The 57,671-nt window shown below is 59.8% G+C and carries 54 protein-coding genes and 1 pseudogene (2 of these 55 cut by a window edge); 28 read left to right on the top strand and 27 right to left on the bottom strand.

Annotated elements, in window-relative coordinates:
* Nucleotides 1–657: the 3' portion of a DMT family transporter gene (locus Q4B98_RS00815; protein WP_303194761.1), read on the top strand. It extends 300 nt beyond the left edge of the window; the window shows 657 of its 957 coding nt (coding positions 301–957); the start codon falls outside the window, past its left edge; it ends in the stop codon at nt 655–657.
* Between the two features lie 10 nt (nt 658–667).
* Here the strand turns inward: Q4B98_RS00815 and Q4B98_RS00810 are convergent, their stop codons facing one another.
* The 4 genes from Q4B98_RS00810 to Q4B98_RS00795 all read right to left on the bottom strand — a co-directional run bounded on the left by Q4B98_RS00810 (nt 668) and on the right by Q4B98_RS00795 (nt 4,369).
* The gene (locus Q4B98_RS00810; protein ID WP_303194759.1) at nt 668–1,315 is read right to left on the bottom strand and encodes an MBL fold metallo-hydrolase; all 648 of its coding nucleotides are present in this window, start codon (nt 1,313–1,315) and stop codon (nt 668–670) included.
* 80 nt (nt 1,316–1,395) lie between these two features.
* The gene (locus Q4B98_RS00805; protein WP_303194758.1) at nt 1,396–2,814 is read right to left on the bottom strand and encodes a class II 3-deoxy-7-phosphoheptulonate synthase; all 1,419 of its coding nucleotides are present in this window, start codon (nt 2,812–2,814) and stop codon (nt 1,396–1,398) included.
* A 75-nt stretch (nt 2,815–2,889) separates the two neighbouring features.
* Nucleotides 2,890–3,462, bottom strand: a complete 573-nt coding sequence (locus Q4B98_RS00800) for a 1-acyl-sn-glycerol-3-phosphate acyltransferase (RefSeq protein WP_303195544.1) — start codon at nt 3,460–3,462, stop codon at nt 2,890–2,892.
* A 151-nt stretch (nt 3,463–3,613) separates the two neighbouring features.
* Nucleotides 3,614–4,369 carry a 1-acyl-sn-glycerol-3-phosphate acyltransferase gene (locus tag Q4B98_RS00795; protein WP_303194757.1) on the bottom strand — a complete coding sequence of 252 codons (756 nt, stop codon included), beginning with the start codon at nt 4,367–4,369 and terminating at the stop codon, nt 3,614–3,616.
* A gap of 60 nt (nt 4,370–4,429) precedes the next feature.
* Between Q4B98_RS00795 and Q4B98_RS00790 the strand changes: the two genes are divergently transcribed.
* Entirely contained in the window at nt 4,430–4,831 is a 402-nt protein-coding gene (locus tag Q4B98_RS00790; protein WP_303194756.1) for a hypothetical protein, read from the top strand.
* A gap of 7 nt (nt 4,832–4,838) precedes the next feature.
* On the opposite strand, the gene Q4B98_RS00785 is transcribed toward Q4B98_RS00790, so the two are convergent.
* On the bottom strand, nt 4,839–5,906 hold the full coding sequence (locus Q4B98_RS00785; protein WP_303194754.1) for an ROK family glucokinase: 1,068 nt from the start codon (nt 5,904–5,906) through the stop codon (nt 4,839–4,841).
* Nucleotides 5,907–5,912: 6 nt separating this feature from the next.
* Nucleotides 5,913–6,944 (bottom strand): NlpC/P60 family protein, encoded by a 1,032-nt coding sequence (locus tag Q4B98_RS00780; protein ID WP_303194752.1) that lies wholly within the window; start codon nt 6,942–6,944, stop codon nt 5,913–5,915.
* 307 nt (nt 6,945–7,251) lie between these two features.
* On the opposite strand from Q4B98_RS00780, the gene Q4B98_RS00775 reads away from it, so the two are divergent.
* Nucleotides 7,252–9,015 carry a DEDD exonuclease domain-containing protein gene (locus tag Q4B98_RS00775; RefSeq protein WP_303194750.1) on the top strand — a complete coding sequence of 588 codons (1,764 nt, stop codon included), beginning with the start codon at nt 7,252–7,254 and terminating at the stop codon, nt 9,013–9,015.
* On the opposite strand, the gene Q4B98_RS00770 is transcribed toward Q4B98_RS00775, so the two are convergent.
* The gene (locus Q4B98_RS00770) at nt 8,935–9,513 is read right to left on the bottom strand and encodes a rhomboid family intramembrane serine protease (RefSeq protein WP_303195543.1); all 579 of its coding nucleotides are present in this window, start codon (nt 9,511–9,513) and stop codon (nt 8,935–8,937) included. The two genes, Q4B98_RS00775 and Q4B98_RS00770, sit on opposite strands and share 81 nt — an antisense overlap.
* Nucleotides 9,514–9,699: 186 nt before the next feature.
* The gene (locus Q4B98_RS00765) at nt 9,700–10,212 is read right to left on the bottom strand and encodes a peptidylprolyl isomerase (protein WP_303194748.1); all 513 of its coding nucleotides are present in this window, start codon (nt 10,210–10,212) and stop codon (nt 9,700–9,702) included.
* A 182-nt stretch (nt 10,213–10,394) separates the two neighbouring features.
* Between Q4B98_RS00765 and Q4B98_RS00760 the strand changes: the two genes are divergently transcribed.
* The 3 genes from Q4B98_RS00760 (at nt 10,395) to Q4B98_RS00750 (ending at nt 12,987) form a co-directional block, all read left to right on the top strand.
* Entirely contained in the window at nt 10,395–11,507 is a 1,113-nt protein-coding gene (locus Q4B98_RS00760) for a DUF5324 family protein (RefSeq protein WP_303195542.1), read from the top strand.
* Nucleotides 11,508–11,790: 283 nt separating this feature from the next.
* Nucleotides 11,791–12,267: a hypothetical protein gene (locus Q4B98_RS00755; protein WP_303194746.1), complete on the top strand. Its 477-nt coding sequence runs from the start codon at nt 11,791–11,793 to the stop codon at nt 12,265–12,267.
* Nucleotides 12,268–12,276: 9 nt separating this feature from the next.
* Complete coding sequence (locus tag Q4B98_RS00750; protein ID WP_303194745.1) at nt 12,277–12,987, top strand: leader peptidase (prepilin peptidase)/N-methyltransferase; 711 nt, start codon at nt 12,277–12,279, stop codon at nt 12,985–12,987.
* Here the strand turns inward: Q4B98_RS00750 and trpD are convergent.
* Together trpD and Q4B98_RS00740 are read right to left on the bottom strand one after the other, a co-directional pair.
* Complete coding sequence (trpD, locus tag Q4B98_RS00745) at nt 12,974–14,026, bottom strand: anthranilate phosphoribosyltransferase (RefSeq protein WP_303194744.1); 1,053 nt, start codon at nt 14,024–14,026, stop codon at nt 12,974–12,976. The genes Q4B98_RS00750 and trpD overlap by 14 nt on opposite strands.
* Nucleotides 14,027–14,041: 15 nt before the next feature.
* A complete protein-coding gene (locus tag Q4B98_RS00740; protein WP_303194742.1) occupies nt 14,042–14,485 on the bottom strand; it encodes a response regulator in 444 nt (147 codons plus the stop codon).
* 370 nt (nt 14,486–14,855) lie between these two features.
* On the opposite strand from Q4B98_RS00740, the gene Q4B98_RS00735 reads away from it, so the two are divergent.
* The 6 genes from Q4B98_RS00735 (at nt 14,856) to Q4B98_RS00710 (ending at nt 21,361) form a co-directional block, all read left to right on the top strand.
* On the top strand, nt 14,856–15,449 hold the full coding sequence (locus tag Q4B98_RS00735) for a heme-copper oxidase subunit III (RefSeq protein ID WP_303195540.1): 594 nt from the start codon (nt 14,856–14,858) through the stop codon (nt 15,447–15,449).
* A gap of 29 nt (nt 15,450–15,478) precedes the next feature.
* Nucleotides 15,479–16,282 carry a c-type cytochrome gene (locus Q4B98_RS00730; RefSeq protein ID WP_303194741.1) on the top strand — a complete coding sequence of 268 codons (804 nt, stop codon included), beginning with the start codon at nt 15,479–15,481 and terminating at the stop codon, nt 16,280–16,282.
* Nucleotides 16,249–17,331: a ubiquinol-cytochrome c reductase iron-sulfur subunit gene (locus Q4B98_RS00725; RefSeq protein WP_303194739.1), complete on the top strand. Its 1,083-nt coding sequence runs from the start codon at nt 16,249–16,251 to the stop codon at nt 17,329–17,331. Before Q4B98_RS00730 ends, Q4B98_RS00725 begins: the two co-directional genes overlap by 34 nt.
* On the top strand, nt 17,331–19,010 hold the full coding sequence (locus tag Q4B98_RS00720) for a cytochrome bc complex cytochrome b subunit (protein ID WP_303194738.1): 1,680 nt from the start codon (nt 17,331–17,333) through the stop codon (nt 19,008–19,010). Before Q4B98_RS00725 ends, Q4B98_RS00720 begins: the two co-directional genes overlap by 1 nt.
* 168 nt (nt 19,011–19,178) lie before the next feature.
* Nucleotides 19,179–20,639 (top strand): GuaB1 family IMP dehydrogenase-related protein, encoded by a 1,461-nt coding sequence (locus tag Q4B98_RS00715; protein ID WP_303194736.1) that lies wholly within the window; start codon nt 19,179–19,181, stop codon nt 20,637–20,639.
* A gap of 65 nt (nt 20,640–20,704) precedes the next feature.
* Nucleotides 20,705–21,361 (top strand): NAD(P)H-binding protein, encoded by a 657-nt coding sequence (locus tag Q4B98_RS00710; protein ID WP_303194735.1) that lies wholly within the window; start codon nt 20,705–20,707, stop codon nt 21,359–21,361.
* A 60-nt stretch (nt 21,362–21,421) separates the two neighbouring features.
* Here the strand turns inward: Q4B98_RS00710 and Q4B98_RS00705 are convergent, their stop codons facing one another.
* From Q4B98_RS00705 to Q4B98_RS00680, 6 genes are all read right to left on the bottom strand, one after another.
* Entirely contained in the window at nt 21,422–21,817 is a 396-nt protein-coding gene (locus Q4B98_RS00705; protein WP_303194733.1) for a cytochrome c oxidase subunit 4, read from the bottom strand.
* Nucleotides 21,817–23,538, bottom strand: a complete 1,722-nt coding sequence (ctaD, locus tag Q4B98_RS00700) for a cytochrome c oxidase subunit I (protein ID WP_303194731.1) — start codon at nt 23,536–23,538, stop codon at nt 21,817–21,819. The genes Q4B98_RS00705 and ctaD overlap by 1 nt, the downstream gene beginning before the upstream one ends.
* Nucleotides 23,535–24,245 carry a cytochrome c oxidase subunit II gene (coxB, locus tag Q4B98_RS00695; RefSeq protein WP_303195539.1) on the bottom strand — a complete coding sequence of 237 codons (711 nt, stop codon included), beginning with the start codon at nt 24,243–24,245 and terminating at the stop codon, nt 23,535–23,537. Before coxB ends, ctaD begins: the two co-directional genes overlap by 4 nt.
* 375 nt (nt 24,246–24,620) lie before the next feature.
* Nucleotides 24,621–24,974, bottom strand: coding sequence for an iron-sulfur cluster insertion protein ErpA (gene erpA, locus Q4B98_RS00690; protein ID WP_303194730.1), 354 nt, complete (start codon nt 24,972–24,974; stop codon nt 24,621–24,623).
* A 164-nt stretch (nt 24,975–25,138) separates the two neighbouring features.
* The gene (locus tag Q4B98_RS00685; protein ID WP_303194728.1) at nt 25,139–25,429 is read right to left on the bottom strand and encodes a hypothetical protein; all 291 of its coding nucleotides are present in this window, start codon (nt 25,427–25,429) and stop codon (nt 25,139–25,141) included.
* Nucleotides 25,426–26,229, bottom strand: coding sequence for a PspA/IM30 family protein (locus tag Q4B98_RS00680; RefSeq protein ID WP_303194726.1), 804 nt, complete (start codon nt 26,227–26,229; stop codon nt 25,426–25,428). Before Q4B98_RS00680 ends, Q4B98_RS00685 begins: the two co-directional genes overlap by 4 nt.
* A 200-nt stretch (nt 26,230–26,429) precedes the next feature.
* On the opposite strand from Q4B98_RS00680, the gene Q4B98_RS00675 reads away from it, so the two are divergent.
* Entirely contained in the window at nt 26,430–27,200 is a 771-nt protein-coding gene (locus Q4B98_RS00675; protein ID WP_303194724.1) for a DUF3043 domain-containing protein, read from the top strand.
* Between the two features lie 84 nt (nt 27,201–27,284).
* Nucleotides 27,285–27,503, top strand: coding sequence for a hypothetical protein (locus tag Q4B98_RS00670; protein ID WP_303194723.1), 219 nt, complete (start codon nt 27,285–27,287; stop codon nt 27,501–27,503).
* On the opposite strand, the gene Q4B98_RS00665 is transcribed toward Q4B98_RS00670, so the two are convergent.
* A complete protein-coding gene (locus tag Q4B98_RS00665) occupies nt 27,473–27,901 on the bottom strand; it encodes a hypothetical protein (protein WP_303195537.1) in 429 nt (142 codons plus the stop codon). The two genes, Q4B98_RS00670 and Q4B98_RS00665, sit on opposite strands and share 31 nt — an antisense overlap.
* Nucleotides 27,902–27,976: 75 nt before the next feature.
* Here Q4B98_RS00665 and Q4B98_RS00660 point away from each other — a divergent pair, with 75 nt between their 5' ends.
* The 12 genes and pseudogenes from Q4B98_RS00660 (at nt 27,977) to Q4B98_RS00610 (ending at nt 47,945) form a co-directional block, all read left to right on the top strand.
* Nucleotides 27,977–29,503, top strand: a complete 1,527-nt coding sequence (locus tag Q4B98_RS00660) for a leucyl aminopeptidase (protein ID WP_303194722.1) — start codon at nt 27,977–27,979, stop codon at nt 29,501–29,503.
* 159 nt (nt 29,504–29,662) lie between these two features.
* Nucleotides 29,663–31,414 (top strand): 2-oxoglutarate dehydrogenase, E2 component, dihydrolipoamide succinyltransferase, encoded by a 1,752-nt coding sequence (sucB, locus tag Q4B98_RS00655; RefSeq protein ID WP_303194721.1) that lies wholly within the window; start codon nt 29,663–29,665, stop codon nt 31,412–31,414.
* 70 nt (nt 31,415–31,484) lie between these two features.
* Nucleotides 31,485–32,339, top strand: a complete 855-nt coding sequence (lipB, locus tag Q4B98_RS00650) for a lipoyl(octanoyl) transferase LipB (RefSeq protein WP_303194719.1) — start codon at nt 31,485–31,487, stop codon at nt 32,337–32,339.
* Nucleotides 32,340–32,388: 49 nt separating this feature from the next.
* Nucleotides 32,389–34,332 carry a cytochrome c oxidase assembly protein gene (locus Q4B98_RS00645; RefSeq protein ID WP_303194717.1) on the top strand — a complete coding sequence of 648 codons (1,944 nt, stop codon included), beginning with the start codon at nt 32,389–32,391 and terminating at the stop codon, nt 34,330–34,332.
* Complete coding sequence (locus Q4B98_RS00640) at nt 34,329–36,572, top strand: cation-translocating P-type ATPase (RefSeq protein ID WP_303194715.1); 2,244 nt, start codon at nt 34,329–34,331, stop codon at nt 36,570–36,572. Before Q4B98_RS00645 ends, Q4B98_RS00640 begins: the two co-directional genes overlap by 4 nt.
* 10 nt (nt 36,573–36,582) lie before the next feature.
* Nucleotides 36,583–37,575: a lipoyl synthase gene (lipA, locus tag Q4B98_RS00635; RefSeq protein ID WP_303194713.1), complete on the top strand. Its 993-nt coding sequence runs from the start codon at nt 36,583–36,585 to the stop codon at nt 37,573–37,575.
* 687 nt (nt 37,576–38,262) lie between these two features.
* Nucleotides 38,263–39,273, top strand: a pseudogene (locus Q4B98_RS10505) (beta-galactosidase); the annotation flags it as partial.
* Nucleotides 39,274–39,372: 99 nt separating this feature from the next.
* A complete protein-coding gene (locus Q4B98_RS00630; RefSeq protein WP_368492291.1) occupies nt 39,373–42,036 on the top strand; it encodes a beta galactosidase jelly roll domain-containing protein in 2,664 nt (887 codons plus the stop codon).
* 116 nt (nt 42,037–42,152) lie between these two features.
* Entirely contained in the window at nt 42,153–44,021 is a 1,869-nt protein-coding gene (locus Q4B98_RS00625; RefSeq protein WP_303194710.1) for an exo-alpha-sialidase, read from the top strand.
* Nucleotides 44,022–44,165: 144 nt separating this feature from the next.
* The gene (locus Q4B98_RS00620) at nt 44,166–44,936 is read left to right on the top strand and encodes a DUF4191 domain-containing protein (protein ID WP_303194708.1); all 771 of its coding nucleotides are present in this window, start codon (nt 44,166–44,168) and stop codon (nt 44,934–44,936) included.
* Between the two features lie 7 nt (nt 44,937–44,943).
* Nucleotides 44,944–46,746, top strand: coding sequence for an ABC-F family ATP-binding cassette domain-containing protein (locus Q4B98_RS00615; protein WP_303194706.1), 1,803 nt, complete (start codon nt 44,944–44,946; stop codon nt 46,744–46,746).
* Nucleotides 46,747–46,850: 104 nt separating this feature from the next.
* The gene (locus Q4B98_RS00610; protein ID WP_303195536.1) at nt 46,851–47,945 is read left to right on the top strand and encodes a glycosyltransferase 87 family protein; all 1,095 of its coding nucleotides are present in this window, start codon (nt 46,851–46,853) and stop codon (nt 47,943–47,945) included.
* Between the two features lie 167 nt (nt 47,946–48,112).
* Here the strand turns inward: Q4B98_RS00610 and Q4B98_RS00605 are convergent, their stop codons facing one another.
* From Q4B98_RS00605 to Q4B98_RS00585, 5 genes are all read right to left on the bottom strand, one after another.
* Complete coding sequence (locus Q4B98_RS00605; RefSeq protein WP_303195678.1) at nt 48,113–48,313, bottom strand: hypothetical protein; 201 nt, start codon at nt 48,311–48,313, stop codon at nt 48,113–48,115.
* Nucleotides 48,314–48,335: 22 nt separating this feature from the next.
* Nucleotides 48,336–48,788, bottom strand: coding sequence for a PTS glucose transporter subunit IIA (locus Q4B98_RS00600; protein ID WP_368492275.1), 453 nt, complete (start codon nt 48,786–48,788; stop codon nt 48,336–48,338).
* Nucleotides 48,788–49,018 (bottom strand): PTS glucose/sucrose transporter subunit IIB, encoded by a 231-nt coding sequence (locus Q4B98_RS00595; protein ID WP_303194704.1) that lies wholly within the window; start codon nt 49,016–49,018, stop codon nt 48,788–48,790. The genes Q4B98_RS00600 and Q4B98_RS00595 overlap by 1 nt, the downstream gene beginning before the upstream one ends.
* 129 nt (nt 49,019–49,147) lie before the next feature.
* Nucleotides 49,148–49,396: a PTS transporter subunit EIIB gene (locus tag Q4B98_RS00590; RefSeq protein ID WP_303194702.1), complete on the bottom strand. Its 249-nt coding sequence runs from the start codon at nt 49,394–49,396 to the stop codon at nt 49,148–49,150.
* The gene (locus tag Q4B98_RS00585; RefSeq protein ID WP_303194701.1) at nt 49,393–50,118 is read right to left on the bottom strand and encodes a GntR family transcriptional regulator; all 726 of its coding nucleotides are present in this window, start codon (nt 50,116–50,118) and stop codon (nt 49,393–49,395) included. The genes Q4B98_RS00590 and Q4B98_RS00585 overlap by 4 nt, the downstream gene beginning before the upstream one ends.
* 206 nt (nt 50,119–50,324) lie before the next feature.
* Between Q4B98_RS00585 and Q4B98_RS00580 the strand changes: the two genes are divergently transcribed.
* Entirely contained in the window at nt 50,325–51,716 is a 1,392-nt protein-coding gene (locus Q4B98_RS00580; RefSeq protein WP_303194699.1) for a PTS transporter subunit EIIC, read from the top strand.
* Between the two features lie 66 nt (nt 51,717–51,782).
* Here Q4B98_RS00580 and Q4B98_RS00575 read toward each other — a convergent pair whose 3' ends face one another.
* The 3 genes from Q4B98_RS00575 to Q4B98_RS00565 are packed head-to-tail and all read right to left on the bottom strand — an operon-like array spanning nt 51,783 to nt 53,959.
* Complete coding sequence (locus Q4B98_RS00575) at nt 51,783–52,391, bottom strand: DedA family protein (protein ID WP_303194697.1); 609 nt, start codon at nt 52,389–52,391, stop codon at nt 51,783–51,785.
* Nucleotides 52,392–52,415: 24 nt separating this feature from the next.
* On the bottom strand, nt 52,416–53,531 hold the full coding sequence (locus tag Q4B98_RS00570) for a glycosyltransferase (protein ID WP_303195534.1): 1,116 nt from the start codon (nt 53,529–53,531) through the stop codon (nt 52,416–52,418).
* Nucleotides 53,532–53,536: 5 nt separating this feature from the next.
* The gene (locus Q4B98_RS00565; RefSeq protein WP_303194695.1) at nt 53,537–53,959 is read right to left on the bottom strand and encodes an RDD family protein; all 423 of its coding nucleotides are present in this window, start codon (nt 53,957–53,959) and stop codon (nt 53,537–53,539) included.
* Between the two features lie 111 nt (nt 53,960–54,070).
* Between Q4B98_RS00565 and glnA the strand changes: the two genes are divergently transcribed.
* On the top strand, nt 54,071–55,492 hold the full coding sequence (gene glnA, locus Q4B98_RS00560; protein WP_303194693.1) for a type I glutamate--ammonia ligase: 1,422 nt from the start codon (nt 54,071–54,073) through the stop codon (nt 55,490–55,492).
* Between the two features lie 971 nt (nt 55,493–56,463).
* Here the strand turns inward: glnA and Q4B98_RS00555 are convergent.
* Both Q4B98_RS00555 and Q4B98_RS00550 read right to left on the bottom strand, forming a co-directional pair.
* Nucleotides 56,464–57,267, bottom strand: coding sequence for an RIO1 family regulatory kinase/ATPase (locus Q4B98_RS00555; RefSeq protein ID WP_303194691.1), 804 nt, complete (start codon nt 57,265–57,267; stop codon nt 56,464–56,466).
* Nucleotides 57,260–57,671, bottom strand: the 3' end of a protein-coding gene (locus Q4B98_RS00550; RefSeq protein WP_303194689.1) for an MFS transporter. The gene runs 812 nt beyond the window's last position; 412 of the gene's 1,224 nt are visible here — the last part of the coding sequence; its start codon lies off the right edge, out of view — the gene reads right to left on this strand; it ends in the stop codon at nt 57,260–57,262. The genes Q4B98_RS00555 and Q4B98_RS00550 overlap by 8 nt, the downstream gene beginning before the upstream one ends.

Raw genomic sequence — 57,671 nt, 5'->3', positions numbered from 1 at the left:
AGCCTCTACGTGGTCTTCACCCCGCTGCTGACCGCTGTCATCTTCCGCAAGAAGGTGTCCAACGCTGTCTGGGGTGCCGTGGCCCTGGCAATCGTCGGTATGGGGATACTGGCCCTCGACTCGTCCTCCCTCACCAATGGGTTCGGTGTCGGCCAGTTGCTGACGCTAGCCTCGGCCCTGGCCTATGCCGCCCACATCGTCGCAACCGGGCGGTTCGCCAACCCGTCCAATGTTGCCTCTCTGGGCCTCTACCAGACCATCACCGTCGCTGTCGTCTGCACCATTGCAGCCTTGCCCGGTGGCTTGAGCATCCCCACTCACATGGAGGACTGGCTCGCCCTGGCATATCTGGCCATCATCTGCGGCACCTTGACGACCTTCATGCAGAGCTGGGGCCAGGCTCGCGTTGAGTCCACCCGCGCAGCTGTCATCATGTGTACTGAGCCGCTGTGGGGAGCCATTTTCGCGGTCGGTCTCGGTGGCGAAGCCCTGACAGGTCGAATCATCATCGGCGGTATCGCCGTCCTGGCTGCCATGGCCCTCGTGGTCCGTCCGCCTCGCCGCCGTCGCGGTGTACCTCAGCACCACGCCGAGTCCCCGAGACCCCACATCGATCCAGCCTGGGCCCCACGACTCGGCATGGACCGGATGCTCTGAGTCCTGGCGGTCAGTCCTCCGGTACCTCCCAGGGCTGGCCACCGCGCAGATCATGGAAAGTAGTCGGCACCATCTCTTGGTGACGGTCAAAGGACAGCTGCCAGCCTCGCTCATTGAGCAGTCCCTCATGAATGAGGAATCCGTGGCGGGCCCCCACAGACCGCGCAAAGTCGAGAGTCTCTTTCATGGCCGCCCATGGACCGTGGGCTGGGCAAGCCAGCACATCAACCCCGCGCGGGGTTTCGTCCAGCTCGTCTCCAGGATGGAAGAGGATTGTGCCGAGTCCCTCGCCGATGAGGAACCCGACATTGCCGATCGGCTCCAAATCCCGGTGGATGGTGGCGTGGTGGCCACCGACGGCTTCGATCCTGACGTCACCCAGTTGCAACACGTCGCCCGGAGCGATGGGGTCGGCGTCAAGAGCGGGAACCTCATGACATGCCCCCGCTTCAGCACGCACGACGGCCCCAGAGTTGGCGTCAACCAGAGCACCAATATGCTCCGGGTCAACGTGATCGGGGTGACGATGGGTGACGAGGATGGCGTCTAGATCGGTCAGCCCGTGCCAGGACTGGCTGAAGTTACCGGGGTCGACGAGGATCCGCTGCCCGGCGGCTTGAACAAGAATGCACGAGTGCCCCAGATGTGTGATTTTCATGTCTCAAGTGTTCCGCCGCGACCAGCCGGCGGCAACCAGTTCAGCCACATTCGCGCTGAACTGGCTCTGTTCTCATCGCGTCACAGATCAATACTGCGGAACCGTGCTAAGGGACTGACGGCATTGCGTTTGAGCCGACCATCTGCCAGCCTCTCGGCGATCATGAAAGCCAGTTCTAAGGACTGGTTACGGTTCAACCGCGGATCACAGGTAGTTTCGTAACGGTTCGCCAAATCTGCCTCGGCAAGCATGTCGATACCTCCCAAGCATTCCGTGACGTCATCACCGGTTAGCTCGATATGCACGCCTCCAGGCCAGGTCCCAAGCTCTTCATGAACGTCGAAAAAGCCATTGACTTCCTCGCACACATCCGTGAAGGAGCGAGTCTTGTAGCCGTTGTCAGTTTCGAAGGTGTTTCCGTGCATAGGATCGCAACTCCACACCACCTTGCGGCCGGTGGCCTCGACTGCCTTGACGACCTTCGGCAGGTTGGTGCGCACTGCTTTGCTACCCATTCGGGTGATGAAGGTCAGACGGCCCGGCTCGTGGTCAGGGTCCAAAGCCTCCGCGATGGCGACAGCGTCCTCCCCCGTCGTCGTCGGACCGAGCTTGACCCCCAGCGGGTTGCGCACATTGCGCAGGAACTCGACGTGGGCACCGTCGAGCTGACGAGTTCGTTCGCCAATCCACAGCATATGACCCGAACAGTCGTACGGCAGCTGCGAGCGCGAGTCGATTCTCGTCATGGCGTGCTCATAGTCGAGCAGTAGGGCTTCGTGGCTGGCGTAGAAGTCGACGGTGGACAGCTGATCGTCATCAATCCCACAGGCCATCATGAAGACCAGTGCGCGCTCAATCTCCGACGCCAGCGCCTCGTATCGCGCCTCAACATTGGAGTTGCGCACAAAGTCAGCATTCCACGCATGGATACCACGAAGATCGGCAAAGCCACCGGTCGCGAAAGCTCGTACCAGATTCAAGGTGGCTGCTGACGCGTTGTACACCCCAATCAAACGCTTCGGGTCATGTACGCGTGCTTCCGGAGTGAATTCAAAACCATTGACGGCGTCGCCCCGGTAGCTAGGCAAGGTGAGACCGTCTCGGGTCTCGGTGTCCTTGGAGCGCGGTTTGGCGTACTGCCCCGCAATGCGGCCGACCTTGACCACCGGAAGCTCACCAGCGTAAGTCATAACAACGGCCATTGACAGCAACACGCGGAGTTTACCCTTGATATTGGCGGCGTTGACTCCGGCGAAGGTCTCCGCACAGTCGCCGCCTTGCAGCAAGAACGCCTCGCGATTGGCCACCGAGGCCAGTTGGTGACGAAGGTCGTCACATTCCCCTGCAAACACCAACGGAGGCAAAGCGCGCAACTGTTCGATGACCTCGGCCACTGCCTGGGGATCGGGGTAACTCGGCTGCTGGACCCGTGGTAAGGCGTTAAGGGCCTCAAGACTGGGAACGCTGTGCGACATGATCGGGAGTCTACTTGTCATCACCACCATCATTGGCCTTGTTCCACACAGTGATGGAGCCAGAAGTGTTAAGCGCCAAAACCCTGCGTGGACAATGTTTCACTTGCCCGGGTGAATACCGTGCTCAGCTAGGCGATCCGCCAGTGACGCCTTGCGAGCCTGAAGTTGAGCAGCTAGTCGAGCTTTCTCCTCTTCACGAGCCAACTCCTCGGCGTCAAGGGTGCTCTCCTGCCACAAACGCTCCTGCTCGAACTGACGGCGCTTCTTACGATCTCGTCTCTGCCTGCGAACACGTGACAACCAGATGAGCGGGCGGGGTCGAAGATCTCCCCTCACCGCTGGGTAGTCCTGGTAGGTCAATCCCGTAAGATCGCACAAAGCCAGCGCAATGTCGTCAGTTGCAGCCCTGAGGACGGCATAAGAGTGTGGAGTGTCGGTATGCCGAGACAGATCGACTGGTCGACCTAGAACAAGGTTTCCATCTGAGACGTGAGCTGGAACGACGAGGACCCCGGTAGCCAGCGCCAATCGGGCTACCTCGACCTCAAGCCGATGAATTTGGCCAGCCCAACTTCGCAATCCCTCAGGCGCCATGACCACGGTGCGCCCCTCAGACAGGTGCTCTCGTGCTTCGACATGGGCGTGCTGTCGTGTGCCTCGAGGCTCGGACATCCGATAGGTCTTGCGGCCCATTCTCGACAGGCACTGCTCAGCCGTCGCCAAGTCATGACGAGAACTCAGGTGAACCGCAACGATCACTGGTTGAGCAGGCAGGGGCTGGCCCGTTACCTGCCCATGGGATCGACGCAACCAGTTCATACGACTAGACCTTAGTCACGGCGGGCGGCGGTACGGGCTTCCCGCCCGGTCGCGTTTTAACAAACGTGGAGACGTCCTTGCCCTTCAGGTCGCCGTGCTTGACACGAAATCCGTACACGTCGACATATTCCTGGCCAGTGAGATCACTGATCGCTCCCATCACTTCATCAGTGACCCAGCGCAGTACCGCGATTTCTGAGGAACGCCCGGCCAGGACGTCGAAATGCATGGGTTTACCAAAGACGATGGTCGGATGGTCCAACACCGGGACCCCAAGAATCTTGCGCTTTACAGTGGTACCGCTGATACCCATCGGTACAACAGGAGTTCCCGACCCCAGGGCCATACGGGCAACACCAGTTTTGCCCTTGTAAAGCCGGCCGTCGGGGGAACGTGTTCCCTCAGGAAAGATACCGACCAGACCACCCTCGGCGAGTCGGTCCTCCACCGAACCTATCGCGGCCAGGCTAGTGCGTCCGCCGGAACGATCGAGTGGCACCTGATCGATAGCGCGCAGAAACCAGGCGACGACCTTCGACCATAACCCACGATCGCCAGCGAAAAGCTCCTTCTTGGCCGGGTAGGTAAGTTTCCGATCAATCATCGCGGCGACGACAACGGGGTCCACAGCCGCAATGTGGTTACACGCCAGAATCGCCCCACCCTCAGCAGGTATGTTTTCCGCGCCGATGACGTGGGGGTGCCACAGGGCTCGCACTCCTGGCGCGAAGAGCGCATACTTGAAGAACTCGTACCACATGGGGCCTCCTCGGCGACTAAGCCTAGCGGTACCTCGAGCTGTCAGACGGTTGGAGGGATGATGGAAAGCAACGACAAAAATGTCGATGCCGCCTTCGAGCAGCTTATTGCTCGCGAATTCGGCGAAGTTGTCACTGCCCCAGGTCGCCCTCGTCCCCATGACCGACCAGTCGGTCGCGCCCCAGCCCCTATCCCCCCTGAACCAACGCCCGACCCTGACGAGATCGATGAACCGCTACCTCTTGAACCACCTTCTCCGGCTAGCCCAGCCACGAAAACAGGACTCGTCCTGGTAGCGATATGCATTGTTACGGTCTTGCTGACCATGGGGGGAATCAACGTCCCGAAGACAGGTCTCATCTTGGCCATCACGTCAGGGGGAGCAGGGGTAGGCCTGCTCATCTGGCGAGCCATCACACGACGCCGCGACGACGGCCCGTGGGGCAATCACTCTCGGTTGTAGTGGCCGCTCACTTGTCACGAACGACTGGCCCGGTCAGGGTCTCAGCGAGGCTTTGCCGCAGTGTGCGTCGCGATCTGCGGACAGTACGTCGGCGCGGCCAGAACCCGCGAGCCAGACCCGGAGGCTCGCTGATGGAATGCCGTGCTAGATCAGCAGCGCCGACCAGACCTGCGTCATTGCCGAAATGAGCCTTCTGAATGTCGGCCATGGGCCGGAACCCGCGCCCAGTGAGAGTACGCGCGTACACCGCGCGAGCGGGTTCAAGCAACAGGTCACCAGCGGCACTGACCCCACCACCGATCACGAAGAGGTCAGGGTCGAGGGCAGCGGCCAGGTTCGCCATACCGCGACCCAACCAGATACCAATATCTGCAATGAGTTCGATGGCTAGCCGATCACCGTCCACCGCCGCTCGGGTGACGTCAGGACCAACCAGATTCTGAGGATCCCGATCGGCAACATAGGACAGGAGGTCCTGAGCCCCGGGAGCACCCTCAGCTAGCAGGGCGCGGGCATCCCTCACCAGAGAGTTCCCGGACGCATATTGCTCCCAGCAGCCACGGTTTCCACACGGACACCAGTGACCGTCGGGCACAACCGTCATATGACCAAACTCGCCAGCCATGCCATAACGGCCCCGGAACATCCGGCCGTTGATAACCAGCGCCCCACCGATCCCGGTTCCCAGGGTAAGACACACCATGACCCTCGAACCCTTGCCAGCTCCAAAGCGGAACTCGGCCCAGGCAGCCGCATTGGCGTCATTGTCGACGAGAACGGGAACGGTAATGCGCTCGGAAAGACGATCGCGCAACGGCTCGTTGCGCCATGCCAGATGGGGAGAGAACCGCACCAAAGCCTGCTCGGTGTCTATCCAACCAGCGGCGCCGATACCGACCGCGCACACGGTGAGACCGTGGGACAGCTCACGAACCGACTCAACGATCGCATTTTCGACCGCCTCAGGGCTACGGGAAGGAGTCGGGAGTTGGATACGCCGAACGATCCGGCCACTCTCATCCACAACACCCGCAGCAACCTTCGTGCCACCGATATCTATTCCGACGCTAAGCAAAGAAGATCAGCCGAAGCGGCGCGCACCCTGGTATGACGGCTGGTGCGACAGGTCGGAAATCTTGATGCCGGTACGTGGGTTGGAGGCGTGAACGTATTTACCGCCACCAATGTACATACCGACGTGGGTGATGCCCGGGTAGAAGAAGACAAGGTCTCCGGGCTGTAAGTCGGAGGCCGCCACCGGACGACCTGCCGCATACTGAGCAGCTGCGGTACGAGGAAGACCCACACCAGCCTTACTCCAAGCGACCAGCATGAGGCCAGAACAGTCATACCCGTTCGGCCCGGTTCCGCCCCAGACGTAAGGCTTGCCGACCTGAGCCATTGCGAAACTGAGAGCAGTCTTGGCGCGAGCGGAAACCCCTTCCGGAAGAGCAGGAATCGTAGCCTTATCACCCTTGACGGTCAGAGCCTGAGCGGCCTGCCTAGTCTGAGCAGACTGCTGGGCGGTGAGCCGGTCGAGGAGCTTCTTAGCCTCCTGCTCCTTCTTCTTCGCGTCAGCCAGCAGCTTGGCCTGCTGGTCACGCTGAACCTTGATCGTGGCCTGATCGGCCTGAGCCTGCGACTTCAGGGAAGACAACCGCGCTCGCTGAGCCTGGAAATCCTGGAACTGCTCATTGGTGCGGTCGGTGACATTCTGCATAGTCGCCAGCTTGGACAGGAACTGGCTGGAGTCGCCACTAGTCACGAGTTGAGTAGTCGCAGAAACGCCGCCACCACTCTGGTAGTCGGTGAGCGCAACCCGACCGAGAGCTTTACGCATGGCCTCAACCTTGGCGGACTGCGCATTGAGGTCCTTTTGGGAACGATTGAGATCCTTCTGGGCCTTGTCGAGAGCGGCCTGAGCTTTCGTGTAGTCCTCCTGGATTTTGGAGGTCTGCTCATCAAGTTGAGCGAGGCGAACCTTTGCTTGATCGATGGAGTCAGGAGCGGCCTGAGCCCCAGGCTCAACCGATCCCACCGTGCCGAGGATGACTGCCCCCGTCAATGCAGCTACTGCAACGCCACGTCGACGTCGAGGAGTGCCATCACCCACTTGAGAAGCTCCAAGCCTGTTCCCCACTGTCTGCCCTTCACCATCACCTGACCGGTCAACCGCGTCATGACGCCGCACCGAATCATCTGTCCAGCTGTGATTAGGTCGTCGAACCAGGACCACCCCTGCCGACTGAGAGAATCTTATGCGCCGCTCAGAAAGTGGGCAACTTATCAGGGAGAACCGCTCATCCCACTGCGCGACCGTTGTCAACATTCATTCATAACAGGGGTCTGACAAGGCTGTTCTCTGCTGTTCCAGATCGTATGCGGCGATCGTGTCACAGGAGGTATCTAATGTGCAGAACATGAGTGCCGCACCCTTACAGCCGTCTTTCGACGATTTAGGCACTCCTCTGCCCGACGTCACCTTTTGCGTCGTCGATCTCGAGACCACCGGTACTAGCAGTACGGCTCAAATCACCGAGATCGGGGCTGTCAAGGTGTGCGGAGGACACGTTGAGGGCGAATACCAGACCCTTGTCCGCCCCTCTGAGCCAATCTCAGCGTCTGTCCAAGTCCTCACTGGTATCACGAACGCCATGGTGCTGCCCGCACCGCCGCTGGCGGCAGTCCTGCCGAGTTGGTCAGAGTTCAGTAGGGGCACCGTGCTGGTGGCTCACAATGCCCGCTTCGACGTCGGTTTCCTCAAAAAGGCGTATGCCGAGTACGACTACCCATGGGAGAACCCTGCCGTTGTGGACACCCTCACTCTGGCTCGCTCCGTCCTCTCCCGAGCAGAGGTTCGCAACTACAGGTTAGGCACCCTTTCTCAGCTGTTTCGGACTACGACGACACCGTCCCACCGCGCATTAGAGGATGCTCGTGCAACTGTCGATGTTCTGCACGGTCTTATTGAACGAGTGGGAAACCTTGGTGTCACCACCTTGGAAGACCTTCTGGAAATGACTCACCGGGTATCTCCGACTCGGCAACGTCGTCGGGTGTGGGCCAAAGATCTCCCGGAACGCCCTGGGGTGTATTGGTTCTGTCTCGACAAGCCGGCACCATCACCGCCCGAAGTACTTTATGTGGGCAAGTCAGTCAATATTCGCCGTCGAGTGTCACAGTACTTCACAGCCTCCGAAACGCGACGGCGGATGGACGAGATGGTCCGAGTCGCAACGGGCGTGAAAGCCCGAGAATGCTCGACTGCTCTTGAAGCGGGGGTGCGAGAACTGCGCCTCATCGACGCCCATCAGCCACGGTACAACCGTCGTTCGCGTCGCCAAGGGTCGGTGTGGTGGGTCGCCCTCACTGACGACGCTCATCCCCGACTTTCAGTGATACAGAGAGCCGACCGAGGCTCTGAACCTCCCTGGGGGCCTTTTACGAGTCGGCGAACGGCGACTCTCGCCGCTACCGTCCTCGCTGAAGCGTTTGGCCTTCGACAGTGCAGCGGACCACTGTCGCGTCATTCTGATGGGTGTCCGTTGGCTGAAATGGGCCGGTGCTCCGCTCCGTGTCTGAATCCCGACGTCAACTATTCAGCTATCGTCGATCGGACTCGTCGAGCCATGACTGTTGACGTCCGTGAACTCACCAACCGACTCGCAGAACGCATTGCTCGACTGTCTGACGCGGAACGGTTCGAGGACGCTGCGGAATACACCGACAATGCTCGGGAAGCCTTGAAAGCTACTCGTCGCCGTGCCCGGTTATCGTCGCTAGCGTCTTGTCACGAGATCGTGGCGGCCCGTCGAGAAGGTGCGTTCTGGGAGATTCACGTCATACGACATGGGCGCCTGGCCGGTGCCGGACGATGCCGTACCAGGACTGATCCTATGCCCGTTATCGACGCGATCCGCGCAACAGCAGAGACCGTTACTCCTCCCCCAGCGGGTCTACCGGCATGCACTGTCGAAGAAGCCGAGTTGGTAGCGTCATGGTTTGAGGAACCTGGGGTGCGGCTCGTTGACGTCGATGGCGAGTGGTCATGGCCAGCGAACTGTTGGGTGCCTTCTGAGGAACTCGCCATAAGAGTATCCGCCTTACACCACCCAGGTGACGATGAGCGCAGCAAGACATACAGCGAAAATCGCCAGCCCTGCCCCGATCTGACGACGGTATGAGGACCAACGAGTCTGCAGCCACGCCCAGCCGCACACTGCTCCCACGACGACCGCGCCGATATCAGCGATCCAGGTATTTGACCCAACCACAATGGCCCAGATGATGAACATCGTCAGCAATATGACATCCGCGCGAATGTCTTGTTTCTGAACACATTTGGCGACTATTGAGGCGGCCATTAAGCCGAACAAGCCACACATCGATCCTTCGAAGCAGTACGACGCGCCTGCAAGGCTGATGGCCGTCGATCCCCCAACCCCACACAGCAGGTACAGCGACGCAAACTGTACTGACCCAATCATGGGCTCAATCTGATGGCCGATAAGCACCAGAAGCAGCCCACTCAACACAGCGCCGAAGATGGATGACGTCGTCAGGGAAAAGACCAGTGGTCGCCACACCTGGAAGTCGTAGGCTTTCACAGCTCCAGAAGCCACCATCGACGACAACGGCGTGAATCGTGCCACGATCGTCACCGCTAAGGTCACGATGGCCAAGGCCAGTGAGGCTGGACATACTGCAAGGACCGAACGGACAGGGTGTTCACTCCAGCGGTCAGACATAAATCTCCTCTGGTCTTAACGGCGTCGATCCCGGGTAACTGACGGTAGCGAAAAGCCCCGAGGCACAGCCACCTCGGGGCAGGTCCTGGCTCTCATGGACAGGCCCACGAGAACCAAAACTCAGGACAACTCGACACTTTCAATGACGACCGGCTCTACCGGACGATCCATCCGACCCGTCCGCACCTGGGCGATCTCGTCGACGACCTTGCGCGACTCCTCGTCGGCAACCTCACCGAAGATCGTGTGACGACGGTTCAAGTGCGGCGTCGGAGCGACAGTGATGAAGAACTGAGAACCGTTGGTGCCCGGGCCAGCATTCGCCATGGCCAGCAGGTACGGCTTTGAGAAGGTCAGGTCGGGGTGGAACTCGTCAGCGAACTGGTAACCAGGACCGCCAGTGCCAGTACCGAGGGGGCAACCGCCCTGAATCATAAAACCGTCGATAACGCGGTGGAAGGTCAAGCCGTCGTAAAACTTGCCAGTGGTCGGCTGACCAGTGTGCGGATCGACATACTCTTTAGTCCCGCCAGCCAGGCCGACGAAATTCTCGACAGTCTTGGGTGCCTGATCGGCAAAGAGGTTGAGGACGATGTCCCCGTGGTTAGTGTGCAGAGTCGCAGTAGAGGCCACCTGCCTGCCTTCCTATGAGAAAAATGTTGTCAATTCCAGACTACTGGCTCGTACCCGACATTGGCCGGAATTGGTCCCGCAGTGAGCATCAGGAACTGCGAATCTCTGGTCTGCAGGCCATTTGGCGGATACCGTGGAAGGTGCTCGATCACGAGCTTTATCCCACACGAATTGGAGGAACCGTGTCCTGCAAGAAGAAGGCTTCCCGCAAGACCGCCGCCGCAAGCAGCCCCAGCACGCTCAAGGAGCAGCGTGCCCAGGCGCTGGAGATCGCCGCCGCACACCTCACAGCCGCCCAGGACAAGGCTGCTCCGCTGGCCGCGCACGTCAGTGGCAAGATCGCGCCGCTGACCAATCAACTCTCGGAGAAGCTCGGCCCCATTCCCGGCCAGGCCGTCGAGGCGGGCAAAAAGGCCCTCGATGTCTCGAAGGAGTACACCCAGGAAAAGGTCGTCCCAGCTCTCCACCAGGCATACAACACTTTCCAGAAGGATGTCTTGCCCGGGCTTGAGGAGCGTGCCGAGAAGGTCGCTTCCCTGCCTGCAGTCGAAGAGGCTACCCGCCGTGGACAGGCAGCTGTGGCGGCCCTCAAGGGTCAGTCAACCGAGCTGGCTGCCAAGGCTGGTATTGAGACGAAGGCAGTCAAGAAAGCCAAGCGTCGCAGCAGGTTCCGTAAGGTTTTTCGCACCCTGGCTATCCTCGGCGGAGTATCTGCTGCTGCCGTCGCCGTCGGCCGACGCTTCATGAGTTCTTCTGACGATGGCTGGACCGCTCACGAGCCCAAGGTGACCTATTCCTGGACCCCCGGAGACGATGACAAGACCGTTGCCAAGCCAGCCAAACAGGCCCAGGACAAGCCTGCTGAAAAGGCCGAGACCAGCCACGGTTCCAAGCCAGTGGCCAAGCCCCAACCAAAGGGTGGCGAGGACAAGACAGTTCCGGCTCACCCCGTAGCCACCATGGCTGACGAGGGTGGACCTGCTGCAGCTGCCCCTGAGACAACCGCTGAGACCAAAGCCGTCGTCGATGAAGGCACTCGTTCTAAGACGACTACCAAGGACGGTGCCACCAAAGTTCCGGATGGAGGTAAGACTCCTGAGGAGAAGGACGAGAAGCCGAAGGCCACCTCATATGTTGGTGACAACCCGCCAGAGGGTTACGTCATCAAAGGCAATGACCGCTCAATGAAGTACCACGTCCCCGGTTCTGGCGGCTATGACCGCACCATCGCCGACGTGTGGTTTGCCACCGAGGAGGCAGCCCAGGCCGCTGGGTTCACCAAAGCGCAGCGCTGAGTTTCGGCACCGCCGCTGAGTTCTCACCCCACCATTCGGACGGGGCCCGTCACGTGACGGGTCCCGTCTGCGTGTCTAACACCACTTTCTTAACGGTGAAAAAACTCGCCTTTCATGGGCACTATATGTGAGGTATCTCTCATGGCGTGACATGCAACGTAACAATCATGTAACAAAACAATTTTGTTGTCACAGTAGGTATGTGTGAAGGCACTTATGTCCATTAGAAGAGTGTTTCGTACCCCTCGCGGGACACACCGGCGACAGAAAGGCCTGTCACACGATGAGACCGGATCTACAGTCCTCAGCACCGTCAACAGCGTGGGTCGATGCCCGCTATTTCTCCCTCCACGTCCGTTCCCTCGTCCACGAATGTCATGTCCCGTGGCGGGTCGTCGCCCTCCTCGCGCACGTCCCTAGCCCAACCGTCCGGAGACTAGCCGGCCAGGGCGATCGTCCCCTGCAACGCATTCGCATCATCGACGCCATGCGCATCCTCAAAGTCAACATTGATGATGTCGAGGCGGCACGAGAAAGAGTCGTTCCAGCAGGAAGCACCCGCACCAGGGTCCTCGCTCTTCACAACAGCGGCTGCGACACCGAGGACATCGCTGCCATGCTCGGGGTGACAATCCCGCAGGCCGACGCTCTGCTCAACGGGGAAGCGGACATGTGCACTGAAATGACGCGTCTGAGGGGCCGAGCGGCATGTGAAGCTCGTGGCTTGATCTCCGCCTCCGAACCCATCACGTCATTGTGAGTGACCGCCATGTGGTCTGTCATCGGAATCGCAGTCTCCTGCACCTTGGCGCTATGGCATCTCCGGGTAACCGTCCCCCGGCTGGCAGAACCGACCGTCGAGGATGTGGGAGAAGAAGTTCTGACCATCAAACCCAGATATGACTCCCTCGCCACACCGGTCCGCACCCTCATCCTCACCGTGATAGCTGCCATAGGAGGGTTTTCGTCAACTTTTGCGCCTCCTTGGAGCTGGGGAATGTGGTGGGTCTGGTCAGGATCCGTTGCAGCTTTGGTGACGGTCGATCAAGCAACTACCTTCCTCCCGAGGAAACTGTGGCGTCACTGTGTCGCCGAATCAGCTGTTGCGCTCATCGTCGGTCTAGCTCTCACCCGACCAGTGCCTATACCTGTGTTGGCTTGGTGTATCGCCGTCGCAGCGGCATCAACTGGCTTCTTCTGGCTCATGTGGAGGCTCAGTTCCTCCCTCGGGTACGGGGATGTCAAGCTGGCGGCCGGAACAGGCTTTATGGGCGCCACCACCGGGACCCTCTCTCATTCCCCGGGCATCCTTGAGGCTGGTATGACGACTCTGCTTACCGCAACCTTACTGGGAGCGCTTGTGGCGATCTTGACGACCCTCATCCGCCGACGCCGCCCCTCACCCTGGGGCTCCGCATTCGCATATGGCCCGGCCTTGTGGGCCGGGCCATGGGTAAGTCTTGCTCTCAGTTTGAGGTGACCGCGATCCAGCGATCGAGACGATCATTGGCAGCCCCAGAATCAATGGACTGGGCTGCGCGTTCCAGCTCCTGAGCCAGCTGCGAGACAACGTCTTGGTCAGTCTTGGGACCGTCATAGGCGAGCAACGCTGCCGCCGCGTTCAGCAGCACAATGTCACGCACGGGGCCGTGCTCCCCTGCCAGCACCTTACGAACGACACCGGCGTTAACCTTCGGGTCTCCGCCCACGAGATCAGCCGGTGCCGCCGGAGCCAGGTCAAGAGCCGCCGGGTCGATCTCAGTTTCAGCAACCGTGCCGTCAGAGATGACCCAGACCCGCGATTTCGTTGTGGTCGTCAGCTCGTCGAGACCATCGTCACCGTGGAAGACCAGCCCCCTCGTGCCTCGCTTGGCCAATACATCAGCGACCAAGGGAGCCATCGCGGCGTCGGCAATACCAATCGCGGCAGCATACGGACGGGCCGGGTTCGTCAGCGGGCCAAGAAGGTTGAAGGTGGTCTGAATGCCAAGCTCCTTACGGGCCGGAGCGGCATAGCGCAAGGAAGCGTGGTAACGCGGGGCGAAGAGGAAGGCCATACCAACCTCGTCAAGAACCGCTGCCTGGCGCTGCGGTTCAATGTCGATTCCGACGCCGAGAGCCTCCAAGCAGTCCGCTGTTCCGCAAGCGGAGCTGGCAGCACGGTTACCGTGCTTGACAACCTTAGCTCCGGCCCCCGCAGCCACGAGAGCAGCCATCGTAGAAACATTGACCGTATTTGCACGGTCGCCGCCGGTACCAACGATGTCAACGGCATTCCGATCCAGCTCCACCGGGGTGGCGTGGGAAATCATTCCCTCCGCCATGCCCGCGATCTCGTCGGCGGTTTCACCCTTGGCTCGCAATGCGACTGCGAAACCGGCAATCTGCACTGGCGTCAGTTTTCCGGACAGAACCCGTTGCATCGCTGCAGCGGCAGTGTCACGATCCATGTCTCGCTTCGCAACCAGATCGGTCAGCAGGTCGGCCCAGGTGAAGTCATCGACGTGATCCTCGGACATAAAAACTCCTTTGAGTTAGGCGGTCTGTTCAGCGGGCTGTGCAGCCTCGCTGCGGGAAGCACGAATCACTGAGGCCACTGTTTGAGGCAGGCTCACCGGATCGACAGGGTGGGTGGCGATGGCGTCAGCATGAGACCACGACGCCAACCATGCGTCAGCAATGCGGGCCACCAGCAAGACCACCGGAGGACAATTCTCGACCTCATCCTTGAGTTCGTGGCACACCCCCATTCCGCCATACGGGGTCGATTCGCCATCAGCGATCAGGACGTCATAGTGGCCACTACTCGCGGCATCGACGACCGAGGCCTTGCTCGCTGTCTCGATGACCTCGGCGCGCGGAAGGTCGGGGGAAATCATCCCACTCAACGCAACCTTCACTTGCTCGCGGACAGTGTGATCGTCAGAGTAAACGAGAATCTTGAGAGCGCCCGACGGCTCCCCAAGCTTGTCACCCATGAGCGGCCCTTTCCCTCGATGGCGTGGGACTGATCTGAACTTCCGGCCATCACGGGCCGGACACAACACCGGTGATGCTACAGCTTACGGCGTCTCATGGGGACGAGGTCTCATGGGGACGAGGCCGTCCTGATTGCTGAGATGGCCAATATCACATCGGTGGACAACCTGCTGCACATTGCCGCCTAGACCCACCAAATCGACCTCGAATCGAATTGGAACGCTGAAACAACATGACCAATGACACATTTGCGGCCATAATGAGGCCGTGGCCACTTCAGCGCAGACTTCACAACGACCGACGGGCGCCATCCATCCGATCGCGCCGACGCGACTCAATGCGCCGGCAGGTCGTCCGGATGCCCTACCTATGGGTGTCTGGGTGTGGTTGGCCAGCGAGCTCATGTTCTTCGCCGCTCTCTTCTCGGCCTATTTCATGATTCGCCAGACGACCAGCGACTTGGCGACTGCAGGACAGCAGACCCTCTGGCAAGCCGAGTCCAGCCACCTGGCCGTCGGGACCGCCGCAATCAACACCCTCATCCTGGTGTTGTCCTCGGTGACATGTCAGATGGGTGTTCACGCCGCCGAGCATGGTCAGGTCAAGCGAACCAAAGGTCTTGGCGCCATCACCTCGTGGGGTATGCGCGAGTGGTACACCCTGACCTTCATCATGGGCGCGGTGTTCATCGCTGGACAGGTCGCAGAGTACGTCGTCCTCATTGGCGAGGGCCACACCATCTCCTCGAGCGTCTACTTCTCAGCTTTCTTCCTGGCAACCGGTTTCCACGGCCTGCACGTGACAGCTGGCCTGATTCTGTTCCTGTTCACCCTTGCCCGCACCTACATGGCTCGCCGCTTCACCCATGAGCAGGCGGTCACGGCAATGGTCGTTTCCTACTACTGGCACTTCGTTGACGTCGTGTGGATCATCCTGTTCTCGGTGATCTACATCGTGCGCTGACACCCAACCCGAGAAAGGTGACTGTGGTGATGAGATACCTCTCCACGAAACGGCACAGCCGGGCAGCCAAACCCGCGCTGTTGCTCTTAGCCTTGGTCCTGGTGGGGTGTGTGTACGCCTTCGTCAGCCCGGCAGCTTCCGGACAGGCCGACACCAACGCGTCGCCGCAGGTAGCTCAGGGCAAAGAAATCTTCCAGCAGAACTGCTCCTCTTGTCACGGCCTCAACGGCGAGGGCACCACGCAAGGCCCGTCCCTCACCGGAGTCGGTGCCGCTGCCGTCGACTTCCAGATGGGCACCGGCCGAATGCCGATGGCTCGTCCGGAAGCTCAGGCTCCGGCCAAGGACACAGATTTCACCGACAAGGAGATCGCGTCGGTTGGTGCCTACGTCGCCTCTCTGGCCCCCGGCCCGGAGATCCCCTCCTCCCAGACTCTCAACACCTCTGGATTGAGTGCTGAGGAACTGGCTCGCGGTGCTGAACTGTTCAAGACCAACTGCTCGGCCTGCCACAATATTGAAGGACGCGGCGGCGCGCTGCCTGAGGGGGCCTACGCACCCTCCCTTATGAAGACCTCAGACAAGCACATTTACGAGGCCATGCGCACTGGCCCGCAGCAAATGCCGGTGTTCTCCAAGTCGGTCATCACCGACCAGGACGCCCGCGAAATCATTGGCTACCTCCAGACCGCACATTCTGAGCCCAACAACGGCGGATTCGCCCTCGGCGGCATCGGCCCGGTCACTGAGGGCCTGTTCGGTTGGATCATCGGCATCGGCGGTCTCGTCCTGATCGCAGGATGGCTGGCACGGAAGGGGGCTCGCTCAAAGTGAGCGACAAGTACACCGAACGCAACGACCTGCCGGTCGAGAATCCGGGCGTCGAGCCACACGTCGAGCGTTACACCGACGCCAATCCGAAGGCCGGTAACCGGGCTTACCGTCAGGTCATCACCCTGCTCGCCTTGGTTCCCGTTCTCGCCATCGCTTTCGTCGTCTTCTACTTTGCAGTCCCGCGTGACGCCACCGTCAAAATCGGGCCACTGCACATGAACGCCTCCACTTTCGCATTGGGTCTGTGTGCCGGTCTCGGAGTGCTGTTTATTGGCATTGCCTGCATTCACTGGGCCAAACAGATCATGGGCGATGAAGAGATTGTCCAGGAGCGACACCCGGTCAGTTCCGGTGCCGCTGATCGCCAGGACTTCGCCAAGCAGTGGCGCATCGGGGCCAACCAGTCCGGACTCTCACGGCGCAAGCTCATCGGTGGTGCCTTGGGAGGTGCGATCGGCATTATGGCCGTGCCTGCCATCGTGACCCTTGCTGACCTCGGCCCGAAACCAGGTCCCGGAATGCGCCGAGCCACCATCGAGCGCACCATTTGGGCCGAGGGAGTCCGACTGGTCAACGACGTCACCTTCCAGCCGATCAAAGCCTCGGACCTGGAAATCGGCCAGCTGGTGAATGCTGAACCGGAGAACCTTAAGGACCTTGAGGGTGAGGAGTTCCAGCGCCAGAAGGCCAAGGCTGCGATCCTCATCGTCAGGATGGATCCCGATTCCATCAAAATCCCTGAGTCCCGTAAGGACTGGCAGGTCGGCGGAATCCTGTCTTACTCCAAGATTTGTACCCACGTGGGTTGCCCCGTCAATCTGTGGGAGCAACAAACCCACCATCTGCTGTGCCCCTGTCACCAATCGACCTTCGATCTCGGTGACTCCGGTGTCGTCGTCTTCGGCCCTGCCGGACGCTCGCTGCCGCAGCTACCCATCACCGTCGATGACAAGGGCTACCTCGTCGCTCGCAGCGACTTCACCGTTCCGGTGGGTCCGTCCTACTTCGAACGCGATTCCCGTCACGACTACATGAAGGGTGATAACTGATGGCCCGGCCAACTGGCATTGCCGAGGAATCACCCACCCTGCGAACTGCGACGGCTGAGGACAAGCCGTCGGGACGCGGGATGCGGATCGTTAATTGGCACGACGACCGTTTGGGCCTTGCAAAGATGGCCAGGGGTAACCTGCGCAAGGTCTTCCCCGACCACTGGTCCTTCCTACTGGGAGAGATTGCTCTCTACTCCTTCGTCGTCCTGCTGCTCACCGGTATCTTCCTCACGATCTGGTTCAAGCCATCGATGGCTGAGGTTGACTACAACGGCCCGTACCAGCTGCTCAAGGGAACGCCGATGTCGGAGGCATTTGCCTCTACCTTGGATCTGTCGTTCGAAGTGCGTGGCGGTCTACTGGTTCGCCAAATCCACCACTGGGCCGCCATCCTCTTCGTGGCAGCGGCTACCGTCCATATGCTGCGTATCTTCTTCACGGGTGCCTTCCGCAAGCCCCGTGAGATCAACTGGCTGATCGGTCTGGGGCTGTTCATGCTCGCCATGGTCGAGGGATTCGCCGGTTACTCACTTCCCGATGACCTGCTTTCGGGCACAGGTCTTCGTTTCGCCGATGGCCTGATGCGGGCCATCCCACTGGTAGGGACTTGGGTTGAGTTCTTCGTCTTCAACGGCGAGTTTCCCGGCACTGCGATCATTCCCCGCCTCTACATGGTCCACATTTTGTTGATCCCGGCCTTGCTGCTGGGTCTGGTAGCTGCTCACCTCGCGCTGGTCGTTTACCACAAGCACACCCAGTACCCCGGCCCCGGACGTACCGAGAAGAACGTCGTTGGCTACCCGTTGTTCCCGGTCTACGCCGCCAAGGCTGGTGGTTTCTTTTTCGTGGTCTTTGGCGTGTTGACCCTCATGGGCACCTTCATGCAGATCAACCCGGTCTGGAAATTCGGCCCTTACAATCCCGGCGAGGTCACGGCTGGATCCCAGCCTGACTGGTACATGGGTTGGCTCGAGGGTGCCGTCCGTATCACCCCGAACTGGGAGTGGCACATCGGCCACACCACGTGGAGTTGGAACATTTTCCTGCCCGGCGTGTGCCTCATGGGTGTGCTATTCACCCTGCTCGTCGCATGGCCCTTCGTCGAGAAGTGGATTACTGGTGACGAATCGGAGCACCACCTGCTCGACCGTCCGCGCAACGTCCCGACGCGTACCGCCCTCGGCGTTGCCGCCATGAGCTGCTACGCCATGTTCTGGTTGTCGGGGGCCAACGACATTATCGCCACTCACTTCCACCTGTCGTTGAACCAGATCACGTACTTCATGCGTGGCGCAGTCTTCATCGTCCCGATCATCACCTACCACATCACGAAGCGGATCTGCGTATCTTTGCAGCGTGCTGACCGTCAGCGTTTGCTGCACGGATCACCCTCGGGCGAAATCGTCCGCGAGCCTGATGGTGCCTTCCACGAAGCCCACGTACCGGTCAGCGAAGGAGAAGCGTGGACTCTCACTCAGCAAAAGACCTACCCGGTCCTTACCGCTGGTTCGATCGACGACCGTGGCCGTCGGGTTAGTAAGAGGCGTGCTCGCTGGATGAAGTGGTTCCTTGGGGACAACGTGCCGAAGGTCACTCGCGAGGAGTTCGAGGCAGCTCGTCACCACGCCGAGATCGATTCTGGTGAATCCACCGGTAAAGCCGAGATCACCAACTGATCCTGCCGAATCACGGCGAAGGCCCCTCAACCGAGGGGCCTTCGCCGTCCCCGGTCACGGCAAACCTCAGCCTCGAGGAACCGAGCAAAGAATGGTTGCAGACACTCGTGCCACGCTCACACCTCATCGACAATCGAGCTGACCTGAAGATGATGAGAGAATGACTATGTGCGTTTTCTCAACGAACAGCCGAACTACGACCTGACTTACAACGACGTCTTCATGGCCCCGAACCGTTCGTCGGTTGGGTCGCGGATGAATGTCGATCTGACGTCGACCGACGGACTAGGGACTCCCCTGCCCCTCGTCGTGGCCAATATGACCGCAATCTCCGGACGCCGGATGGCCGAGACCATCGCCCGACGCGGCGGGATCGCTATCCTGCCCCAGGATATTCCTGCTGACTTTGTCGCAAGGTCTATCCGCCGGGTCAAGGGTGCCCACACCCGGTTCGACACCCCCGTCACCGTCAATCCGACGACGACCGTTGGCGAGGCCATGAGCCTGCTCAACAAGCGTGCGCACGGCGTCGTCCTCGTTATCGAGGACCATCGCCCGGTCGGCCTGGTCTCCCCCGCGGAAGCAGAAGGCGTCGACCGTTTTGCCCAATGCCACGAGGTCATGACGACCGACCTCACCTTGGTCGGCCCCGAGGCCAGCCCGGACGAGGTATTCCAAACTCTTGCCGAACGTCATCAAAAGGTCGCTGTGGCCGTGGACGACGATGGCGTCCTCGTCGGCATCATGACTTCTCGAGGGGCCCTGCGCACCGAGATCTACCGGCCGGCCGTCGACCCTCATGGTCATCTCATGATCGGCACCGCCATCGGCATCAATGGAGACGTTGCTGGTCGTGCTCGCAATGCTCTGGATTCGGGTTCCGACGTTCTCGTCATGGATACCGCTCATGGTCATCAAGATCAGATGATCCGGGCCATTGGTGTAGCTGACGAGGTCCGCACTGCTTTCTACAAGAAGACCGATCGCCGTATCCCCATCGTGGCCGGCAACATCGTCACCCGTCGCGGCACACTCGACTTGTTGGAGGCTGGAGCAGACATCATCAAGGTCGGAGTCGGGCCGGGAGCCATGTGTACGACCCGTATGCAGACCGGGGTTGGCCGTCCGCAGTTTTCTGCAGTACTGGAATGCGCTGAGGCAGCCGCCGAGGTTGACGGGGCTATCTGGGCAGACGGCGGCGTCCGTCATCCCCGTGATGTTGCACTCGCCCTGGCGGCCGGCGCTGGCTCGGTCATGATCGGCTCATGGTTCGCAGGTACCCACGAATCCACCGGTGCCATGCTCGTCGACCATGATGGACGCCTGTACAAGGAATCCTTCGGAATGGCCTCGGCCCGAGCAGTGCGACACCGCACTCGTCAGCGCAGTGCGTTCGAAAGAGCGCGCGCCGCATTGTTCGAAGAAGGTATCTCCCAGTCGAAGATGTATCTCGATCCTCAGCGTCCTGGAGTCGAAGACCTCGTCGATTTCATCACTTCTGGAGTTCGCTCTTCCTGCACTTACGCCGGAGCAGCGAACCTCAATGAATTCCACGAAAAGGCCGTCATCGGCGTTCAGTCCCCCTCCGGGTATGAGGAAGGACGCCCCCTACAGCACAGCTGGACCTGAGCCCATAGCGGCCTACAGTCGTCACGCACTGTAGGCCGACCTTGGTCGATTCTAGGGTGAAAACTATGACAGCAGATCGAATTCTCGTTATTGGCGGCCACGGACATGTGGCCAAACACTTCACCCAGCACGCCAGCTCGAAGGGAGGACACATCGATTCCGTTATTAGACGTGAAGACCAGGGCGCTGACGTGGTCAGGTGGGGCGGAAATCCGATCGTCGCTGACATAACCTCTCTGAGGCCTTCTGAGTGGGACGACCTCGTCAACAGCCACGACGCCGTAGTGTGGTCAGCCGGAGCAGGTGGCAAAGGCGGCCCCGAGCAGACCTACGCTGTCGACCGCGACGCCTGCAAGGATCTTGTCGACGCCATTGCCCGCTCCCCTCATGGACCACGATTCGTCCTCATCTCTTGGTGTGGCAGCCCAGAGCACGGTGTCCCCTCCGACGACGACTTCTTCCCCTACGCTGACGCAAAGGCTGCTGCCGACCGTCACACCATGAACTCGACGGTTCAGTGGACCATCCTTGGCCCGGTAACTCTGAGCCACGATCCCGCCACTGGCATCCGCCTGCTAGCGGAAGGCGAGGAATACAAGCACGACACAGTGTCCCGTGAGGCCGTCGCTCAGGCTGCCTTAGTCTGTCTGGACGACGACACCACGGTGAGGCGTTTTATTCGGTTCTGCGACGGTTCTCAACACATTGCAGAGGCAATCTAAACCGCACTAACACAGCACAAGGCCGGGACCGTCATGACGGTCCCGGCCTTCACATTGTCGTCAGTGCTGGTAGTCCCCGCGGTAGTACTCAAAGGCCCACCCCGAAGCGGCCCAGATCCCCAGGCCGAGACCTAGCAGCGATATCCACCATCCGAACACCGGACCTAGGCAAACGATTGCCACGACAAGAGCGCACCAGAAGGGCCAAATGCTTTGCGGAGGGAAGAATCCCACCGGTCCAGCGCCATCGATCACCTCACCATCCTTCTCATCGGAAGGACGTGGGTTGATCTTCTTGGAGATGACCTGAACGTAGAAGAACACCATCAGGGCCATGACTCCCGACAGTCCCAGTACCCAAGTACCGGCAACCTCATGAGCCGTGAACCAATACACCGGAGTCATGATGACGTAGAACAGGCCAAGCCCACCAAAGACCCAACGTTCCGGTTTCATCAGGCATCCTCCTTGCCGGAGCGGACAAGTTCACGCGGATTCGCTTCCTCAGCCTTGGGAGCCATCGCGGCCTCCGGATGATTCAGGTCAAAGACCGGGGAGTTAGAACGCACGCGGATCATCTTGGTGAAGTTGTGGGTAGGCGGCGGGCACGACGTAGCCCACTCGAGGGTACGGCCCCAACCCCACGGATCGTCGACCTCGATGTTCGGATCGTGACGGGTAATCCATACGTTCCAGACGAAAGGCAGCATTGAAATGGCCAACAGGAAAGAGCCGAAGGTCGATACCTGGTTGAGGAGAGTGAAACCTTCCCAAGAGCCATAGTCAGCGATACGACGCTGCATACCCTCGGCCCCCAGCCAGTGCTGCACGAGGAAAGTGGTGTGAAAACCGACGAACAACATCCAGAAGTGGATCTTGCCCCATGTCTCGTTAAGCATGTGCCCGGTGATCTTCGGCCACCAGTAGTAGAAGCCGGCAAACATTGCGAACACCACGGTTCCGAAGAGCACGTAGTGGAAGTGGGCCACCACGAAGTAGCTGTCTGAGACATTGAAGTCCATCGGCGGGCTGGCGAGCATGACTCCGGTCAAACCACCGAAGAGGAAGGTCGTCAGGAATCCAATGGCGAAGAGCATTGGTGTGTCGAAACTCAACGACCCGCCCCACATCGTGCCGATCCAGTTGAAGAATTTCACACCCGTTGGAACGGCGATCGTGAAAGTCATAAAGGAGAAGAACGGCAGAGAGACCGCGCCGGTGACGAACATGTGGTGGGCCCACACCGACACCGACAACCCTCCAATGGCCAAGGTGGCGAACACCAGACCGACGTAGCCAAAGACCGGCTTACGACTGAAAACCGGAAGGACTTCAGTGATGATGCCGAAGAACGGCAGGGCGATCACGTAAACCTCAGGGTGCCCGAAGAACCAGAAGAGGTGCTGCCACAGGATCGGGCCTCCGCTGGCAGCGTCGAGAATGCGAGACCCCAAAGCTCGGTCAGCCTCGAGGACGAGCAGGCCGGCGGACAGCACCGGGAAGACGACGAGGACCAAGATCGAGGTGATGAGGATATTCCAGGAGAACACCGGCATCCGGAACATCGTCATGCCGGGAGTACGCATGAGGATGATCGTCGTTATGAAGTTGACTGCACCGAGGATGGATGACAGACCCAGCAGGTACAGACCCATAACCCACAAGTCACCGCCAACTCCCGGAGAGTTAACAGCATCCGAAAGCGGTGCGTACGCAAACCAGCCGAAGCTAGCAGCGCCTCCGGGGGTGAGGAAGCCAGCGCAGGCCATCAGCGAGCCAAAAAGATACAGCCAGTATGCGAACTGATTGATGCGCGGGAAGGCGACGTCAGGGGCACCAATCTGAAGCGGCATGAAGAAGTTCGCGAACCCGGAAAACAACGGGGTGGCGAACATCAGCAACATGATTGTGCCGTGCATCGTGAAGAGCTGGTTGAAGGTCTCCTGGTGTACGAACTGCATACCCGGGTAGGCCAGCTCCGCTCGAATAAGCAGGGCAAGAATGCCGCCGAAGGCGAAGAAGAACAGCGACGTAGCGAAGTACAGCCGTCCGATCTTCTTGTGGTCAGTAGTCGTCATGTAATCCCAGACAAGAGCGCCAAAGCTGGTCTTGCGACGCTCCTCACGGCTCAACGCCGGAGTTACTGCGCTGCGCTGGGCGATAGATGCGCTGGTCACTTCTTCCCCTCCTTCGAATCGGCGGCCGTGAGGGCGGTGACGGAGTTCGGAGGCTTGATCTCACCGGTGTTGCCCTGTGCCTTGAGCTGCTGGAGGTGCTTGTTGTAATCCTCGGCCGACACTACATGCACCTTGAAGATCATGTTGGCGTGATAGGTACCACACAACTCGGCGCACTTGCCGTCGTAAACGCCAATCTTCGTCGGGGTGAGGTCGAACTGGTTGGGATGACCCGGAATGACGTCCATCTTGAAATAGAAGGCCGGGACCCAGAAGGAGTGAATGACATCGGCGGACTTGAGGTGGAAACGCACCGACTCGTTCACCGGAAGGTAAAGGTCCGGAATCTTTTCGATGGTGCCCACCTCATGAGTGACAACACCTCCGGCGTCCGGATTCTCTCCTTCCATGTAGTTGAAGGTCCACGACCACTTCTGGCCGACGACGTTGACAACATGGTCAGGCTCAGGATCTTGCTCGAGCACCTTGTTCTCGGTACGGACGGTGTAGAAGAACAGCACGCCGATGACGAGGAACGGGACGACGGTGTAAAGCACCTCAAGCGGAAGGTGGTAGCGCGACTGCCGGGGAATCGCCGGATCTCCATCCTTACGACGGAACTTAAAGGCCGCGTATCCAATGAGTCCCCACACGAATACGCCAATGACAAGCGCAGCAACCCATGCACCGACCCACATATTTCCCATATGCACGGCACGGTCTGACGCCGGATCGACGAGACCGAGGCGAGCTGGGCGCCCAGATCCGGTACTGCCACAGCCGCTCAGTGCCAGTACCGCAATCGTTGCGGCACAGGCACCACTGACCTTTCCGGCAACACCGCCACCTCTTCGGGGCACGTCCCGCTCAAGGTCGTGTCGCCAGCTGAGTCTGCGTCCCACGGCTCACCCTTCCCCATTGCAAGCCCGCCCCGACCCGACGGTGGCGACGGGTGACTGTTATGTCTGTCACACCGAACAATAGCGAAAAGAAGGCGCTCCGTCCGCCTAGTCGGGCTGACGAAACGCCTCAATAATCTCAAACGGTCTGTTCGGAGAATGATCTCAGTAGCCAGAATCGGCTCAGTGGAAGGAGTCCCCACAAGCACAAGTGCTGGTCGCGTTGGGGTTGTCGATGGTGAACCCCTGCTTCTCGATGGTGTCCATGAAATCGATTGTCGCGCCTGCCAAGTAGGGAGCGCTCATCCGATCAGTCACCACGTCGACCCCGCCGTAAGTCTTGACGATGTCACCGTCGAGGTGACGCTCATCAAAGAAGAGCTGGTAGCGCAGACCCGAGCAACCGCCTGGCTGCACAGCCAGACGCAGAGCAAGGTCGTCGCGACCCTCTTGATCGAGCAGGGACTTCACCTTGGCGGCAGCCGCGTCGGTAAGAATGATTCCATCGGTGGTGGGGGCGTTGACGGTGTCGGTCATATGGACTCCAAGAACGTGTGGTGGACGGTCCCGGGGAGATGACCCGGGCGGTCGATCCTGGTGGATCGGGCGGGTATGTCGTCCCGTCGCGTCATCCACTGTATCCGCATGACATCGAACTACATCAATTCAGCGCGCAGCGGAACAGGGATGGTTGTCCTCGCTCAGCCGGGGATCAGTCCGTCTCCGGCCGGGTTCTCCGAGAGCCAAACCGAGACTTCCTCGATCGTTGCCGAGACGTCGGGAACTATGAGATCCGAGTCGACAATGTTGTCGTCGGCAACCGGGGTACCTATCGCGCGAACGGTTGTCACCAGCTCCGAGAGAGCTTCAGTAAGCTCACTCTGGGAGCTGGTCTCGATGGCGTGCTCAACGCGCGAATCAATACGGTTGAGGTGCTCCATTTCAGTGTCGGGCACCTGCCACTGACCCTCACTAACAATGCGGATAATCATGCCTGGCCCCCTTGGCGTCGCACGGGCCGCGATCCGGTTCCCGGATTCGTCCCCCCATCAGCACCAGACTCGAGTTCCGGGGTGGAACCATCGCGTCCGGCGTCCAGCTGCGCCTTGAGAGCAGACAGCTCAGCGTCAATGGAGTGATCGTTGGCGAGGCTGTCGAGCTCACGAGTGATGTCGTCGCCGTAATCGCGAGTGGGGTCCTCGATAGCGCCGCTGGCCATGAGCTCGTCCAGGGCGCCTGCGCGGGCCTGAAGCTCTGTGGTCTTATCCTCGGCGCGCGTGATCGCCATACCGATGTCACCCATCTCTTCGTTGAGACCGGTGAAGGCCTGATTGATACGAGTCTGAGCTTCAGCAGCCGAGTAGGTGGCCTTGATGGTCTCTTTCTTCGTGCGGAAGGCATCCACGCGGGCCTGGAGACGCTGGGAGCCACGGATGAGTTTTTCCTCCTCACCTTGCAGCGTGGCGTGCTGAGACTGAAGATCATTGAGCTGACCCTGCAACGCAGCCTTGCGGGTCAAGGCCTCGCGTGCCAGATCCTCGCGACCCTGTTCAAGGGCGCGCGCAGCCGCATTTTGCATCTTGTCGACGTCGGCCTGCAGTTGATTCATCTGCAGCTCGACGCGCTTTCGGCTCGTGGCGACGTCGGCGACGCCCCTGCGCACCTTTTGCAACATGTCGAGCTGACGCTGGTAGGAATAATCGAGGGTTTCTCGCGGGTCCTCGATCTTATCGAGAGCCTTGTTCGCCTTGGAACGGAAAACCGTCGAAAGTCGTTCAAATATGCCAGCCATAGGTGGAGTCGGGTCCTTCCCCTTCGGTGCCTGATGACTCTGGGAAGTCGTCAGCATTGCGGTTGCCTGGCTCTTAGCCTACGGGACCACGCAACAACAACCCAGAAGAATACCCGTAGAATCTACTCAGCCCACACCGGGTCGCCCCGGCTGGAACAAGCCACCGGGGGCACGAGTACGACACAAAAAGAGGATGGATCGTGCGACTGTTCCGCCCCTACGAGCAGGGAGACAGCAAGAAGGCCGAACCGGCGGACAAGACCGTCAAGGCAGAGCCAGGGTCCAGCACAGATTCCTCTCCATCCTCGGCCACAGCAGCTCCAAGGGCTACGTCCGACGAGACTGGCAGTAACGCGGGGAAACAGGCTGCCAAGCAGCCTCGTACCATGAAGGGGTCTCCCACCGCCAAGGAAAATCGAGCAGATACCCAGGAAACACCGGTTGAACAGTCGAAGCCCCAGACGCGCCATGTGGCCAAGAAAGGCCCGACCCCGACTCGCGCTGAGGCTGAGGCTGCCCGTCGGGAACGGCTCAAGCCAACCCTGAGCAAGAAAGAAGCTCGCAAACGTGAGCGATTGGCTAAGCGCGAGCGCCAAGCAGCAGCCATGGAAGCGGCCGAACGGCGCCCTGAACGTAGTTACATCCGCGACTACGTTGACGCACGTTGGACGTTCAGTGAGTTCATCATGCCGATTTTCCTGGCTGTCATGGTGATCTGGTTGGCCACGCTCTTCATCGCTCCCGCTGCGGTTAGTGTTGTCAATGCCCTGTCCTTGGGAATGCTGATCGTCATGGTGCTATGGCTGATCGACTCTTGGAGGCTGTGGCATGGTGCCAAGAAGGGAATTCGCGCTCGGTACCCCAACGCCCCCCTTCGCGGCCTATGGGCCTATCTCAACAACCGGGCGATGACCATGCGCCGCTGGCGCAATCCGGAACCTCGTATCAAGCGCGGCACCAAAAATAACTGACATTGATACGGCCTACAAGTCAAGCTCCACGACGTTGCCGCGTCCGCGTCCCCTTCCAGGCATGGACGTGGTTGGCTTGTAAGTATGAGTTACTCATGGGTTTTCAAACAGTCCCACGTCACTGTCAAGGGGGCCGAGCACCTCGGCGAGATTGGCGCTGGCCAGCAGTTCGAGTCTCAGGAAGAAGCTGAGGCATGGCTTTCCGAGACGTGGCCCGAGTTGCAGGACGCCGGCATTGACGAAGTTACCCTCATGGACGGCGATGACGTCGTTTATGGCCCGATGGGATTGTCCGAAGAGTGATCTCGGCGGCGGGTTTTGACGCTCTGCCAACTCATCACGGCCCCGAAGGCTGTCAACGCAGCTCCCAGACCGATCACGGTCGGGCGAGACTGAGCAATGGATCGACGACGTTGCTCGTAGGTCTGCACCGTGTTGCTACGGGTAGCGGTGTATGTCGCCTTAAAACAGGTGTCGCCCGGATGCATCTCGGCCCCACGGCAGGTGATCGTCGGCGAGGCCATCCCGACGATGCCCCACACCAGCAGGGCTACTCCAGCCACCACAACGACGACGTCTAAAACCATCCGCACCGTGGGGTGGCTGACGCGACGTCGGGGAGGCGTGCTCTGACCGACCGGGGTAATTGAATTCACAACCTCACCATAATGGCGCGGTATCGGCACGGAAGTGTCCCGCAGCTGACGTACCTCGACTAGGCTGCAGACGAGGCGTCGGCCTGATTCTGAGCGGGCCCATGCTGAACCGACCCCCGAATGAGAGGAATCCTCGTGGCCAACAGCACCGAGCTACCCAACCGTCCGCGTCCTCATCTTAAGGTCTCCCGCAATGCCAACGGCGCCGATGTCGTCATTGCCGGCCTCGTCGAGGGTTCCCAGGGTCCTCTCATTCAGGGACTTGCTCCGCGAGTTGTAAAAGAGGCGGAGGAAAGGTTTGGTGCAACGCTGGCCGAGGTTGCCGTCCGCGCTGGCGGAAAGACGAAACTTGGTTCCACCGTGGTGTTGCCCTGGTCTGGAAACAGTCTCGTCTTGGTCGGCTGCGGGGCCGAAGGAGGTGACGACGAGAACCTCCGCAAGGCTGTCGGTGCCGGTGCGCGTACTGCTGCTTCTCTCGCCCACGAAACCAGCCTCAAGGTGGCCGTCGACATGGGCATAACCTCGCCACAACAAGTTCGTATCGCCGCCGAAGGCGCCCTGCTCGGTTGTTACAAGGTGCCGGCTATCACCGCCAACCCGGATACTCTCGAGGTTTCCACCGTTACGATCGTCTCGAATGCACGTGGTGCCAAACCAGAACTGGAGAAGGCTCGGATTCTCGCCGACGCTGTTTACACCGCCCGCGACTGGGTGGACGCCCCAGCCAACGTGCTTTACCCAAAGACCTTTGCCGCCTCAGCACGGTCGTGGTGCAAGGATCTCGAGGACGTCACGGTCGATGTCCTCGACGAGAAAGACCTTGTCCGCAGCGGTTTCGGGGGCATCCTGGCAGTCGGTGGCGGCTCAGCTCACTCCCCGCGTCTGGTTCGCGTCGAATATGCGCCACGGGGCGCGACCACGACTTTGGCCCTGGTCGGCAAAGGCATCACTTTTGACTCCGGCGGTCTCAACATCAAGACCGCCGACGGTATGTACACCATGAAATCTGACATGGGCGGTGCTGCCGCTGTGCTGGCTGCTGTCGGCGCAGTTGCCCGTCTAGGTCTCAATGTCCGCGTCATCGCATACGGCTGCATGGCCGAGAACATGCCGTCCGGGTCGGCTTGGCGTCCTTCAGATGTCGTCACCATATATGGCGGTAAGACCGTCGAGAATGGCAACTCCGACGCCGAAGGCCGCATTGTCATGGCTGACGGCCTAGCCCGCGCTTGTGAAGACGAGCCCGACTACCTCGTCGACATTTCCACCCTCACCGGTGCCTGCATGGTCGCCCTCGGCAACCACACTGCCGGAGTAATGACCTCCAGCGCGCAGGCCGCCGATACCCTGCTGGACGCCTCCGAAGCGGCTGGCGAAGACTTCTGGGAACTGCCTGTCAGGGACGAATTCCGGGAGCAACTGCATTCAGATATCGCCGACGTGAAATCGACGGGGGCCCGTGAGGGCGGGGCGATCCTCGCTGCCGCCTTCCTGCAGAACTTCGTGACCCCTGGAACTGAGTGGGCTCACCTCGATATCGCCGGCCCGGCCTTCAACGAGGGTAAGCCACACGATTACACCCCGATCCAGGGAACCGGGTTCGGAGTGCGCACCTTGGTGCAGCTGGCCGCTAATTTGGCTGACTAATCAGCCAGATCGTCGTGAGGGCAGGGCCTGTGGACCCTGCCCTTCGCCATGTTCGCAGGAGGTTTTCCTGAATTCTAAAATGGGACGAACTGCACATTTGACCATCGTCAAGCTAGGCTTGCAGTCAATACGTCGCGGCTTGCAAAGGAGCTCCAACACATGTCGACCGAAGTCACTCTTCCCGCGCTGGGTGAGTCCGTCACCGAAGGCACCGTGTCCCGCTGGCTCAAGGCTGTCGGAGACACCGTCGAGGCTGACGAGCCCCTACTCGAGGTGTCCACCGACAAGGTCGACACCGAAGTTCCCTCCCCCGCATCCGGCACCCTGCTGGAAATCAAAGTCCCCGAAGACGAGGACGCCGAAGTCGGTGCCGTTCTCGCCATCATCGGCGACCCCTCCGAGTCCGGTTCTGCCCCGGCTGAGGCCCCCAGCGGACATGACGAGGCCCCTGAACCGGAGCCCGAGTCCAAACCGGCTGCTGACGAGAAGCCTGCCGCCACCGCTGGCGGTGCAGCCACGGGTGTTGAGGTCACTCTTCCCGCGCTGGGTGAGTCCGTCACTGAAGGCACCGTGTCCCGCTGGCTCAAGGCTGTCGGAGACACCGTCGAGGCTGACGAGCCCCTACTCGAGGTGTCCACCGACAAGGTCGACACCGAAGTTCCCTCCCCCGCATCCGGCACCCTGCTGGAAATCAAAGTCCCCGAAGACGAGGACGCCGAAGTCGGTGCCGTTCTCGCCATCATCGGCGACCCCTCCAAGTCCGGTTCGGCGCCCGCCGAACCCAAGGTCGAACCGGCTGAGGAGCCGGTAAAGAACAAGACCGAAGAAGCCCCAGCCCCCGCTCCGGCTACCCCGAAGGCAACTGAGGCTCCTCAACCGGCTCCCGCTACCAAACCTGCTGAGGCTCCCAAGACCGCTGGCACCAACGAGGTCGCCCCGCGTGCCACTAGCCCCTCCTCGGACGTCTACGTCACTCCGCTGGTTCGTAAGCTGGCCAAGGAAAACAACGTCGACCTGTCCACCATCACCGGGACCGGCGTCGGCGGTCGCATCCGTAAGCAGGATGTCCTAGCTGCTGCCGGCAAGTCTGAACAGGCTCCCTCGCCCGCACCGGCTCCCGCTCCTGTGCCTGCCCCAAAGCCCGCTGGCTCGGCTCGTAAAGCCTCGCAGCAGGTCTCGCCGGAAGCGGCTGCCCTGCGCGGCACCACCGAAAAGATGAGCCGCCTGCGCAAGGTCATTGCGTCGCGCATGGTGGAGTCTTTGCAGGTCTCTGCCCAGCTCACCGCCACCGTCGAGGTGGACATGACGGCTATCTCCCGTATCCGTAAGGCTGAGAAGGCTGCCTTCAAAGCTCGGGAAGGAGTCGGTCTGTCCTATCTGCCGTTCATCACAAAGGCCGTCGTCGAGGCTCTCAAGGCCAACCCGAAGTTCAATGCGAACATCGACACCGAAGCCGGGACGATCACCTACGGCGAATCCGAGAACATCGGCATTGCCGTCGACACCCCGCGCGGTCTACTGGTTCCGGTTATCAAGAATGCCGGCGACCTCAATATCGCTGGCCTGGCTCACCAAATCGGTGACCTTGCCGCTCGAACCCGCGCCAACAAGGTCACCCCCGACGAACTCGCCGGTGGCACTTTCACCATCACCAACTACGGATCGGCCGGCGCTCTCTTCGACACCCCGATTGTCAACCAGCCGGAGGTTGCGATCCTCGGCACTGGAGCCTTGGTGAAGCGTCCAGTCGTGGTCACCAACGAGTTCGGTGAGGACACCATCGCCATCCGCGACATCATGTACCTCTCCTTGTCCTACGATCACCGTCTCATTGACGGTGCTGTGGCAGCTCGCTTCTTGTCGGGTATCAAGGCCCGTCTGGAAGAAGGCGACTTCGCCGGAGAGTTCTGATTCGAACATCTCGACGGGGCTTGGTGCGGAATCGCGCACCAGGCCCCGTTGCATATCCGGACTACCATGGATGAGCGTGACAACCCCCCAGAACCAGCCCTGCGATCGCGACGAAGCCCCGGCAACCCCACAACCTGCCACGCCTCAAGTCGTTAACGGGGTGGCCCCGAAAGGATGGGTAGACCATCCCGCCGGCTTGGAATTCGAGTATCTGGGCATCGCCGAGAATCCCCCAGTTCGCACTGAGTACAACGAGTGCTGGGCCCACCAGCGTGAGATCCACGCCGAGGTTTCCAGCCATCACCGCCCCAATACGGTCATCTACGTCGAACATGACCCCGTCTACACTGCTGGGCGGCGCACCCGCCCCGAGGCCTACCCCTTCGATGGCACCCCCGTCGTCCCGGTAGATCGTGGTGGTGAGATCACCTGGCACGGTCCAGGCCAGCTCGTCGGTTACCCCATAGTCTTTCTGCAACGCGGTATCGGAGTCGTGGATTATGTGCGTCGCGTCGAGGAGTCAATCATCCGCCTCGTTGCTGAGTATGGGTTGAAGGCCGGTCGTGTCCCGGGACGCACCGGCGTCTGGTTCCCCTCCGACGGGATGGGGCCTGAGCGCAAGATCTGTGCCATCGGTATCCGGGTGTCTCGGCAAACGGCGATGCATGGATTCGCTCTCAATATCGACCCCGACACCGCCAGGTTCGACAACATCATTCCCTGCGGTATTTCTGATGCTGACGTCACCAGTATGGGACGCGAGCTGAGGCGTCTGCACGGCCCTGAGGCTGAGGTGCCCACCATGCTCGAGGTGGCAGGCAAACTCGAACCCATCCTCACCGAAATGATGTCATTCCGACCCTACGAAATGAGTCCAGACATTCCGCGTCGGGAACATCCGGCGTTCCTCCACCCAACTTCATGAACCTGTCCGTCCGCTGGGCTACAGTCTCCCCTACCCCGTCCCAAAGGAGATGTTGGTGACGCATCCCATTCGCGCTCGCGCCACTGGACCGCTACTCGTGGCCACGAGTGTCGTCATGGCCGCCATAGCCGCCATGATTGGTCGACTCCGCTCCTTCGAACCTCGTCTGTTGGGCAGGGAAACTCCGGACCTCCTCACCAGCGTCCTCCACGCCGTCGTCGGGACCCTCTTTTGGGCAACACTGACGTGGACTTTGGCCGAGCTTTTCCGCGCTACCTTGTGTTCGCCTCATCGCGACACTGTCGACCGCACTCGCACCCGCGGGCGCCGAGCCTGGCTGGCAGCCCAGATGTGGGCACTGCTGGCGCTGCTCATGATTCCTTTGGAATCGGCCGACTCTGCCGGTTTGACCTTTGAGCAGGCGATCCTCGACATACCCACCTACCTCTCCTCGACTCCCTCGGTAACGGCCTGGCTCGTCGTCGCCGTGTTGGGGCTGGTGGTCGCGCTGCTAGCTCTGCTCACGACTCATCTTGGCGGCCTTGTCATGGCAACCTTGGTGACGATCCTTGCCGCCCTGCCGATTCCAGTAACCGGAGCCATTTCGGTAGGTCTCAACCATGACTTCGCCACCGATTCGGGAGCTCTCGCTGCCGTCGGCATGACCATTGCGGCGGCCTGCGTCCTCGCCGAGGTCCTCACTGGGCCCAGCCCCGCGATCAGCAACAGGTTGGCATGGTTAGAGCGTCTCGGAGCACTCATCAGTTTGGCCGGCGGAATCGTCGTCACCTGGCAAGGCCAAGCTGGGCATTCCTGGCTATCGGATCGGTGGGGCGTGGCTCGGGTCGTCCTGCTCATTGCGGCGACGGTGTGGGTAGCCGCGAGTTGGTTACCACGCTCTAGAATCTCTGGGTGGCTTCGTCTGGCAATGGTCGCGATCGTTGTAACGGTCACGGGGGCCAGCACCCAGCTCATTCCGCCGCGCTACCTCGTTGGGCAGACGCCGGCCGTGAACTACCTGGGCTACGAACTGCCGTCGGCACCCACCACTGGTGTCTTACTAGCCCCGGGCCGACCCAACATTGGCTTCTGGGTCCTGTCGATGCTAGGGATTGCCGGATACCTCGTAGCGGTAACCATCGTCAAGCGTCGCGGAGGCGCATGGTCTAGCGCGCGTATCGGTTCTTGGATCGGGGCCTGGGTCATCGTGATCTATTTGGCGAGCGCAGGCCTGTGGGAGTACTCCTCCATGCAGTTCAGCTGGCACATGTTGGTCCACATGACCTTCAACATGCTGATACCTGCACTGTTGGTGCTGGGAGCGCCGGTGACCCTCATGAGGGAGGCTTTTCGTACCGGTGACCAGATTGACGACGGCTTTAATGGACCTCAGGATTGTCTGATGGCGGCGCTGGAATGGCGTCCCACGAAGCTTCTCTTCGGCCCGTTTGCGGCTTGGATCGTCTTCATCGCCAGCTTCTACGTGGTGTATTTCACCCCGATCTTCGGCTATTTGATGCGCTATCACTGGGGTCACCAGTGGATGCTGCTGCATTTTCTGATGGCCGGGTTCATGCTTTTCGAGTATGTCATTGGTCTGGACGACCTGCCTGCGTCCCTGCCTCACATTGGCCGGCTGGGCTTCGTCATCACCGCAATGCCCTTTCACTCCTTCTTCGCCGTCATCACAATGAATGCCCATCAAGTCATCGGCAAAGAGTTCTACCAGGCTCTGTCGATCCCCTGGGTAGCGAATCTGCGCGATGACCAAAACCTTGGCGGCCAGATCACCTGGGCCACTGGTGAGATTCCGATGGCCTTGGTGCTGATCGCTTTATGCGTGCAATGGTTCATGGCCGATCGGCGTGACCAACGCCGGGTCGACGCCTCCGAGGACGCCACTCTTGACGAATCCCTCGCCGCATACAACGACATGTTGGCTCGAATGGCTGGACAAGAAATCAAACCGCACAATCCGGAGAACCCGTCATGACTACGGTGACGAGCGACGAACAGGATGAGGACGAATCCGTCCTTCGTCCTCCGGTCCAGCTCCAGATCGAAGGGATGACCTGCGCGGCGTGTGCCACCACCATAGAGAAGCGTCTGACACGTATTGACGGAGTTCACGCGAGCGTCAATTATGCCTCTGAACGAGCGACAGTTACTGGCATCGACATCGAGGACGCCATCGCTGCCATCAAGGATGTTGGATACACCGCCGCAGCACTCTCTGATATTGATCTGGCTGCCGAGGCGGAACGGCGCATCACGATGCTGCGCCGCCGACTCATCGTCGCCGTCCTGCTCACCCTGCCACTGATGGACATCGGGTTGGTATTAGCCCTCGAACCGCAGCTGCGCTTTCCCGCGTGGGACTGGCTGCTCATGGTGCTTTCCTTGCCGGTAGTTTTTTGGTCGGCATGGCCATTTCACAAGGCGACCTGGTTAAATCTGCGCCACGGCATGACGTCCATGGACACCCTGGTCTCCCTAGGTGTGTTGTCGTCTTTTGGGTGGTCTTTTATCTCCATCCTTATCGGCACGCAAGACAACGAAGGGTACTGGCTTGGCTATGGCATTACCCCTGCCGGGGCGGACACCCTCTATCTCGACGTCGCGGCAGGGGTCACCTGCTTCCTTCTAGCTGGGCGTTACTTCGAGGCCCGCGCCAAGAGGTCAGCTCGCTCGGTGCTGACGGCCTTGGGCCAGCTGGCGGCCAAGAATGCACGCGTGTTGCGTGACGGGACCGAAACCGTCATCCCCATTGAGAAGTTGCACCAGGGCGACTTGTTCGTCACCTTGGCAGGTGAGACTCTCGCCGCTGACGGGAAGATCGTTGAGGGGGCGTCGAGTATTGATACCTCGATGATGACTGGCGAACCAATGCCAGTCGACGCCACCGTTGGATCGACTGTTTTGGGTGGAACGATGAACCTCACCGGGCGAATCGTCGCGCGTGCCACAGGTGTGGGAGCGCGCAGCCAACTTGCTCAGATGGCGGTCATGGCCGAGGAAGCCCAAGCCCGAAAAGCCAATGTCCAGCGTCTGGTCGACAAAGTCGTCGAGATTTTTGTGCCGGCGGTACTAGCCATCGTCTTCCTCACCTTCTTCGGGTGGTGGATAGCCGGGGTCGGCATCCGTCATGCATTGTCTGCGGCTCTCTCTGTGCTCATCATCGCCTGCCCCTGTGCGCTGGGGCTGGCTACCCCAACTGCTCTCATGGTCGGGGTCGGACGCGGCGGTCAGCTGGGAATCCTCATCAAAGGTCCGGAGGCTCTGGAAGCGTCGGGGCGCATAGATACTGTCATCCTCGACAAAACCGGCACTGTGACCACCGGGGACATGGCCCTCACCGACCGAATTGCCGCTCACGGGCATGACCTCAAGCAAGCCCATCAATATGCCGCAGCTCTAGATCAGCACTCCACCCATCCGGTAGCCAAAGCGATCGTCGCCGCTGTCGGCTCCACCGTGCCGCAATGCCCCAGCCCACGCACCGTCGCAGGGCGTGGTAGCGAAGGCGAGGTCGACGGCCATCATGTCATGGTCGGCAATCCCGCCTTCCTCACCGAGACCGGTATAACCATTCCCGCCGAACTCACTGAGGCTGTCGACCAGGCGGCCCGCACCGGTCACTCCACCGCCCTGGTAGCAATCGACGGACAAGCCGCTGCAGCTCTTGTCATTTCCGACACGGTCAAGTCCGAAGCTTCTGAGGTCATCGCCCGGCTGAAGAAGATGGGGCTGCGAACCATCCTCCTCACCGGAGACTCCATGGCCGCTGCGAATGCCGTTGCTTCCCAGCTTGGTATCGATGATGTGCGTGCAGAGGTTCTCCCCACCGACAAAGCCGAAGTCGTCGATAAGCTGCGCAACGAGGGTCGTCACGTCGCCATGGTCGGAGACGGGATTAACGACGCGGCTGCCTTGGCCAGCTCTGATCTTGGTCTGGCAATGGTCACTGGTACCGACATTGCAATGCGCAGCGCGGACATTATCTGTGTGCGTCACCATCTGAGTGTCGTCCCGGACGCCATTGCACTGTCCCGACGCACCCTTCGCACCATCCGAGGCAACCTTGTATGGGCGTTCCTCTACAACATCGCGGCGATCCCGATTGCAGCTTCCGGACTCCTCAATCCACTGATATCTGGGCTAGCCATGAGCCTGTCGAGCCTGTTCGTGGTGACCCATTCACTGACACTTCGCAACTTCAGCACGCGCAGTTAGACTGGCCATCGTGAGTGTCGAAGCAGACGGTAGAAAGCTCCTCCGAATCGAGGTCAAAAACTCCCAGACCCCCATTGAGGACAAGCCCCGCTGGATCCGTACTCGGGCCACGATGGGTCCCGAATACCGCGATATGCGCCGCCGGATGATCGACGGTGACCTTCACACCGTGTGTCAGGAGGCTGGCTGCCCCAACATCTTCGAATGCTGGGAAGATCGTGAGGCCACCTTCCTTATCGGCGGCGACCACTGCACACGTCGCTGCGACTTCTGCCAGATTGAGTCGGCCAAGCCGGAGGGTTATGACACGGACGAACCCCGTCGCGTTGCTGAGTCCGTTAAGCAGATGGGGTTACGCTACGCCACTGTCACTTCGGTGTGTCGCGACGACCTCGACGACGAGGGTGCCTGGTTGTGCGCCGAAACGGTTCGTCAAATCCACCAGGTAAACCCCGGAGTCGGAGTCGAGATGCTGGCCCAGGACTTCTCCGGCAAGCAAGAACTCCTCGACGTTGTTTTCGAGTCACGCCCAGAAGTCTTCGGACACAACCTCGAGACAGTTCCCCGTATCTTCAAAAGTATCCGGCCAGGATTCCGGTACGACCGTTCTCTGGCCGTCCTCAACTCGGCACACGAGGCCGGTCTCATCACCAAGTCGAATCTCATCCTCGGCATGGGAGAGACTCGGGAGGAGATCTCGGAAGCCATGCAGGCCCTTCACGACGCCAACACTGACCTGCTGACGATCACCCAGTACCTGCGCCCCAACGCCTATCTGCACCCCATCGACCGCTGGGTGACTCCGCAGGAGTTTGACGAGTTGGCGGAAGAGGCCCGCGAGATTGGGTTTGTTGGCGTGATGAGTGGACCACTCGTGCGTTCCTCCTACCGAGCTGGACGCCTTTACCGGCAAGCTATGGAAGCTCGTGGGGAGCGACCAGTAACGATCGTGACGGGATACCGTGACGGTGCGCGACCCGCGCCGTTCGTGGCCAAAGAGTGACGGAACTCGAGATAGCTCGAGTACCGAAGGAGCCGGTTTTCCGGCAACCCATCAGGGATGGCTCCGCCATGAACACCCCGGCATGATGGCCACCGCTTGTCTGAGCAACCAGAGGTCTCACGCCTGATCGCTTACGGCGTGTGCGCACATCCTATGAAAACGCTCGCATGCTCTGCGCTCTTGGCACTTACTAGGCCACGAGATACCGCTGCCTAGCCATACACTGACGGCCATGATTCACTCACCAGCGCCGATGAGGCTCACTCCTTCGGGTTTGCAAGATCTAACAGGCACCCTGCCCTAGACGGCCGCACCGCCGTCAACTACGGGCATTGCGGCCCCGGTGACCTAAACGTTTTCATGGCTCCCCAATGACGGGGGCACAATGAATTGCTCCGCTCGCATTAATCGCCACGGTTCTTCGGAACCGCCATCGCTGTCGGAATTCTGGTCATTGGCACTTTGAAACCAACAAACCAATTACGGAAACCGATAAAACGTGGGTGACGGCGCCTCGCTCATTACCCACTGTTGATACATTCTGGACAATGACGCCCCATCGATGAAAGGAGCAGGGCCTTGCCCTCCCCATTCTTCAGACCCTTGACCACGGCCGTGACATCAGCACTTGGCACCGCTGCCCTGTTAATCACCTCAAGCCTGTGTTCTCCCGGAACTCAGCCAGCGATGGCCGCCTCACCTGACAGTGACGTCGTTGTCCCTACCCAACCAGCCACCATCATCGGCGACGGAAAACCACATAAGGTGACGTTCGACAAACATAGTTTCATGATCGATGGTGAACGGCTGAATGTGTACGCCGGAGAGTTTCATTATTGGCGCCTTCCCTCGCCCGACGCATGGCGCGATGTGATGCAGAAGATCAAGGCATCTGGCTTTAACGCCGTTTCCCTGTATTTCTTCTGGGGTTTGCATCAAACTGAGGAAGGTGGGGAATTCGACTTCTCCGGAATCAAGGACATCGACAAACTCCTCACCATTGCCGAGGAGGAGGGACTCTTCGTCATCGCTCGCCCCGGCCCGTACATCAACGCTGAAATCTCGATGGGCGGACTGCCCGCCTGGATGTCAAATAAGGGCTACAAATCACTGCGCAGCGTCGAGAATCTTGCCCCGGCGAAGGAGTGGCTCAATGCCTTCAACGCTATCGCCAAGAAACACCTCGTCACGAATGGCGGCGGCTCCATCCTGTTGTATCAGGTGGAAAACGAGCTCATCGACCAGACTCCTCTTCAGGAGGACTACCTCAAGGCCCTAACGAAGGTAGTCCGTGACGATGGCATAGACGTTCCCCTGTTTCACAACGACTGGGGCATGGGCGGACGATTCAAAGATACCGAGAAATTCGGCACGGATTTCTACACCAGCGATGTCTACCCGCTCGGCTTCAACTGCTCACAGGTACGCAAGCAGCTGCCTGACAATGAGCAGCAGTTCCGCAAGTTCGCCCCCGACACGCCGTACATGATCGCTGAGTCCCAGGGCGGCGCTTTCACCCCGTGGGGTGCGTCGTTCTCCCCGGAGAAGTGTGCCGAATTTACCGACTCTCAATTCACGCGCCAATGGAGCATGACAAACATGGCCAATGGCGTCACCGCCTTCAGCTATTACATGAGCCACGGCGGCACAAACTGGGGCTGGACCGGCGCACCTGCCTCGGGATACACCAGCTATGACTACGGCGCAGCTCTCAACGAGGCCAGAGCGATTACCCCGAAACTCGCAGCGCAGAAAGAGGCCGGGTACCTCCAGCGTGCCTTCCCGGCACTAACGGAGATGGACCCTGCCGGTGCTCCCACTGTTGCTGAACAGTCCGGCGATTCCGTCAAGGGTTACCAGCGGATCAAGGCCGGTGACGGAACCGACGCGGAACGTTTCCTCGCCTTCCGTCTTTCCGATAGCAACAGTACGAAGGACACGTCGTTCACGACGTCGCTGTGGCTCGATTCGCAAGACACTGGCATCGCCGCCCCAGTGGTCGTCGAAGACGATGACGCTCAGATCGCCTATTCGGGCAAGTGGACCAAGGAATCCGACCCCTCTGCGTCGGGCGGAACGATCCACACTGCGACGACGAAGGGCGCCTCTGCAACCTTCAAGTTCAACGGCACGGGAATTCGGTACCTCTCGGCATCGAGCACAGATTTCGGCAAGGTGCAGGTACAGGTGGACGACCGTCCAGCTCAGGTTGTCAACGCTTGGACCTCGAGCAACCAGAACAAGCCGTCACAGGTCGTCCTTGCCGACGTGCAAAACCTCGATCCCGGTGAGCACACCATCACAGTGACGGCGCTAGGCGAAAAAGCTGACCCCTCAGGAGGCACCACCGTCTCGGTGGATGCCTTCCAAGTCACCAAGGCCCCCGACTCACGTACTGCAGGCGGTGAAGAGCACAAAGTGGGTTGGTCCCGCATCCCGCAGACTAAGGGTGCCAAGCTACATCTTCACGGTCGTGACGCGATCGCGCTGACAGCGAACTTCGACATCGCCGGAAATCGGGTGGGCTACACCACCGCACAACTCTTCGCCGCGCCTCAACCGTCAGCAAACGGAGTCGTGCAGTACCTCATGGGTGTCGAGGGAGACCCGGCAGAAATTGTCATCCGGGCGAAGTCAGAGCCTTCCATCGTCGCCCCAGAGGGGGTCACCAAGAGTTGGAACGCCGAGAAGGGCGAGCTCTTGTTGTCGTGGACAACGAAAGCTCAACCACAGGACATCGTCGTCAATGGTGACGGTCAGCCGTTGACTTTGCGCGCGATTTCACGTGACTATGCAGCCAATGTCTGGCAGGTCTACGACGGTAACCGACCCGTCACCGTCGAAGGCGCCGACCTCGTGCGGGGAGCCAAATACGACGGTCGGACGCTACATCTGAACGGATCCATGTCGAAACCCGCGACACTTCGAGTCGTTGCGGACGGTATGGATTCGTGGACCTGGAACGGCACCGCTACCAGCGGCGCAGTGCCTGGCCCCAAGCAGGTGGAAGCTCCTGAGCTTGAGTGGCACACCACCACAGGTGCCCCAGAAGCCAACCCGAAGTTTGACGTCGGCGGTTGGAAGATCGCTGATTCCACCCGTGCCGACAATTCCCGTCAGGGACCTGGCCCACATCAAGGCGTGGTACTTGACTCCAACCATTACGGATTCTTCGAAGGTGACGTCTGGTACCGGGCGAGTTACACGGCGGCCGGCTCAAAGATCACCTTGCAAGGAAATGGCGGCTCCGGAGTACCAGCCCATGGCCGCAATCCAGCCTTCGGACAGGTTTGGGCCAACGGAAAGTACGTCGGCGCGTTTGCTGCCGATGGCTCATCGCAGTCGTTGACTTTGCCAGTCAGCGCTGGCGACCAAGTAGAACTGGCGGTGCTCGTACACAACCTCGGCCAGAACCTTGACTGGAATGATGACGGACTGTCGCGTCAGAACCGTGGTCTTTACGACGCAGACCTCAACTCGTCCGGAGCCGTCACATGGCGCATTCAGGGCGCGGGTGACCCAACTGGTAATGCCGATCTGGCCCGCACTATGTACAACAACGGTGGCTTGTACGGCGAGCGTGCCGGCTGGTATCTGCCTGGATATCCGATCTCAGACTGGGCGGAAGCGTCATCATTTGCTCCCACAGAAGCTGGCCTGAATTGGTACGCCAGCGATTTCACCCTTGACGTACCAGAAGGCCAAGACCAGGCCTATGAGGTGCAGATCACCCCGAATGGCGGCATTCCTAACGACCATTCGCAGGTAACGATCTTCGTCAATGGTTGGAATACCGGCGTCTACATTGGAGACATCGGACCGCAGACCAAGTTCACCATCCCGGCACAGTTCCTCAATCTGCGTGGAACTAACCGCCTCACCGTAGCCGTGGCGTCGAAGACCGCCGGGGCAGGGCCAAAGGGCATTGACGTCGTTCCGACAACGGCAACGACTGGTTCAGTCATCGGGGCCCAAAACGAGGCGCCCAGCTACCCAAAGCGCTCGATCGAAGGCAAGGTTTCGTCGTCACAGGTGGACCCGGGGGCTGAGGTGAGGGCTGAGTCGACCATCGCCTCGCCTCATCTCATCAGGGGGGATCGTCTCGGCAGCGGCGAGCTTGTTCGCATTGAGTACCTCTGGGGTGACGGATCACAGCCCACCAGCACCCCAACGCACGCCTACTCGGCAGCTGGCACATACGACGTCACTGCAGTCGCTCGAGACTCGGTATCTGGTCAGAAGCTGGCGCAAGCCGTGATCGGACGGGTAACTGTCGGTGGTACGTCATCGGAGCCATCGTCACCAACGCCTTCTTCGCCTGTGTCATCACAGACACCCTCGTCGCCTGTGTCATCGCCAACGGCTGAACAGACGACCCAAGGTGCTCAGCGACCTCCCAGCTCCCCAGATACAAACCCATCGAAGGTAGTGCCCACAAGCCTGCCGAGAACGGGGGCCTAGCCCTCACCCTGAAGATGACATGTCCGCCACAGATTCGTTTCCGATCGTGGCGGACTCGTCACACCTCACCCAAAACCGCCAACTTTCGCAATGACGAGAAAAGAAAGGGCATGCCAATGCATTCCACTACTACTACTGTTCTTCGACGATGGGCGCGAGCCATATCAGTGCTCGCGGTGTGCGGGCTTGTGAACACGCAAGTGTGCGTCGCCGCCCCGACGAATCCAACGAATACCAACGAGGCAACGGTGACGGCAGCGGCGAGTACGGAGACTGCTACGGGGTATACCCGCCCTAACGCTGACCCCAATCTCCCCGCCCAACTGTCAGATCTGGCGCTGCTCGACTCACCCGTAGCCGGAAAGCACAACATCCGGATTCCCGCTATCGCGCAGGCCCCCAACGGCGATCTTCTTGCTGCCTACGATCTGCGTCCCACCAATGGGGGCGCCAACGGCGGAGACTCCCCGAACGCCAACTGGATCGTTCAGCGGCGTTCCACCGATGGAGGCCGAAGCTGGAAAGAGCGTACGGTCGTTGCTCAAGGACAGTCCGGGGCCAACAAAATCGGATATTCAGATCCTTCCTACGTAGTCGATTACACCACTGGAGAAATCTTTATTTTCTCTGTCCAATCTTTCGATTCCGGATTCGTAGCGAACAATCCAGCTTATACCTACCTTCCTGATGGCACGATCGACGAGAGCAACCGTCACACCTTGAATCTTCATCTCGCGTCATCAAAAGACAACGGCTACACCTGGACCCATCGCATCATCACCAACGATGTACTAGGAGCCAAGGGACGCGAGGTCACATCGTGCTTTGCAACCTCTGGTGCCGGCACTCAGAAGATACAGGCCCCCCACCAAGGCCGACTACTCCAGCAAGGCACCTGCCGGACTAAGACGGGACGATTCGTCGCTTTCACAATCTTCTCCGATGACCATGGCAAGACCTGGCAGAGCGGCAATTTCACCTCTTCCACCGAAGATGCACCTTCCGGCGAATGGACGTTCGACGAAAACAAGGTAGTCGAGCTCTCTGACGGGACCCTCATGCTCAATTCCCGTAGCTCCGCTGGCCCTGCGAAGAATTATCGCATCGTCGCTACCTCGACCGACGGCGGCGTCAACTGGCACAACTACCGCGTTGATGACCAGCTTCCCGATTCAATCAATAATGCTCAGATTATTCGGCCGTTCCCATCAGCAAAACCTGGGACTTTGCGCTCTAAGGTGCTTCTTTTCTCCAACACGACCGGACAACGTTCCCGGACCAATGGCACTCTTTCACTGAGCTACGATGATGGCGCCACGTGGCCAATAAAGAAGGAGTTCCGCTCCGGCAAGACCGGATATACAACCATGGCTGTCCAAAATGATGGCTCTATCGGCCTTCTTTTGGAACCCTCCGAGTGGAACCAGGTCGGTTATCTCAATTTCACGCTGAAGTACCTCTCAGCAGATCTCCCCTTTGAGCCGTCAATCCCGGATATTCCTGAAATTCAGATAACCGACCGTACCGAGATCGACCCCTTTAAGATCTCGGTGGATGGAAACGACCCGACCCTCAAAGACACCTTCACAGTGGCCGGTCTGCCGGAGGGTCTCACCTATGACCCAGCCACCGGCACGGTGTCTGGCTCTACTGCACTCGGCAACTCCGACGAGCAGTCTTTCGACGTCAAGGTCACTTTCAGTGAAGAGGACGACGGCACCGGAGTTCCCCGTCAGGCAACGCGCACGGTCACTGTAAAGGTGCTTCCGGGAGCTCCGGAACCGGCTACCACCTCTCCCTCAGCGCCAGCTCCGAGCGCCGCAGCTCCGTCCACGCCCAGCGTGCAACCGGTTCCCTCCGCACCGGATAACACGCCAATGCCCTCGGCCACGACGCTGACGCCGACCATCTCCGCGACGCCAACACAGTCGATGAAGCCGGGGACTTTCGTCAAGCCCCTTCGTCTTCCCCGCACTGGAGCGTGATACTCAGCGGGTGGCGGACATGGCCACGGAGCCATGTCCGCCACCCGCACACCTCGATCGGACACGGTAGAATCCATGGGTCGCGGGAGAACCTGCGCCTCAGGAATCCCACATCTGTTCACCGACCCGGAGGAGCCGTTCGACATGCCGAAGAGCCAGGCAGCCAAGGAACTCGCCGCCAAGCAGAAGGCGCAGGCCAAGGCTGAGAAGGAGCGTCGCAAACATTCCGACAATCCCAAAGACTGGGGCACTGGCAAGCAGCTCGTCGAGACTTTCAAGCTAACCCGCCAGGTTGATCCTCAACTCCTCTGGTGGGTCATTGGTGCCTTTGTCTTGGGCGTCGTGGTATTCACTGTTATCGGCCTTATCCTCGTCGATTTGTGGTGGACATGGCTCATTGTCGGCATTTTTGCCGGTGCGGCTGCCGCCATGTGGGTCTTTCAGTGGCGGGCCAAGCGTTCCATGTACACCCGATTCAAGGGCCAGCCGGGATCGGCCGAGGTGGCTCTGTCCCTTCTCGACAAGAAGAAGTGGACTTCTACTCCGGCAATTGCCTTCACCCGCCAGCAGGACGTCGTACATCGCGCTGTGGGGCCGGCTGGAATAGTCCTCATTGGCGAAGGGCACAGCAAGGGTCTGCGCAATCTGCTGACTACCGAAACTAAGCGTCACGAGCAGGTGGCCTACGGCACTCCGGTGACCTCCATCATCATGGGTGATGGCAAGGGTCAGGTGCCGTTGGAAGACCTGGACAAGCGCATCAAGAAGCTGCCCAAGGCTCTCAACACCAGCCAGGTCGACGAAGTACTCAACCGTCTCAAGGCCCTCGACGCCATGCGCCCACGGGTACCGCTGCCCAAGGGTCCCATGCCGAACTCCACGAAAGGCGCCCGAGCCGCCATGCGGGGACGCTGAGCCTCCATTGGCCGGCACAAATCTTGTCAACGCCGATCGCATCTCCAAGTCCTGGGGCACCCGAACGGTTCTCTCGGAAGTATCCCTAGGACTCTCGACGGGAGATGTCATCGGAGTTGTAGGCCGCAATGGGGACGGGAAAACCACCCTCTTGGCCCTTCTTACTGGAGCGTTGGAGCCAGATTCTGGAGCGGTGACGCGCACCAACGGGATTTCCATCGGCGTGCTTGCCCAGGCCGAGGCCCCCAAGGACGACCAAACCGTCCGTGATCTCGTCGTAGGGGGCCGTCCCGATCATGTCTGGGCAGCCGATCGGGAGGCTCGCTCCATCGTCGAAGATATGCTCTCCGACGTCGACCTTGATCGACCCATGATGGAGCTGTCTGGTGGCGAACGGCGTCGCGCTGCCCTGGTAGCGATCATGTTGGGAGACCACGACCTGCTCGTGCTCGATGAACCGACCAACCACCTCGACGTCGAAGCCGTCGCCTGGTTGGCAGGCCATCTTCGTCATCTGCAGGAGCGTGGCGTAGCCATGCTCGTTGTCTCTCACGATCGCTGGTTCCTCGACGAGATCTGTACCCATATCTGGGAAGTCCACGACGCCACCGTCGAGTCCTACGAGGGCGGATACTCCGCCTACACCCTGGCCAGAGTGGAACGAACCCGCATTGCCGCCAGCAACGAGGCCAAGCGTCAGAACCTCGCACGCAAGGAGCTGGCGTGGCTGCGTCGAGGAGCTCCTGCCCGCAGCTCCAAGCCTCGTTACCGCGTCGAAGCCGCCAACGCCCTCATTGCTGATGTCCCTGAACCCCGCGACAAGCTGGAGTTGGCACGGTTCTCCGCGACCCGGCTGGGCAAGGACGTGTTGGACCTCAAAGACGTCACCATCACCGTCGCCTCGGAAGAGCTGGGCGAACGCACCCTGCTGGACAAGGTCACATGGTCAATTGGCCCTGGAGATCGAATTGGCCTGGTCGGAGTCAATGGTGCTGGCAAGACCACCCTGCTCAATCTTTTTGACGGTTCACGTAAACCTGATTCTGGTCGGGTCAAACGGGGAAAAACTCTCCGACTGGCACATTTGCGTCAAGAAGTTGACGACCTCGACACGACGATGACGGTGTTGGAGTCAGTCAACGACGTCAAGGCCAGGACCAAACTCGCCACCGGCCGTGACGCCTCTGCTGCGGACCTGCTGGAGGGATTCGGATTCACCGGGCAGAAGCTCGTGACCCGTATCGCAGACCTTTCTGGCGGTGAACGACGCCGTCTGCAGCTGTTACGTCTCCTGATGGATGAGCCGAACGTTCTACTCCTCGACGAGCCGACCAACGACCTGGACATCGATACCTTGCGCCTGCTTGAGGACTACCTCGATTCCTGGCCCGGAACCCTGATCGTCGTCTCCCACGACCGCTGGTTCTTGGAGCGGGTCTGCGACGTCGTGTGGGCCCTCATGGGAGATGGCACGGTTGCCCTTCTTCCCGGTGGCATCTCTCAGTATCTGGAGCAGCGCCGAAATCGTGACACCGGCCCATCGAAATCACGTCGAGTGGGTGCCACGAGTTCCCGGCAGAAGACCAATGCCGCTGCCCTGCGTCGGGCCCGCAAAGACATGGACCGGATTGACCGTCAAATGGGCAAGGTTCGCGATGATCTGGCTGCCCTGCATGAGGAGATGGCTGTCAAAGCCGACGACTACCAAGCCCTCACTGATTTGCAGATCAAGGCCAATGACCTGGATGAACGGATGTCAGACCTTGAAGAACAGTGGTTGGAAGCTGCCGACATTGTGGAGAATCAGTGACCCTTCGAGGCCATAACCCCATCACCTGCCGAACCCACAGATCTTTACCCTTGCTGTGGCCAACGGTTGCTGTCCTCGTCATCACCGTGATCTGGACCCTCATCATCCCCACCCCGATCGATCTCAAGATTTACCGGGATTGCGTGCACGCCATGCTGCACGATCCCGACACCTTGTACACCGCTACCTCGGTCAGCGACCTGGGGTTCACCTACCCGCCCTTCGCTGCGGTCGCTCTCGTACCGCTAGCCCTCTTGCCGTTCCGGGTAGCGGCGATCCTTCACTATGCCGTCAGCGCGATTGCCCTTGTCGTCATGATCGCAGTGGTGCGACGACGCTGCGGACGTCGACCGTTGGGCATTCTGACGGCTGTTCTGGCTGCGATCGTGGCCACTGGTGAACCAGTCGGGAAGTGCTTCGCCTACGGCCAGGTCAACATTCAGTTGGCCCTCCTCATCGTCCTTGACGTCTTTGTCCTTCCCCACTCGTGGCGCGGTATCGGCGTTGGTGTGGCCACCGGGTTCAAACTCACCCCAGGAATCTTCGCCATCTGGTACCTCGTCACCGGCCAGTTCAAGGCCGCGCTTCGAGCCGCTGTAGCTGGCGTGGCGACGATCGCTGTCGGATTCGTCATCGCGCCGACGGCTTCGTGGCAGTACTGGACCCATTACATGCTCACCCCGAAGCGGTTGGGCGGGCTCACCTGGGCCGGTAACCAATCCTTGTCAGGAATGCTGTTACGGCTCGGGCACGGAGAGCTGAGGCTGGTCTGGCTCGTTCTCATCGCCCTCTGCTGCATACTCGCCGGGATTGCCTCACGTCGGCTGTGGCAACAGGGCGGAGCCGATCGGGTGTGGTCTCTGCTGTGCGCAGGGCTTTGTGGATGCCTGGTGAGCCCGGTGTCATGGTCTCATCACTGGGTGTGGGCGGCCCTGCTCATCGTCGCAGGACTGGCGGATCGACGCCGGAGCCGACAAGCTCTCGCGCTGATCTGGGCCTTCGCCACCTTGACCTGGATGGTGTGGTGGTTCCCTGCCGGTCATAACCGGGAACTTGCGGCGTCATGGTGGCAAAAGATCCTCACCGACGCGTACGTACTTGTCGGCGTCGCCACCCTTATCGTGTTGGTTCTGAGTTTTCGCCGACCGGAGTCGAGTATGTCATCACGGGCATTGCCTTCGCGCTCTCGCGCTTCTTGACGTCAATCCATCGCCAGATAGCTGCTCTTTCATCATGCAGAGTCTTTCATCATGCACATCCGAGAGCACCTCGCGGACACCCGTCCGATCAACGAGTGTCCGCGAGATGTGGCGAAGCCAATCAAGCTCCCGTTCTCGGCGACACCAGAGGCAACCCTTGCGACGAGCTAGCTGCCGGATACCCCGGACGGCCATGATCGTCGGTTATGCTCGATCCACGTGTACTCGTTCCACGTGCAGCCGGAGACGTAGGAGCCGGGGTTGACGTTCTCGTCGTAGGCGTAGAAGTCGAGGTGGGGGTGACCGTCTGAATTGGCCGTCCTCGCCAGCGAGGAGGGTCCGATATGTCCCGGAGGGCGGGTCGTCATCCGGCCCGCCCTATCCGCAAGATCACGCCACCGTGAACAATTGGTCACCACTATTCACCGACTGGCCAGCAGCGGTGATATTGCCCAGGTTGTCAGGGGCAGTATCGAGGATAATGATCGGGCAGACTGCGCTACGGCCACCCTCAACAATGCGAGCAGGGTTCCACCTGACGAGCCCGTCTCCGGCGGAAACCTCCGCTCCTTCCTCGGCAAGGAGGGTGAATCCCTCCCCCTCCAACTGGACAGTGTCGATACCGAGATGCACCAGTACGCCGACACCGTCCGCCTGAATAACGAAGGCGTGCGGGTGAAGCTTGACAATCCGACCTGCCACCGGGGCCACTGCCGTGACCTCACCGTCGCCAGAGGGCTGGAGCGCCAGACCGGGACCCACCAATCCTTGAGCGAACACCGGATCGGGGACCTCGGACAACGTCATCACCGTGCCGTTGAGGGGGGAAAGGATGGAAATCATCAGCGCAGGTCCTCAATGTCCTCGGCGATGGTGTCAGCCTCAGGGCCGACGACCACCTGGACGGCCGTTCCCTGCTGGACGACACCGAATGCACCGGCTGCCTTGAGAGCTGCCTCATCGACAAGGTCGGGGTCGTTAACCTCGACACGCAACCGAGTGATACAGGCCTCAAGGTCGTCAATATTGTCGTCGCCACCGAGGCCCGCCAGGATCTGTTCTGCCTTGCTCATGCTGTCTCCTTGTTCTGGTTCGAGATGCACTCCGCCATGGAGAATCCTCGAACAAATACTGACCCACCGTTCAAGTGGTCCAGACAACTACCACTGAACTCCATGAGACCGCTGAATGTCAAGAGGCGGTTAGCGGTCATGATCTTCTCCCCACAGATCCTCCAGGTCAGAGGCAAGGAGATCCGCGTCAGGTCCGACAATCACTTGTACGCTTTCACCCTGTATCGTCACCCCATAGACGCCAGCGCGACGCAGCGCCCGTTCGTCCACCAGCTCACAGTTATGAACCTGGCAGCGCAGCCGAGTGACACACGGCTCGACAGACACCACATTGTCAACTCCCCCCAGCGCCGCCAAAATGTATTCAACACGCTTCATCGCGAACCCCCTCGAGGTGGATATAAGGTCCTGCGCGGCCCGGAAATCGGCACCCACAGTTTGTAGCGATCACCCCGGTACCAGGACCGGGAATAGGAGACTGCAAGATCATCGGCATAAGTACGGCGATTGATGGCCAACAAGGACGACCCCACTGGAATGTGCAACAAACCACAGATCACCGCGTCACCACTGACAGCCTCAATGGCGTCCTCACCCCAGGTGGGAGCCAGTCCAGCCGCAGTGAGGGCCCCATAAATGCTCACAGGCACACCATCGGCCAACAAATCCGGCATGACCTGCGTGGAAATCCACGTTTTTTCGACTGCCATCGGAACCCCGTCAGCAAGTCGTACCCGATACACGAAATAGACCGATTCACCAGGCTCAATCCCCAGCCAGACAGCCACGTCCGGACTCGCCGGCAACTCCTCTCCGCGCACCACCCGAGTATCGGGAATCATGCCGCGTTGGCGCATCTCCTCGCTGAATGACGAGATCCGTGACTGCACGTCAACTTTCGGAGCCCGAACATAAGTTCCGCTCCCCCGACGACGTTCCAACCGGCCACTACTGACCAACGAATCCACCGCCTGGCGGACCGTCATGCGTGACACTCCGAACCGCTCAGCAAGCTCACGTTCACTGGGAACGACATCCCCGACCGACAGGCGAGTGTCGATGAGCTCGACGAGATAATCCCGCACGGTCACGTACTTCATGCGTGAATTATGCCCCGGGTGCAGAGTCGATTCCCGGTTGGGGGTAGAAGTCTGTTAAAACAATCACTCCACTATTTTCGCGCGAACTCTTGACACGGTGCCCCCGGTGGTCTGTAATTCAGCAAGTGGTCCATACCACCCCACGGGCCACCTGAAGCCGAAACGTGCATGGCTTCGGATATGAGAACTCACTGCGGAGGAACTCCATGGCACAAGACGCTGCTGGTACCAGCACAAAAAAGAAACGGAACATACCCGGGTTCTCCCAGATGCAGCGCGTTGGGCGCTCCCTCATGCTCCCCATCGCATCCCTACCTATCGCCGCTCTACTACAGCGATTCGGAGCAGCCGATGTTCTCGGTGCTGATGGCCTGGCCAAGCACGCCTCCTGGGTGCAGCCAATCGCTGATGTGCTGGCTGGTGCCGGCGGTGCGATCTTTGACAACCTGCCCCTCATCTTCGCCATCGGCGTAGCTGTCGGATATGCCAAGAAGGCTGACGGCTCCACTGCTCTAGCAGCCCTCATCGGTTACCTCACCTTCACTGGAGCAGGCACCGGAGAAAACACCCAGGGCGGCGTACTGCACGCCCTCGCACCCTACTTCTCCAACGACACCAAGGTCATCAATTACGGCGTCCTCGGCGGCATCGTTATCGGCATTATCGCCGCCAAGATGTACGAGAGATTCCGCCGTACCAAGCTGCCGACGTATCTGGCCTTCTTCGGCGGACGCCGCTTCGTCCCGATCGTCACAGCTGCCGCCTCCGTGGTTGCCGGCGTCATCATGGCCTTGATCTACCCGGCGTTCGATTGGCTGTTCAATAAGCAGCTCGGTGGATTCATCATGACCCACGGGTCGAACCCGGGTACCGGATTCGTCTTTGGAACCATCAACCGACTGCTCGTCCCGTTCGGCCTGCACCACCTGCTCAACTCTCTGCCGTGGTTCCAGCTCGGTAACTGCACCAACGCCGCTGGCGATACCTTGCACGGCGACATCACCTGCTTCATGAGCGGCGCGGCCGGCACCAATGCCTGGACCGGCTCCTTCATGACCGGCTTCTTCCCGATCATGATGTTCGCCCTGCCTGGTGCCGCCTTGGCCATCTACCACACCGCCAAGCCGGAACGTAGGAAGGTCACCGGCGGCGTCATGGTGTCGGTTGCTCTGACCGCCTTCCTCACCGGTATCACTGAGCCCTTGGAGTACGCCTTCGCCTACGTAGCTTTCCCGCTGTACCTCGTACACGCTCTGCTCACCGGCTCTTCCTTGGCCCTGTGCAACGCCCTTGGTATCAAGGACGGGTTCGGGTTCTCGGCTGGCCTGACTGACTACATCATCAACTTCGGACGAGCCACTGAGCTGTCGGGTGGTGTAGGAAAGGTTCTGCTGCTTCTCCTGATTGGTCTCATCTACGGCGTCATCTACTACGTGGTTTTCCGCTTCGCGATCACCAAGTGGAACCTGCGCACTCCTGGCCGGGAGGACGATGACGATTCCGGCAGCAACGCCGCAGCCAGCGTCTTCGACGAGGCTCAGGTCGCCGCCAGCAAGTCCACTGGCAAGGCGGACGCCCAGAAGGAAGGTCGGGTCTGATCCCCTACCCTCCCCTCTTCGTGACGACGCTCCCGGTACTTGCTGGGAGCGTCGTTCCCGTTTCGCTCACTCGTTCCTCGGGGCGGGCATGACTCGACGCAGAATCTGGTCAAGGATGACGCCGATGACAATCGCACCGATAATCCCGACCATCGCCGCGAGAATATGGTTGCTACCGAGGAAATTGGCTGCTCCGGCACCAATTGCGGTGGCATAGCCCGCCCACAGAACCCCTGCCAGAGCGTCGACAGGGAGAAAGACGCGATACGAAAAGCGGGTCGCCCCTGCCATCGCATTGACGATGACACGTCCACCGGGGATGTAACGGGCAACCAAAATGCACAGCGGCCCACGCACCCGCAGCTGGTGGGTGGCCCAGTTGACGGTCTTCTGCCGTTTCGGCCCACCCGTGAAGAACTTGGTTTCGCCGAGATGACGCCCAATCCAATATGCGATGTTGTCTCCACACATGGCACCAAAAGCTGCTGCCGGAATGATAAGCCACCACGGCGGGTGGCCGACAGCTGCTAGAGCGACAACGAGGGATTCGCTGGGTACTGGTGGGAAGAACCCGTCGATGACGCACAGGCCCCACAACGCCGCAACGACCCAGGGATGGGAGGCATTGGCCGCGATGACGCCGTTGACGCTCGCCATCCATGCGGTCATATCCATACCTGCTAGTCTTCCACCCCAGGCTCAACCGGTCGTCACATAGTTGGCAATCGCCTGCCGATATACCGCCTCTACTTGATCGACGACAGGGCCGGCCGCAAATCGAGAGCGGGCTTGCCATGCGATTTCTTCACGGTCCCATGACCGCTCGAGGACCCGCCTCAAGCCGTCTGCCAATGCCTCAATATCTCCCACCGGAACAACCACCCCGTTGTCGTCGTCGATGAATTCCTGCGGGCCTCCGCAAGCTGTCGTCAGAACTGGGAGGCCTGCTGCCAACGCCTCGGCGCACGCCACCCCGAAAGTCTCTGAATGAGAAGCCAAGGCGAAGGCGTCGGCACCCGCAAGCTCTTCGGCAATACGTTCGCGCGGCTGGGTACCCAGTAAGACGATGCTATTCGGATTGTCGGCGGCGAGGGCCTCCAGCGCTCCTCGCTGCGGGCCGTCCCCGATGACGCGCAGCTGAACTCCGGGCACGTGCTCGATGGCATGGGCCAGCTCAACCATCCCTTTACCTGGATTGAGGGTGGCTACGCTGACCACCACCGTTCCCTTATGGCGGCGGGCCGGCTGATTGAACAGCTCCACGTCGACGATGTTGGGAATCACCGTCGAGGCGATCCCATAGCGTGCCAGCCGCGATCTCAGAGTCTCGGAGACGCTGATGACGACATCAGCCCTACCCCCGGCAACGGAGATGTCCTCAATCAGACGTCGGTCCGGATTGGCACAGTGGGAATCGTGCTCGGTCCACACCAGTGGCTCAGGAAGACCAGCCCGGGCCGCAGCGGCTGCAAATCGCGCGAAATGGGCATGAACAACGTCAGGTATCCCCCACTCCGAGGCCACGGTCCGATGAAGTCGTCGTGCCGCCCAGGCACAGACGCAATGATCTATTCGTGGAAAAACAACCCCCAACGGAACATCCAACCGCACAACGGTGATGTCGTCACACCGGTGCGCAACAGGGTCGACCCGAATGCCGAACTTTCGGCGATGTCGAACTGAACGCGCGTCAAGGACAGCCAGCACGACCTCATGACCCCGCTGGCGCAGCGCTACCGCCTGGTCATACTCAAAAATTCCCCGCAGTGGAGCTTCCGGACTCGGGATTCCCCGAGACAACACCATGACGCGCATATCACTCACTTGCGATTGACGACGACAGTGCCGAGTACGAGGTCATCAAGACCTCTTCTTTCTGCCCCGATGACAAGGGCGGGAATGACGAGGCATTTCATCGCTGTACGGACGATTGCTCGCCACCAACCGATAGGACCGAGATCATCGAGACGAACGACGGCCACCCGAGCGACGATCTGGCCGAAGGACCCACCTGCCAGGGCAGTGAACAGCACCGACTCGACGAAAAACACCGCCATCGGCATCCACATCTGCCACCCTCCACTGCGAATCACGGCTGGCCCGAACACAGCGCTGGCCACCACCATGGAAGCTCCCCAGTCGAGGATGAGAGCACCGATACGTTTACCCCAGCTCGCCAGAGATCCGCACCCGTGCGCGGGCAGACCGATTGAGGCCCCTGGCGCTGCCCCGGTTTCACTCACTCGGTGAATCCTACCGGCAGCACCTGTTACATGCTCGAAACACAACGGTGACGGCTGAGCAACTTGTACGAAATACCGTAAAATGTCACCAGCCGTGTTGATGGAGGAAAGATGTTCGAAGGCCCCGACGATTTGCTCGCCTATGTCAAGAAGGAAGGCGTCGAGATGATCGATGTCCGCTTCTGTGACCTCATCGGCATCATGCAACACTTCACCGTTCCCGCCCGAGAATTCGACAAGGACCAGTACGAGAACGGTCTGGCCTTCGACGGGTCCTCTATCCGGGGCTTCCAGAAGATCAACGAATCGGACATGGCTCTGCTGCCCGATCCGACGACCGCCTGGGTCGACCCGTTCCGCGAGCACAAAACGCTCATCGTGAACTTCAACGTCCACGACCCCATCACTAAGGAAGCCTACAGCCGGGACCCGCGCAACATCGCGCGCAAGGCTGAGGCCTACCTCGCCTCCACTGGTATCGGCGACACTGCCTTCTTCGCCCCCGAGGCTGAGTTCTACGTGTTCGACGACATCCGCTATGACACTCGCCAGAACACCTCGTACTACTCCATTGACTCCGAGGCCGGTGCTTGGAACACCGGACGTGTCGAGGACGGCGGCAACCGTGGCTACAAGGTGAAGTACAAGGGCGGTTATTTCCCGGTGGCCCCTACCGACCACTTTGGTGATCTGCGTGACGAGATCGTCACCATCATGGAGGGACTCGGCATGAAGGTCGAGCGCGCCCACCACGAGGTCGGCACCGCTGGGCAGGCTGAGATCAACTGGCGTTTCAACACGCTGACCCACGCGGCTGACGACGTCATGAAGTTCAAATACATCGTCAAGAATGTCGCTTGGCAGCACGGTAAGACGGCAACGTTCATGCCAAAGCCGATCTTTGGTGACAACGGTTCAGGTATGCACGTACACTCCTCGATCTGGCAGAACGGCGAGCCCCTCTTCTTCGACGAGTCTGGCTACGCACAGCTGTCCGACATGGCTCGTTACTACATCGGCGGCATTCTCAAACATGCGCCGTCGCTGCTGGCCTTCACCAACCCGTCGGCCAACTCCTACCACCGTCTCGTTCCAGGCTTCGAAGCCCCGGTCAACCTGGTGTACTCCCAGCGCAACCGCTCCGCCTGTATGCGTATCCCGATCACCGGCCCGAACCCGAAGGCCAAGCGTGTTGAGTTCCGTTGCCCGGACCCCTCGGCCAACCCGTACATGGCCTTCGCGGCCCTGCTGCTCGCCGGGATAGATGGCATCCAGAACAAGATCGAGCCGCCAGCTCCGGTCGACAAGGACATCTACGAACTGCCCCCGGAGGAACACGCCGCCATGGATCACGTCCCAGGCGACCTCGGTGCCGTCCTCGACAGTCTCGAGGCCGATCACGACTACCTGCTTGCCGGTGACGTGTTCACTCCAGATCTCATTGAAACCTGGATTGAGCTCAAACGTGAGGACCTGGCTGCTCTCCAGCAACGTCCTCATCCCTATGAGTTCGACCTGTATTACGACATCTGAGGCGAGGTGGGGTTTTACGCAACTGACCTCGCGTCTCTTACGAGCCCGCCTACAACACTCACCCCGTCTTCATTCTTAAAGAATGGTATGCGGGGTGACTCATTCTTGAGGCCGTAACGTGCTCCGTCAACCCACATTTCGGGTCTAAAATCCGATGCGGCCTTGTACACCACGGGTGAGTGCCGGTGGCCTGATCCTGCAACTGGTTCATCTTCTGGGTGCGTTCGCCCGCGTCAAGTCGAAAACCGTGACGTTTTTCTTCTTCCGAACTCGATCTCCACATGACGGCATAGGGGGCACCCAGTAGCGCTGTTTGCGAAGGTAGCCATGAATACGCTTCCAGTTGGATACAACCCCAGCGACACCCTCTGAGACTCTAATCCCCCGCTTGTCCCGGTAGGACGCCGCCTATGCATGGGGCACATATGGTCAAATATCTAATCCCCCGCTTGTCCCGGTAGGACTCACCGATAATTGCATCATGCTTCAATGTGGCGTTACGCCCCTCATTCATGGCATAAGCTCGTTTAAGCCGGCTCTATGAATCGCCCCGGTGAGTCCGAGGACTAAATGGTGTGACAGTTCCAGTTCTTTCTGGGGCTGGGTGTGGCCAGCGTAGTAAGTCTGTTCCAGTCTGGTGGGCGGGATGTCACCGAGTTGATCCGCGAATTCAATGCCGACTTCATCACGGCACGTAACCGTGGCCAGATCAGAACGAAAGAAATGAACCCTGGAGACCCTAAAGTCGTCTAGACGGTGAATGCGAGAATATCCATCTTCGCGAGAACATCCATCTTCGAAAGGCCTCAGCCCTCACCTACAGACCGCCACACCGGCCAAGACCAACCCGCCACCGCACCCTTGAGTGTAACAAGCCCTACATCTCTATCAGTAAACAGCCGCTGTCCAGGCTCTCACAACACGGGATTTTTTCGCCACATACCCTACAGCAAGAAACCTCGTGACGGAATCTAACTGAACACCGAGGCCACACAGTCAGCAAAAAAGACCTCCTGATCCACATCAAGCCCCTTCGATATAAATGCTTGTGAAACATTAATACAGTCTCTACGCAAGACTTCCATACCCAGCGGATTAAGCACAACATCGACGACCTGCGGACAATCAATTATAACTGGCCCACGAGATTGGCTATACAGAATATTATACGCAGATAAATCACCGTGGGCATAACCGAGCCGAGCCATAGATAAAACGCTCTCGCGAACTACGTCAAAACAGTCTGCAACCTCCACACGAGAGAGCTGCGCATCAACCAGCCTCGGCGCCGCCGACATCGGATCTTCACCATGGATCCATTCGCTGAGAATCTCCTGCCCATTAATTTGCACAGGATAAGGGACGGCAACTCCAGCCTTCCAGAATTCACACAGAAATCGAAACTCGGAATCCGCCCATTCAGTCTTCATTAAAAACTGGCCGTACTTGGACTTTCTTGAGATCGCACGCTGATCGCGCCCATGTTGAAATACCCTATCTCGTCCGTTGAAGACAACGTTCCTAGCAGAAGTCACATTGCCGGGACGATAACGCTTAGCGGCAAGCAGGCACGAACGCCCGGAGCTTGCGGTAATTCGGCGAATTAAAAATACATCCTCCTCTTTACCGCCACGCACCAAACCAAGTTCGCAATCCAAAGCATCATCATCCTGAATGACCCATTCGGGCCAGGGCTGGGGACCACGGCAAGCATCGCTTACTTGAGGCCACGTGCTCCACCTCTCAAATTCACCAAGCACGTAAGGATCATCCATGTTCTTTACTCCCTGCCACACTAAGCATCCTTCTCAACCACACAGTAAGCAGGAGGATGCAACCAGCAAGAATGCACACCAGGCCCATGGAGAATCCAGCAGCCTCCAAACCAATGACAGATATCACACCTGGAACTACGAGATACCCAATCGGCGCGAGACCTTCACTAAACAAATAATCCCATGAAAGCACCGATGGAATTTCATCTTCACACACGGTGGATTGGACCCAAGTAATCCATAGCACACCTCCGGCTGCTATGGACAGACCGCTAATTAGACTGGTCAGCAAGAAGGACCATATCGGTGCTCCCATCGCGAGCAAAGCGAGAAGGATAGCCTGCGGAAACATCCCAAGCACACATACATACATCACATCACCCCGGACGCGACGCGCGACAAAA

Origin of the sequence: Cutibacterium sp., from assembly GCF_030525615.1 — a bacterium.
GTDB lineage: Bacteria > Actinomycetota > Actinomycetes > Propionibacteriales > Propionibacteriaceae > Cutibacterium.
This window is presented reverse-complemented; position numbering and strand designations above follow the sequence as displayed.

Bases quoted from the DNA above. Each gene is read 5' to 3' on its own strand.
- Q4B98_RS00810 (WP_303194759.1), bottom strand. From the start codon at position 1,315: ATGAAAATCACACATCTGGGGCACTCGTGCATTCTTGTTCAAGCCGCC.
- Q4B98_RS00800 (WP_303195544.1), bottom strand. From the start codon at position 3,462: ATGTCCGAGCCTCGAGGCACACGACAGCACGCCCATGTCGAAGCACGA.
- Q4B98_RS00795 (WP_303194757.1), bottom strand. From the start codon at position 4,369: ATGTGGTACGAGTTCTTCAAGTATGCGCTCTTCGCGCCAGGAGTGCGA.
- Q4B98_RS00790 (WP_303194756.1), top strand. From the start codon at position 4,430: ATGGAAAGCAACGACAAAAATGTCGATGCCGCCTTCGAGCAGCTTATT.
- Q4B98_RS00775 (WP_303194750.1), top strand. From the start codon at position 7,252: ATGAGTGCCGCACCCTTACAGCCGTCTTTCGACGATTTAGGCACTCCT.
- Q4B98_RS00755 (WP_303194746.1), top strand. From the start codon at position 11,791: ATGAGACCGGATCTACAGTCCTCAGCACCGTCAACAGCGTGGGTCGAT.
- Q4B98_RS00750 (WP_303194745.1), top strand. From the start codon at position 12,277: ATGTGGTCTGTCATCGGAATCGCAGTCTCCTGCACCTTGGCGCTATGG.
- trpD (WP_303194744.1), bottom strand. From the start codon at position 14,026: ATGTCCGAGGATCACGTCGATGACTTCACCTGGGCCGACCTGCTGACC.
- Q4B98_RS00740 (WP_303194742.1), bottom strand. From the start codon at position 14,485: ATGGGTGACAAGCTTGGGGAGCCGTCGGGCGCTCTCAAGATTCTCGTT.
- Q4B98_RS00735 (WP_303195540.1), top strand. From the start codon at position 14,856: ATGGGTGTCTGGGTGTGGTTGGCCAGCGAGCTCATGTTCTTCGCCGCT.
- Q4B98_RS00730 (WP_303194741.1), top strand. From the start codon at position 15,479: ATGAGATACCTCTCCACGAAACGGCACAGCCGGGCAGCCAAACCCGCG.
- Q4B98_RS00725 (WP_303194739.1), top strand. From the start codon at position 16,249: ATGGCTGGCACGGAAGGGGGCTCGCTCAAAGTGAGCGACAAGTACACC.
- Q4B98_RS00720 (WP_303194738.1), top strand. From the start codon at position 17,331: ATGGCCCGGCCAACTGGCATTGCCGAGGAATCACCCACCCTGCGAACT.
- Q4B98_RS00710 (WP_303194735.1), top strand. From the start codon at position 20,705: ATGACAGCAGATCGAATTCTCGTTATTGGCGGCCACGGACATGTGGCC.
- Q4B98_RS00705 (WP_303194733.1), bottom strand. From the start codon at position 21,817: ATGAAACCGGAACGTTGGGTCTTTGGTGGGCTTGGCCTGTTCTACGTC.
- coxB (WP_303195539.1), bottom strand. From the start codon at position 24,245: ATGGGAAATATGTGGGTCGGTGCATGGGTTGCTGCGCTTGTCATTGGC.
- erpA (WP_303194730.1), bottom strand. From the start codon at position 24,974: ATGACCGACACCGTCAACGCCCCCACCACCGATGGAATCATTCTTACC.
- Q4B98_RS00685 (WP_303194728.1), bottom strand. From the start codon at position 25,429: ATGATTATCCGCATTGTTAGTGAGGGTCAGTGGCAGGTGCCCGACACT.
- Q4B98_RS00680 (WP_303194726.1), bottom strand. From the start codon at position 26,229: ATGGCTGGCATATTTGAACGACTTTCGACGGTTTTCCGTTCCAAGGCG.
- Q4B98_RS00670 (WP_303194723.1), top strand. From the start codon at position 27,285: ATGAGTTACTCATGGGTTTTCAAACAGTCCCACGTCACTGTCAAGGGG.
- Q4B98_RS00660 (WP_303194722.1), top strand. From the start codon at position 27,977: ATGAGAGGAATCCTCGTGGCCAACAGCACCGAGCTACCCAACCGTCCG.
- sucB (WP_303194721.1), top strand. From the start codon at position 29,663: ATGTCGACCGAAGTCACTCTTCCCGCGCTGGGTGAGTCCGTCACCGAA.
- lipB (WP_303194719.1), top strand. From the start codon at position 31,485: ATGAGCGTGACAACCCCCCAGAACCAGCCCTGCGATCGCGACGAAGCC.
- Q4B98_RS00645 (WP_303194717.1), top strand. From the start codon at position 32,389: ATGTTGGTGACGCATCCCATTCGCGCTCGCGCCACTGGACCGCTACTC.
- Q4B98_RS00640 (WP_303194715.1), top strand. From the start codon at position 34,329: ATGACTACGGTGACGAGCGACGAACAGGATGAGGACGAATCCGTCCTT.
- Q4B98_RS00630 (WP_368492291.1), top strand. From the start codon at position 39,373: ATGGACCCTGCCGGTGCTCCCACTGTTGCTGAACAGTCCGGCGATTCC.
- Q4B98_RS00625 (WP_303194710.1), top strand. From the start codon at position 42,153: ATGCATTCCACTACTACTACTGTTCTTCGACGATGGGCGCGAGCCATA.
- Q4B98_RS00620 (WP_303194708.1), top strand. From the start codon at position 44,166: ATGCCGAAGAGCCAGGCAGCCAAGGAACTCGCCGCCAAGCAGAAGGCG.
- Q4B98_RS00605 (WP_303195678.1), bottom strand. From the start codon at position 48,313: ATGACGACCCGCCCTCCGGGACATATCGGACCCTCCTCGCTGGCGAGG.
- Q4B98_RS00600 (WP_368492275.1), bottom strand. From the start codon at position 48,788: ATGATTTCCATCCTTTCCCCCCTCAACGGCACGGTGATGACGTTGTCC.
- Q4B98_RS00595 (WP_303194704.1), bottom strand. From the start codon at position 49,018: ATGAGCAAGGCAGAACAGATCCTGGCGGGCCTCGGTGGCGACGACAAT.
- Q4B98_RS00590 (WP_303194702.1), bottom strand. From the start codon at position 49,396: ATGAAGCGTGTTGAATACATTTTGGCGGCGCTGGGGGGAGTTGACAAT.
- Q4B98_RS00585 (WP_303194701.1), bottom strand. From the start codon at position 50,118: ATGAAGTACGTGACCGTGCGGGATTATCTCGTCGAGCTCATCGACACT.
- Q4B98_RS00580 (WP_303194699.1), top strand. From the start codon at position 50,325: ATGGCACAAGACGCTGCTGGTACCAGCACAAAAAAGAAACGGAACATA.
- Q4B98_RS00575 (WP_303194697.1), bottom strand. From the start codon at position 52,391: ATGGATATGACCGCATGGATGGCGAGCGTCAACGGCGTCATCGCGGCC.
- Q4B98_RS00570 (WP_303195534.1), bottom strand. From the start codon at position 53,531: ATGCGCGTCATGGTGTTGTCTCGGGGAATCCCGAGTCCGGAAGCTCCA.
- glnA (WP_303194693.1), top strand. From the start codon at position 54,071: ATGTTCGAAGGCCCCGACGATTTGCTCGCCTATGTCAAGAAGGAAGGC.
- Q4B98_RS00555 (WP_303194691.1), bottom strand. From the start codon at position 57,267: ATGGATGATCCTTACGTGCTTGGTGAATTTGAGAGGTGGAGCACGTGG.